Consider the following 57,671-nt stretch of genomic DNA (forward strand, 5'->3'; position numbering starts at 1 on the left):
GCATCGCCGCCTTCAGCAACAGACGCGCTCAAGTCGCCCGTGACGACTGCGGCATCGTCGGTGCCTTCAACGGTCACGGTGATTTGATGTGTGGAGCCATCAGACGCTGTGAGGGTGAAGGTGTCGTTTGCCGACTCGCCGTCTGGCAGGGTTTGCGCGTTTTCGGCGTTAACCGTGTACGTCCACTCGCCGTCAGTGAGTGTAAGGCTACCGTATTCACCTTCAATCGTGGTGTTACTGATGGTTGGGTTTTCACCGTTATCCGCGTCACTGATGCTGATAGAGCCCGACACTGTGGTGCCTTGGTCCGTGGTGTTGCCCGTCGTGTCGCCTGTGACGACAGCGGCATCGTCAGTACCCGTGATGGTAATGACGATGTCTTGGGTGGTGCCATCTGATGCGGTGACCGTGATGGTGTCCGTCGCGGTATCACCGTCAGCCAGCGATTGGATCGACGCGCTGTCAGCGGTGTACGTCCATGCGCCATCGACGAGGGTCAATGACCCGTATTCACCCGCCAAGGTGCCATTTGGAATGGTGGGCGTTTCACCGGTATCAACATCGGTAATAGTGATGGTGCCAGAGGCTGTTTGCGCACCCGTATCTTCAGTGATGCTCGCGGTGCTATCACCGGTGATAACTGCCGCATCATCTGCGCCTGTCACATCCACCGTGATTTGCTGCACCGTGCCATCCGACGCCGTCAGTGTGAAGGTTTCTTGCTCGGTTTGGTCATCGTTTAATGACGCTGCTTTGGCCGGATCGACCGTGTAGGTCCAGTTGCCGTCAGTCAGCGTGAAGGTACCGTAATCACCGTCGATGGAGACATTGTCAAAGCTTGGTGTGTCACCGTCATCCACGTCAGTGATAGAGAGCGTGCCAGAGACACTGGTTTGAGGCGTGTCTGCGCCTAAATCAATGCCACCCGAGGTCACACCCGTGACAACAGAGGCATCATCGCTGCCTGTTACCGTCACTGTAATTTGGTGCTCAGAGCCATCCGATGCAGTGACCGTGATGGTGTCTGTGGCTGAATCACCGTCACCCATAGATTGTGCATTTTCAGGGTTGACCGTGTAGGTCCATTCGCCGTCAGTCAGTGTGAGGCTACCGTATTCACCTTCGACTGTGCCGTTTTCAAGGGTCGGTTGTACTGCCGCATCAGGGTCGCTGATGTTGATTGAGCCGGAGACAGAGGCATCGCCGCCTTCAGCAACAGACGCGCTCAAGTCGCCTGTGACGACAGCTGCATCGTCAGTGCCTTCGACAGTGACCGTGATTTGATGGGTGGATCCATCAGACGCCGTTAAGGTGAAGGTGTCGTTCGCCGACTCGCCGTCTGGCAGGGTTTGTGCACTGTCAGGGTCAACCGTGTAGGTCCATTCGCCGTCAGTCAGTGTGAGGCTACCGTATTCCCCTTCAATCGTGATGTTATCGATGGTTGGGTTTTCACCGTTATCCACATCACTGATGCTGATAGAGCCAGACACTGTGGTGCCTTGGTCAGTGGTGTTGCCAGACGTGTCGCCCGTCACCACAGCAGCATCATCAGTACCAGTGATGGTAATCACGATGTCTTGCGTGGTGCCGTCTGATGCCGTGACTGTGATGGTGTCCGTCGCGGTATCACCGTCAGCCAGCGATTGGATCGACGCGCTGTCAGCGGTATAAGTCCAAGCGCCATCAACCAAGGTCAGTGAACCGTATTCACCCGCCAAGGTGCCATTTGGAATAGTGGGTGTGTCACCGGTGTCCGCATCGGTAATGGTGATGGTGCCTGAGGCAGTTTGTGCGCCGGCATCTTCGGTAATGCTCGCGGTGAAATTACCAGAGACCACTGCCGCATCGTCGGTGCCTGTGACATCCACCGTGATTTGTTGCACCGTGCCATCCGATGCCGTCAGTGTGAACACCTCTTGCTCGGTTTGATTGTCGTTCAGTGCATCGGCTTTGGACGGATCAACCGTGTAGGTCCAGTTACCGTCAGTCAGCGTGAAGGTACCGTAATCGCCGTCGATCGATACATTGTCGAAGCTCGGTGTGTCACCGTCATCCACGTCAGTGATCGAGAGCGTGCCAGAGACACTGGTTTCTGGGGTATCAGCGCCTAAATCAATGCCGCCAGAGGTCACGCCACTCACCACAGCAGCATCATCACTGCCCGTGACCGTGACCGATATTTGGTGCTCAGAGCCGTCAGAGGCCGTCACTGTAATGGTGTCGGTGGCGGAATCCCCGTCACCTAAAGACTGTGCATTGTCTGGGTTGACCGTGTAGGTCCACTCACCGTCCGTCAGTGTCAGGCTACCGTATTCGCCTTCAATCGTGCCGTTTTCAAGGGTCGGTTGTACCGCCGCATCAGGGTCACTGATGTTGATTGAGCCGGAGACAGACGCATCGCCGCCTTCAGCAACAGACGCGCTCAAGTCGCCCGTGACGACTGCGGCATCGTCAGTGCCTTCAACCGTTACTGTGATTTGGTGGGTTGATCCATCAGACGCCGTTAAGGTGAAGGTGTCGTTTGCCGACTCGCCGTCTGGCAGGGTTTGTGCGCTTTCGGCGTTAACCGTGTACGTCCACTCGCCGTCAGTCAGTGTGAGGCTACCGTATTCCCCTTCAATCGTGATGTTATCGATGGTTGGGTTTTCACCGTTATCCACATCACTGATGCTGATAGAGCCCGATACTGTGGTGCCTTGGTCAGTGGTGTTGCCAGACGTGTCGCCCGTCACCACAGCAGCATCGTCAGTACCTGCGATGGTAATCACGATGTCATGCGTGTTTCCTTCGCTGTCAGTCAGAGTGAGGGTGTCTGTGGTGCTTTCTCCTTCAGCTAAGGACTGACCTGCACCAGGATTGAGGGTGTATGTCCATTCACCATCAGTGAGCGTTAAGCTACCGAATTCACCGTCCACCTTGGTGTTTTCAATGGTTGGCGTATCGCCCGTGTCAGGGTCGACAAGTTCAATGGTGCCTGACGCGCTTGGTGCAACGACACCTGAGCCTTCCGTCAAGGTACCCGTGGTTTCACCAGTGAGGACAGCAGCATCATCTGTCCCCGTTACATTGATGACAAGCGTGTGTTCACCGCCTTCAGAATCAGTGATGGTGATCGTGTCAGCAACAGTGACACCGCCGTCGAGAGACTCAGCAAGCTCAGGGTCAAGGGTATATGTCCAATCGCCATCAACCATGTCGAAGGTGCCATATTGGCCGCTTTGTGTGGTATCAGGTAGCGTTGGGTTGTCACTGGTGTCTGGGTCGTCAATAGACAGGCTTCCGCTCGCGACCAGAGACGCATTATCGTCCGTCACGTTGCCAACGAGATCGCCACTTAACTCAGCGGCACTCTCGCTACCCGTGATCGTAACTTCAATGTCGTGAACCGTTCCATCAGATGCGGTAATGCTGATGGTGTCTGTGGCAGTTTCACCTTCATCAAGGTACTGCGCCAACTCAGGGTCTAGCGTGTATGTCCAAGCGCCATCGACCATTTCTAGCGAACCGTATTGGCCGTGGATTGTGCCGTTTGGCAGGGTTGGATTATCGTTCGAATCTGGATCGACGAGGTCAACTGTACCCGTAGCGGTGAGTAGGCCACCTTCAGCGACGGTGCCCGTTGTGCTGCCTTGCAATACAGGCTCTTGATCAGTGCCGGTAATGGTAATGACGATGTCATGGGTTGAACCGTCAGACGCTTCAATCGTGATGGTGTCGGTCGTAATGTCGCCTTCGTTCAGTGACGCAACGCTGTCTGGATTGAGCGTGTAAGTCCACTCGCCATCAACAAGGTCTAGCGAACCAAACGTGCCGTCTACCGTGGCATCTGGCAGGGTAGGGTTATCATCTGAATCAGGGTCGACAATCTCAATCGTGCCGCTGGTCGTCAGATCGCCCCCATCATCTAAATCGCCTGTTGTGTGACCGCGAAGTTCTGGCGCATCGTCCGTGCCTGTGATGGTGATAACAATGCTTTGCGTTGTACCATCGGTTGCTGTCAGCGTAATGGTATCGGTGTCTGTATCGCCCTCAGGAATTTCCGAGGCAGCGTTTTTATAGAGGGTGTACGTCCATGCCCCATCTACCAACTCCAACGCCCCGTATTCGCCTTCGATGCGTGTGTCATCAAAACTTGGTGTGTCGTCACTATCAACGTCTGAAATACTGATTTCGCCGCTGACAGTCAGGGTTTCGCCGGACGTTGTGTCTGTGAGGTCGCCTGTCACTTCCCCACTAACAACGGGGAGATCATCCGTACCAACAATGTTGATAACGATGTCCATCGGCGTGCCGTCAAGTGAATACACCGTGACGGTGTCTGCCAGCGGGTCACCCGCGTCTAAGCCGTTCAGCATGTCGTTGTGAGACGGATCTGTGGTGTATGTCCAGTTACCGGCTTTGTCGATGGTGACTTCACCGTACGTACCTGTGTAGTTGCCCGCGTTGAAGAAGTATTCGCCGTAATCCGCGTCCGATACCGTTGCGCGGCCTGAGGTGGAAAGCTGACCGTCTGTTTCGTTGATGGTAGCAGACTGCTTGCCACCAAACGTAGCAGCATCGTTTGTGCCATCAATGGTGATGGTGATGCTTTGCATGGTGCCATCTTCAGCGCGCACTGTGATGGTGTCGGTAAGGTGATCACCTTCGCTTAGGCGATCAATTGCGCCTTTTTCATCTGTGGTGCTATATGTCCAAGAACCATCTTCGGCAATGGTCAGTTCACCCCAGCGACCTTCAATGGTTTGCGCCGTAAACGCACCATCAGTGCCATCAACATCGGTAGACGTCAATGAACCTGTGGTAGACATGGTGCCATCTGATTCAATGACCGTACCGGTAATGTCACCGGCAATTTCAGCGGGATCGTTAGTGCCGATAATGGTGACAAGCAGTTCTGTTTCGGTTCCGTCCACTGAGCGTACAGTGATCGACTCGACTAAGGTTTCGCCTTCCGCAAGTGCATCAAGCGCAGAGCTTTGGTTTGGATCTGACGTGTATGTCCAGTTACCGGCGCGATCAATGCTGACCGAACCAAAATCACTGAGATAGGTGCCCGCCAACATGAAAGATTCACCGTAATCTGGGTCAACCGTGTTGATTGAGCCGGATACGCTAATTACATCGTTGGTCTCGTAAACATCTCGGGTTGAAATACCGGAGAAAACGGGCGCGTCGTTCACACCTTCAAGGGTGAACACTATCTGTTGCTCTGTGCCGTCTTCTGCACGAACCGTCACGACTTCGGTCAGAGTATCGCCTTCACCTAGGCGTTCAATTGCGCCAGTCGGATCGGTGGAGGTATATGTCCATGCACCTTCAGCATTGATGGTGAATTCGCCGCGTGGTGTGGATACGGTTTCTGCAACGAAGACATTGTCATTGCCGTCGACATCCTGTGAAGAGAGTTCGCCAGACGTTGATAATGTACCGCCGTTATCAACGACGGTTGCGGTGACATCACCATCAATCACGGCATCATCATTTGAGCCATTGATGGTGATAGTAATTTGGGTTTCGGAACCATCAAGAGAGTAAACGGTGATGGTGTCAGTAATATGCTCGCCGTCTGTGAGCGAGTTAATGGTCGACAAGCTACTGTCGTTTGTTGCATAACTCCAGTTACCCGCCGCATCAATCGTGAGTACGCCGTATTGGCCATCAAGATCGCCGGCTTGCATGAAGGATTGACCCGCATCTGCATCTACCACATTAATAGAGCCTGCTGCAGATAATCCGTCTTGACCTTCAGTGATCGTGCCTGTGCTAATGGCTGAGAATACAGCTTCGTCGTTCACCCCTTGGAAGGTGATTTCAATGTGCTGTTCTGTACCGTCTGCGGCGCGTACCGTCACGACTTCTGTGAGGGTATCGCCCTCACCAAGGGATTTGATGACACCTGTTGGGTCGGTAGATTCGTATGTCCAGTTGCCTGCTGCGTCGATGGTGAGTTCACCGCGCAGGGTAGAAACGGTTTCAGCAACAAAGGCGTTGTTTTGTCCGTCTATATCCGAGGAAGAAAGCTGTCCTGTTGCGGTCAAACCACCTTCTGTGCCGACAATGGTACTGGACACTTCACCTGCCACTTCTGCAGGGTCGTTGGTTCCTGTGATATTCATGACGATTTGATGTTCATCGCCGTTGCTGTCGACCAAGGTGATGACGTCAACGGCTTGTTCACCTTCTGCAAGTGGCGCGGCGGCCTCTTTATCGACGGTGTACGTCCAGTTCCCATTCACCAAGACTAGGGTGCCGTAACTCCCCTGAACGGATGTGTTGGCGATGGTGGTGTTATCGTTTGCATCTGGATCGGAGACGCTAATGCTTCCTGTTGCAACTGCATTTCCGTTTGTGTTGTCTTGAACGGCTGAAGTGGTGTCGCCCGAGATTTCAGCAACATCATCAGTGCCTGTTACGTTGATCGTGATCTGATGCTGAGAGCCGTCAGATGCGGTAAGTGTGATGGTATCTGCTCGTTCTTCGCCTTCCCCAAGCGATTGAGTTTTCTCGCGGTCGACCGTGTAGGTCCAATTGCCATCAACAAGCTCAAAGGTGCCGTATTGCCCGTCGATACTGGTGTTGTCGATGGTGGCTGTTTTACCGTTATCAGGATCGGTCACGGTGATCGACCCTGTCGCTGTTGTCGCACCTTCTGTTGAATCTTGAACGCTCGCTGTTGTGTCACCTGTTACCACAGCCGCATCGTCAGTGCCTGTTACTGCGATCTCGATAGTGTGTTGTGAGCCATCAGATGCGGAAAGTGCGATGGTGTCAGTGGCTTCTTCACCCTCTGCGAGAGATTGGGTTTTCTCACGATCAACGGTGTAGGTCCAATTGCCATCCACAAGGTTAAAGGTACCGTATTGTCCTTCGATACTGGTGTTGTCAATCGTGGCTGTTTCGCCGCTGTCGGGATCGGTAACAGTAATAGAGCCTGTCGCTGTTGTCGCACCTTCAGTTGAATCTTGAACGCTCGCTGTTGTGTCACCTGTTACCACAGCCGCATCGTCAGTGCCTGTTACTGCGATCTCGATAGTGTGTTGTGAGCCATCAGATGCGGAAAGTGCGATGGTGTCAGTGGCTTCTTCACCCTCTGCGAGAGATTGGGTTTTCTCACGATCAACGGTGTAGGTCCAATTGCCATCCACAAGGTTAAAGGTACCGTATTGTCCTTCGATACTGGTGTTGTCAATCGTGGCTGTTTCGCCGCTGTCGGGATCGGTAACAGTAATAGAGCCTGTCGCTGTTGCTGCACCGTCGGTAGAATCCTGAACGACTGCGGTTGTGTCACCAGTAACCACTGCTGCATCATCGGTGCCTGTTACCGTAATATCGATGGAATGCTGTGAGCCATCAGATGCCGTTAATATGATGGAATCAACGGCTTCTTCGTCTTCTGCCAACGATTGCGCTTTGTCTGGGTCGAGCACATAGGTCCAATCGCCATCGACGAGCTCAAAGGTGCCGTATTCACCTTCGATTTGCGTGTTTTCTATAGTCGCTGTTTCACCATTGTCAGGATCGGTTACAGTGATAGAACCCGACGCCGACGTGACGGACTCACTATCAGTGATGCTTGCAGTGACATCACCAGACACTTTTGCAGCATCGTCTTTACCAGTAACAGTGATCGTCACTTGATGCGATGAGCCATCAGTCGCGGTGAGGGTGACGACATCGGTCGCTTCTTCGCCTTCGGCAAGCGGCTTCGCTTTATCTGGGTCTAAGGTATACACCCAATTGCCATCGACCAGCACCAAGGTGCCATAAGCACTATCGATAGTGGAGTTAGGAATGGTTGTTTGATTGTTTGAGTCGGGGTCAGAAATGTTAATGGAACCGGACACGGTAATTGGACCATCGCCGTCGTTATCTTCCAGTTGAGCTTGTGTATCGCCAGAAACGGTTGCAGGGCGGTCGATGACAGAATCAGTGTCTGACGTATCGGTCTCTTGATTTGCGAGCAAGGCATAACGGGTATTACTGATGGCATCGATTTGTAAAGGTGATAAACCGGCTTCCGTTAACATGACATTGATAAAGCGTGGTATGCCCGCCTCTTCACTGCTATCAAATTGATGGCTTTCGATAACAACCTGCGCGCCCCAGCTTGAGTCTGAGACCACTTCGCCAGCAGCGGTTTCGGAATCCTCGACTTGCCCCGGATCTTGCCCTTCTTCGATAGCGGCAATGATATCAATGACATCTGAAGGTAAATTTAGGCTTTCAACACCGTCTTCGCCGACCAATAATGCGTCGTCGAGAACATCAATTTGTTCTTGGTCTTCTGTAACAAGCCAAGCATTTTTTCCCTTTGGCACAGAAATTACATCGCCAGTGTTCAGCTGCATGTTTGGTTGAGCAGGGCTTACTTCCCCATTTTTATCAACCACAAACGCCTGACCCACTACCTGGCTAAGCACTAAATTGACGGCCATATCCTTCTCCCGAACGCTTCCGTTTTAATTATGGAATGTGTGTCTCACAATCAACTCGCTGTATAAACTTAGTACACAACAATCGAAGCTGAGAAAACGATCAAGCCATCTCCAAGATAATGATTAATATGTGTTTCATATATGAGACTTGTGGCATTTAATGAGGATGTTTTTAGTTAAATTGCCTAGAAAATAAGATATTAAATGAAAGTAAAGAAGGCATGCTTTTAATATTGCATAGCAAACAGCGCGTATCAGTGAAACTAAGTAATTGATGAACAGTGGGCAAGTGGAATTGGCAGGTAGGCAAAAAAGCCACTAGTTTTATTAGATAAATACATGCATCTAAAGTGCGACAGAGAGAAGGGTATGTGCGCCACAAGTGCGTTAATTACGCGGAATGACTGGAGCTTTTTGTCATTGATTGTCCGTTTTACTTACAGCGTTTCTCTTACTTTGCCTTTGTGGGATGTTAAGCGACTGCTCTTAGCGAACAACATCGAAAGGAATGTCTAATGAAAGGTTTGGTGAAAAATGAGCCCGTCATCGTGCTTGCTGATGAAGATCTTTCTCACATCGATTTCTATCAACAAGTGCTCAGCGAAAATGGCTTTTGGCTCCGTTCTGTTGCCACACCTCAAAAACTTAACACCATTCTCGAACAGCACCCCGTTAATATTCTTGTGTTGAACATGGACTTTCATTTCGCCGATGGAGAGTCGCTGCAACAAGAGATCCGCAAAATCCGCCAAATTCCAACGTGCACAGACACCCGCATTCTTCTCACGACCAACCAATTCTCTGCCGAACAAAAACAACTGGCGTATCGCACAGGTGCCAGTGATTACCTGGTTTACCCCATCGCGCCAGATGAATTGTTTCTGAAAATGGGGATGCATTTAATTGCTGGGGCGCGCAAAGGCATTCCGAGTGCACTGAGCCGCAGTTTTAATGTGTTAGCCGAAACCAATATGTCCTTGTACCCCTTATTGGCGACGGCGGCGAGTTGCGCACAAATGTTGAAGAAAACATCGCTCAGTAACAAACAAGCGGTGTATGTGGATAGCCTACATCGTGCCATGAAGCGTGCCACGGTATTGAGCGACAACCTTCAAGATTTTGAAGAGCTTTCAACCCAGTTTCTGACGTTAGAGAACACGCCTTTTGACCTCGACCAATTGCTTGAAAGCTTACGTGACTATTTACTGGGCGAAGCCGAAAGCCGAGAAGTTGAGTTGTTGTTCAATGTCCCACTTGATGTACCACGCTCCTTGGTCGGTGATCCCGACAGAATGCGTCGTATTCTTCTCAATCTGATTTCTGAAGCAATTTTGATTGGTGAAGGGTGCCCGATTGTGTTGAGCATTAACGCCGACAACCTTTCTGAACATTCAGTGACGTTGCGCGTATCGATTCAAGAGAATATCGCTGAGCACGACGAGCCATCTGATCACCTCGAAGAGCTTGCTGAGCGTACCATGATGGCGATGTCTGAAGTGGATGAATCTATTCACCTACTCATCGCCAGCTACCTGATCGATTCGATGGGTGGATGCGTCTTGATAGACGACGAAGAGAGCACTACGGGGATCCATTTTAGCCTCGATATGCAAGTCTCTTCTGTTGCGTCAGACAAGAGCTTTGCAGTGCCTGTCGATTTGCGAGAACTCCGCATCTTAGTGGTGGATGACAACCCTTCGTCGATTGCTGTGCATTCCGCGATCATTACATCATTGGGATTTGACTGCGAAGCGGTGAGCAGCGTGGATGAAGCCTTTAGCGCGATAGAAGAAGGCCACCTTGATTTAGAAGGCGAACCGTTTGATCTGGTGCTGCTTGATTGGCACATGCCGGGTAAAAAAGGTTACCACTTGCTCGACAAGCTTCAGGCAGACATGCCGAAAGACAAAATTCCCCTGGTGATCGTGATCAGCGCCTTTGACAAAGCACACATTGAAAAAGAAAAAGGCAAAGGGAAAATCAATGGCTACCTGCACAAACCGATTTCCGCCTCTGTCATGTTCGACACCATCATGGATGTCATGGGACAAAACTTACCGAAAACGCATCGCCGCGTGTTAGATGCGCAGAACCGATTATCGGGCGTGTCTGTTAATGGGGCAGGTAGACGCATTTTGGTGGTAGATGACATGCCTATCAATCAACAAATCGCGCAGGAAATCCTGATCAGTAATGACTTCCAAGTCGATATCGCGCAGACAGGCAAAGAAGCGGTAATGAAAGTGTGTCCAGCGCCTGAACTGTATGACGCGATTTTAATGGACTTGGAAATGCCGGAAATGAATGGCTTAGAAGCCACGCGCATTATTCGGGAAACCGCAGACTCAGAACACTTACCGATTCTGGCCGTGACTGCGCATACCATGGAACGTGATCGACAGCGTTGTAGTGATGCAGGTATGAATGACCATGTGGCGAAACCCATTGAAGCAGAATCTTTGCTACAGAAATTGGCTGTTCACCTTGGGCTTGCGGTAACGACCACAGATTTGTTGGTGTCTGAGGCGGAAGACGAGGAAGACGAGTATGACTATGTCGATACCGAAGAAGGCATTAAGCGCGTAATGGGCAACGACACTCTCTACTTCAAATTGCTCAGTGATTTTGTGCATCAGGCACGCGTGCAAGAAAACATGCTGTATCAACACATCGAATCTGGGCAGTTAAAGCAAGCGGCTGAACATGCCCATACCATTGCCGGTAGCGCAGGTAATTTGTCGGTGATTGCGCTCAGAAAATCGGCGAAGCAGTTACAAAATGTCCTTATGGCGTTAGGTGATCATGATGCCGCGTTAAGCCAGTTCAAGCGCGACGTTGATAATGCCATCAAAGAAATCGGCCAGATTTTGCTAAAACGCGGTGGCACAGCCAATGATTCTAAACGCCAAGGCGAGGCGACACAAAACAATACAGGGACGATGGATAACAGCGAAGCGAATGCATTTTTGAACAGGATGATGCATTTCAAAAATCAGGTAATGGCACAAGATTTAATGGCCATCGATACCTATTACCAGTTGTTGGTGGATTACTGCGACGTTGCCCCCAAGCTCAAACCCATCGGTGACAAGCTGATTAACCTGGAATATACCGAAGCCATGGTGGCTTTAAACGCCTATTTGGATGAAGAAATGAACGGAAAACCGCAGGTTGAAATGGTGGGAGGTGCGAATGATAAACGTTAGTCAGGATGCATTTGATAAAGACACCATACTGCTGATCGACCCCTCTCCGAATAGCATTCGCATACTCAATGCCATTTTGGGAGAAGAATACCGCGTCATCTTTTCAACCACGGGCAAAACCGCCAGTGTGTTAGCGAAATCTGAAAAACCCCGCTTGATCCTGATGGACGCGGATCTGCCTGATATTGACGGTTTTGAGCTTTGCCAGAAATTTAAAAATGACATCAGCACACGCGACATCCCTCTCATCTTGATCACTGAACCTCAAGAAGATGAAGGGCGAGAAATGGGCATGAAAATCGGTTGTGCTGATTACATCAGCAAGCCTGTTTCGCCAGCAGAAGTGAAACTGCGTATATATAATCAGCTCCGACTGCGTCGTAATGAAGAGTTAATATTGCAGCGCGCACTTTATGATTCCCTGACAGGGTTGGCAAACCGCAACCTGACACTCGATCGTTTGCGCTATGCCATCACACATGATTTACGCCGAGGGCAACTTACCGGCGTGATGCTCGTCGACATCGATGGTTTCAAGCTGATTAATGACACCTTAAGCCATGATGTGGGTGATCAAGTGTTGGTGGAGCTTTCAAAGCGCATCACCAAGGTTGTGCGAGAAATTGACACCGTGGGGCGAGTGAGCAGCGATGAGTTCCTGATTGTGCTTCCTGGTTTGCACACAACCGAAAATGCCTGCCAAATTGCCAGCAAACTTAGGAAGACCATCAATAAACCCATTTCAATTAACGGTGATGGTGAAGTGCATGTTACCGCCAGTATCGGTATTTCGATTTCGCCGTTGGATTCCGATGATTTTAAACGATTATTTGCCAATGCTGATGTTGCCAAACAGCAAGCTAAAAGTGGTGGAAAAGACTGCTATCGCCTATTCACCTCAGAAATGAATGACAGTGTGCATGAGCGCGTGCGTATGGAATACCACCTTGTGTGGGCGCTATCGAAAAATGAGTTCTCGTTGGTCTATCAACCTTTGATAGATATGCAAACCAACAAAGTGGTGGCGGCGGAAGCCTTACTGCGTTGGAACAATGAAGAGCTAGGCTCTGTGCCGCCCGATAAGTTCATTGCGATCGCAGAGCAATCTAATCTGATTTACGAAATCGGCAATTTTGTACTCAGAACGACCATTAGAGACTTTGCCAGTTTGAAAAACTCATCGGGTGAATTACTGCATTTGGCGGTCAACATTTCACCGCAGCAAATCCGCCAACCCAATTTTATCGCCGACCTTGAAAAGCATTTAGATCACGATGGTTTTGACCCTTGCCGGTTAGAGTTGGAAGTGACAGAGGGCTTGCTGCTGACCAAGCAATGCCAAGTCAAAGAAATGATTTCACAGTTGCACGACATGGGCGTGATGCTGTCGATGGATGACTTTGGAACCGGGTACTCTTCGTTAAGTTATTTGCTGCAATTCCCGTTCGATGCGCTGAAAATCGACCGCTCGTTTGTCGATGGTATTACGGATGTGGAGCTAAATGAAACGCTTGCGACTGCCGTGATTGCAATGGCGAAAGGGCTACGAATTAAAACGGTGGCAGAAGGCGTTGAAACTGCCGAGCAATTTGAAATGCTGAAATCGAAAGGCTGCGATTTGGCGCAGGGCTATTATTTAAGTCGACCACTCCCCCTTGAAGGCTTTAAAGCATTCCTTGAGGAAAACAAAGAAATTGTGGTCCCAGATACCAGTGAAGTCACCAATGGGAAATCTGAGGATTATTCGATGTAGCGACGACGTACCTATACACCCTTTCGCTTGTCTCACTTCCCCAAACAATGAGGCAGTGAGGCTCTCTTCTCTTAATTCGGGTAAGGGTTATCTAGCCAACCAGCAACGGTTTGAACCGGATCACCGCCTTGGGGTGGTGTTAGCCAAATTGCAATTGCATCGGCGGAGATGTCGAGCGAGCTTGGCAGCGTATATTCCCAATGGTTTTTCCCTGCTTTCTTAGCAAAATCCACCACGATGAAGTCATGATCTAGCGTTCTTCCTCGATTTTCGCCACGTTTGACCTCAGTTGTTTGATTCATTGCCACAAGCGCAATGTTTGCGACCAAGGTCTGTGTACCTTCGTAGTCGAGTCGAAGCGTTTTGTCTGCCAGCGTTGCGGTCAATGTTGGTGCTCTTGGGCCATTGGCATAAGGAATGGCCTGTCGAGCGAAAAACCCTCGCCATTCTTGGTCATTAATGAACCATCCGGGAGTGTACACGCCACTGGATTGCCCCTGATTGACCTTGTCTCTTTGACGCTGACTATAAGCGGCATCAGCAAATGTGTCGTCCCAACCAATGTAGTTCCAGTAATCGACATGAAAGGCGAGGGGGATGACTTTGTTCCATAAGTCAGCGCTACGTTCGAGGGCATTGAGGGTAGCTTCTGCAGGAGGGCAACTGCTGCACCCTTCAGAGGTGTAGAGCTCAACAACGGTAGCGGGTGCGTCGGCATTGACCCACGTTTGACCGACACTCGCGAAAGGAATGGCCGCCGCCATTAGCATTAACTTTTTCATTCGTCGTACCTACATCCACATCGTCAATTCTCCGATATACACAAAGACCCGACAGTTGGCCCGGGCATTTCAACGATCGTTTTATTTGGTCAACTTATCAAAGCCATACTCAAATACTACACAGATTTTTCAACCATAAATCGATAACCTAAAAAGCAGCGTGATACAAAAAGGAACGATTCCGTGGTAAAGGATACCGGCACGATTACAAGAGGTTATGTTCCAGGTGTGATAGGGCGAGTGGCAGAGCCTCATGCCTATTTTTATGCTGAGCACTGAGCACTGAGCACTGAGCACTGGGTATTTGGTGTGGTATTTGAAGCAAAGGTGGCGACGGAGATATCGGCGTTTTTTGAATGCTAAGACCCAAATAAAGATCTCACGTTGACGGTCTCTAAGCATGGGCGCGTTGAAGGTTCCGTCACCATTGATCACTCGAATGAGAAAGAGGGTGTGGCTCACCTTCGTTGGTTCATTGTGTCAGATGAAATGAGAGGGAAAACAATGGGGACATTGTGTGACTGAACAAATGTTTGAGTTGTCTCTCTCTCCGATAATAGCGGCGAGTGGTGTTGGCGAACTATCCTAGTTATATCAGCGTACCTAGTTCTGCCAATGCACCTAGCTATACCGATGCATCTAGCTATACCAATGCATCGAGTTCTACCAACGAACCTCGTTATACCAAAAAACTTAGGCGTAACAACGCACTAAGAGTTGATAGTGAATACGTAATGGATTGACCACGATGACGTTGTGGTCACAATACAAACGAATAAATGAGGAAAGGAAGCGACAACATGGCCGAAAAAATCAAAATCGATATTGTCTCTGATGTGGTATGCCCGTGGTGCATTCTTGGGTATCAGCGCCTTCAAGCGGCAATCGATGAACTCGGCATCTCAGATAACATTGAGATTGAGTGGCAGCCATTCCAGTTGAACCCGAATGTACCAAAAGAAGGGGTGAACCTTCATCAGCATTTGATGAAAAAATATGGCATGTTGAAGATGGATAGCGATCGCAACCGTCAACAACTTATTAAGCTTGGTTTGCAATCTGGCTATGCGTTCAATTTCTTTGAAGAAATGAAAACATTGAACACACGGGATGCGCACATCCTTCTTGCGTTTGCGAAGTCGGTAGAAAAGCAAACTGCCCTGAAAACACGCTTATTTGATGCGTATTTTAAAGAGCAGCAGGACATTTCCGACCGCACTGTGCTTTCAGGCTTACTCGTTGAGGTAGGCATTGACGCCGAAAAAGCCATGGCACAACTCGATGACCAAGAGGCACAGCAAGCCTTTGACGCGGAAAATGCGTATTGGAAAGAGCTTGGTGTTTCTTCTGTACCCACTTTTGTTTTCAATCGAGAAAGCGCAGTGTCTGGTGCTCAACCCGTCGAAACGTTAAAGCAAATTTTGCAGGAACTGACGCCGTAGTCATTGCTCCGACAAATTAAAATAAAACGCCGCGAAGCTGGATGGCTATCGCGGCGTTTTTGTGCTCAATGACACTTTACCGTATTCCCTTTCCCGTTTTAAAGCGTCGTATTTTTGTTCGTACATTTTTCATTGGCGTCATATGTTCTGGAACGGCGCGGTAATCCAACATCAATTCGGCGTGGGCATCACGGATCGCTTGTTCTAATGCATCTTTTGATTGGGGAATGGATAACATGCGTTCGCTTCTACGTGATTGGAGAGAAGCAATGAATTACAACATTGAAAGTAAGCTGTTATTCATCGTATTTCAAGACTTTAGCTTGCTGACTTAACGGTGGTCTCTGTTAGTATCAATGTCTTCTAAAAGTGATATGGAAAGGCACAAGCAGATGACAGTGACACACAGATTATTGATTGGTAGTTACACCCAACCGATGGGCGCCATTGATGGTGAGGGTGAAGGTATTCTTGCTGTTGACCTTGATGCCCAAACAGGCGCGTTTTCTGCCCCGAATCTCGTGTCGCGCTGTGAGAACCCCTCCTATGTAACCGTTGCTGGCGAACATGTATTCGCGGTGACTGAATTCGCGCGGCAAGAAGGCGCAAGCATCGGTTTGTTGACACATCGCGATGGCAATATCAATGAAGTGTCATCGGTCGCGATTGAAGGCGATTATCCGTGCCACGTTGCAGTGAATGCAGCACAGAATCTGGTGGTGGCATCAAACTACGGTTCTGGCAGTTTTAGCGTGTATCGCCTTGAACAAGGATCTCTGACGCACTTCGATACTGTGCAGCATAAGGGCGTAGGGGCAAACCGCGATCGACAAGAAGCACCACACGCCCACTTCGCACAGTTTCTGGCAACCTCGAATACCTTAGTTACCGTTGATCTGGGAACCGATCGTGTGAGTTTTTACCCTTTCTCTGATACGCAGCTTGACCGAGATAATGCGCAACATGTGATTTTCCCTCCCGGCAGTGGCCCGCGTCATCTCGTGTTTAACCAGCAAGAATCACTCGCTTACGTGCTGTGTGAATTATCCGAAGAAGTGACCGTGCTGGAGAGAAAAGATGATGGTGTTTGGACGATCGTTCAGGCGTTTTCGCCCTTTGATAAACACAATGAAGGCGGCGCTGCGGCTGCAATTCGTCTTTCTAATGACGAAGAATATTTGTATGTCTCAGGACGTCAGCAAAATGTCATTTGCGTGCTTAAAATAGAAAACAGCAATACGTTAGCCTTACAACAAACAGTAAGCACGAATGGGATTAACCCGAGAGACTTCAACCTTTCTCGTGATGGCGACTGGCTGGTGGTTGCCAACCAAAATACCAGCAACCTCGTGAGTTACCGCGTTGATAAAACAACAGGCTTGCTGTCACCGTCTGGGTATGAATTCGCGACGGGCAATCCGGTATGTATCGCCTTACTCTGCTAGTCAGCAAAGCAAAGTGATACCTAAGCTTGGAATGGAAAACGGCGCTCATCGTGAGCGCCGTTTGGGATTGTTTCATCACGATGTTGTCATTCTAGAGCTGAAAACGATAGCCAAGCTGCAAGCTAAGGTTCTTCTCTGTATAGTCGCCTACAAGATCACTGTCTAACTTACCTTGTGTGTAGCGAAGACCGACAAGGAAGTTCGAGAAGTTTCCATCCACACCCGCTCCCCAACGAACGCCGTCAAGACGCTCACTGGCGGTATCAGAATAGACGCGAAGTGACGAGTACCCGATAAGACCATACGCATCAATCGCATTTTCACCACCAAGCTCAAAACGTTTCCCGATAGGCACGTTGGCGGCAAGAGAGTAATCCTCTTTATCTCCCGAGTATCGCTTTTCAAAGTCGTCGTTGGTGATTTTTGAAAACTCCAACTCGCCCCCGAGCATAAAGCCTCTTTCGAAGATGTTTTTCCCACCCAAATGGATACCGAATTTTCCACCTGCTTCGTCCGCGAACTCATGCGCACCAATGCTGGCAGCGAGATAGATGTCCTGATTTACCGCGTTCGCTGCTGCTGGTGCTGCGGCGAGAGATAGGCAAATCAACCACTGACATTTATTCATTACACATTCCTTTTTATTGTATTTTTTACTAACCCTGATTTGTCGCGCTTTTTTGAGAGTTTGTTTCTGTCTTTAATGAGCAGCCACAGGAACCTAAAAAAGTGCAGGTTTACTGTACATCTGCGGTTAGTGAGAAATGTGTACTGAAAACAATACTTCGGGTGAGGGATATCTATTCATTCAAGATGTTGCGCGCATAGTTGCACTTGGTGGATGTTGATATACGAATCAATGATGAGTCATTGCGTCGTACTAATACGCGATTAAGTCACATTTCACGCGATAACTCGTATTTTTAGGAGAGCGTGCAGCGAAGCTCGACGGTGTTGCCTTCAGGGTCTTTGATGTACAGCGAGTTTCCGTAGCCCTCTGCGCCATACCGTCTTGTAAATGCGGGTGTGTCTATGCCGTGCTGATTGAGGTGTTTAATAATGTCGTCTTCGGATTGAGGCGCTATTTGCAGGCAGAAGTGATCAAGATTATTGTCTGACATCGTCGGTGCTCCTCCACCTACTGCCCCCAATTTACTGCCAACAGTAACAATATCGATCAATGCATTGCCAGCACGCAACTGGGTAAGGCCTGTTTGTTCTGGGGTTTGACGCTCAATCGAGCAACCCAGAATATTCACATAAAATGCGAGCATGTTTTCAAGCTGGGTGGTTCTCAGCACGAGATGATCAATGGCGACGATGTTTATCATTTTGGTGATCTCAAAGGTTGCAAGATGGTGCGATTCGTTGTCTCAATCGACGTTTAAAGCGTGTCTCTTTGACATACCAAACGAGCACACTGTAGGTCATGACGGTGAAAAAGAGTGTGAGTAAGTATAGTGGCAGATCAAGGAAGAAAGTTTGAACGAAGCTTGGCTCTGCGTAATGGAAAAGGCCGATGAATACGCCAATCAGGATAGGGCATGTGATCAGTAAAAAAAGGTGCAGGACGTACACGAACATGCCCTGTTTTCGGTGGTGTTTCCATGTGTGAAATTTGTCTTCGCTACGCATCGCTAAGAATGTCCTTATTCTTTGGCAAAAGAGCAGGGTAATCATGAGGGGGGCGATTTGGCATTAAGAGGAGGAAAATTGCGACCGATTTAGTCTTGAGTAAGTACTAAATTTCTTATTGTTCACCGACACTCTGATGTTGCTCTCGTATCCTGTGAAGCTTGTTTTAAAGACCCTATCCATTGCTGATGCGTGGAGGGTAGCATTAATTCCTTGGTATAGGTCGCATAACCTGAGACAATCCGGCCGATTTCCTTATACCTGAATGGTCTCCTATGAAACTTCTCGTTCGTAACCTTGCTCGCACTACCACTGAACATGAAATTCGTGTTCTGTTTTCTGCTCACGGCTCTGTTGGTCAGTGCTCGCTGGTATTAGACCAAGAAACTGGCCTGTCTAAAGGCTTCGCATTTGTAGAAATGGCAAATGATGATGAAGCGAAAAAAGCGATCTCAAGCTTGAACATGAGCAGTGTGGCGGGCAACGCTATTCGTGTGAAAATCGCGAAAGACTGATTGCTGAACGCAAGACACAAAAAAGCCAGTGCCTGAAAGACTGACTGGCTTTTTGTTTGTGTTCCCAAACTCATCAAACCCCTTTGGCTTGCTTCTCTCGTACTTTTGCCTTGTTCTTTATGCCCGTCTTTTCGCCTGATTTGATCACGAAGTAACTCAGTAAAGCCATCAACGCAGAGAAACCCGCAAATACCCATCCAAAGCTGCCAAACTCCTCGAAAAGATCTGACAAAGACAATCCATGATATTGAAAGGCGGCTAGCGCATAAAAATAACTTGCGCTTGTCCAGATTAAAATCGCGAGCCAGCGTGTTTTTGCAGACATCAAGGTTTCAGTCTTATTACCAAAATAGATACCGGTCAGAATGGCGGGCAGTGCTGTAGAAATAACGCCGGCGCTTGGTACTTCAAACCCGAATGTGTCTTCAATGATGAAAAATATAACGCCTATCAATACGGAGCATAGGCACAAGGCCAGCGAGACTTGCAAGAAGTCTGGTGCTTTTTGGGGCGTGAACTGCTAAGTCGTCAAGCGATTATAAAATCGTGGCGCATCTTGGCGGGGTAGGTGTACAAGGTTGAGATTTGCGGCGATTGCTGCGTTCACAGCAAGTGATGTGGGTGTGCCGAGTGTGATCAACGAACTGACCCCTGCCATCACGGCTTTTTGCACCAATTCAATACTGCAACGGCTCGTAACCAACAAGGTGTGTGTTGGTTGCAACACTCTGTTTCGCATCGCGGCACCCAATGCTTTATCAACGGCGTTGTGTCTGCCGATATCTTCACGACACAATAAAATCTCTCCCTGATGATCAATAAGCATTGCAGCGTGGATCGCTCCGCTTATGTGCCCAAGTGATTGCCATTGACGAAGGGTTTCTCGTAGCGCCAAGATCTTGTCGTCATCGAGCGGTTTTTCGCCGTTCATTGGCGATAAATCAGGGATGGCTTGGCTGAGAGACTCCGCACCACAAATGCCGCACCCGGTTCGTCCTGCTAAGTGTCGTTTTGCTTGCGTTAAACGCGCATTAGCACGATTAGCGAGTTGAACATCAGCAATAATGGCGTCGTTTTCCTGATCGAGGCTGATCTCATGGATCTCGCTGCAATCATTGATGATGCGCTCGGTCAGTGAGAAACCGTAGATGAAGTCGTCAATATCTTGTGGCGTCGTCATCATCACCGCATGGCTGACGCCATTGAAGCTAATTGCCAGCGGCGTTTCGGTCGGTAAAGTGGAAAAGCAGGTCGAAGCGTCTTGGCTGCTGATGTAGTGGTGCAACGAGTGCGGCGCGAGGGCAGTATCACTCTCTAGTTGGGGGATTTCTCTGAACGCTTTTTTCTTCTGCATATCGTGATGTTCTCTTCCTGACGAGCATTTCATACGTTCCCTTTTTCCCATAATAGCGTTTGGCAGAATGCCATGCCTTTTATTGGTACTAAAAAGCGAGCTCACGCAGTGTCGCAATAACGTCAAACTCAGGCGCAAAACCGCACTTTACCCCACAGGTCGCGCATTACCATGTTTGAGATAAAGTCAGCGTTTTTGCGCGTGAGAGCAATGAAATAGCTACACTTTTTTAGGCAACCCGCATGCATCGGGAACGCGTTTGATTCATCAGCGATTCAGGACAATGGAATGACAAATTATTCAGGGTTTGGGTTGTTTAAACATGCGCTCACGTTTCACGAAAACTGGCAGCGCGCATGGCGTAACCCTAAGCCAAAACCGTATTACGACGTGATCATTATTGGTGGCGGCGGACATGGGCTGGCGACGGCGTATTACTTGGCCAAAGAGTGTGGCGTAAAGAACGTCGCCGTGGTTGAAAAAGGGTGGCTCGGCGGTGGGAACACGGCGCGAAACACCACAATTGTGCGTTCCAATTATCTGTGGGATGAAGCTGCACAATTGTACGAACACTCACTCAAACTGTGGGAAGGGCTCTCACAGGAACTCAATTTTAACCTGATGTTTAGCCAACGTGGCGTGCTAAACCTTGGGCACACATTGCAAGACATGCGCGATATTGAGCGCCGCGTCAGTGCCAACCGTTTGAATGGCATTGACAGTGAAGTGCTAGACACCGCGGGCGTTCAAGATTTGGTGCCGCTACTCGATTGTTCTGAGCGTGCGCGTTATCCCGTGATGGGCGCGAGTTGGCAACCCCGTGGGGGGGTTGCCCGCCATGATGCGGTTGCGTGGGGTTTTGCACGCGCGGCTGATCAACTTGGCGTAGACATGCTTCAACAAACGGAAGTCACTGGTCTTCGCATCGAAGGTGGCAAAATTAAAGGCGTTGAAACCCCGAATGGGTTCATTGGCGCGGGTAAGGTGGGTTGTGTTGTTGCGGGTAACTCGGGCGAGTTAGCACGCATGGCAAACATGACGCTACCGATTGAATCTCATCCTCTTCAGGCCATGGTGTCTGAGCCACTTAAACCCTGTATTGATACGGTGATCATGTCGAATCAAGTACACGGGTATATCAGTCAATCTGACAAAGGCGATTTGGTGATCGGCGCGGGTATCGACAGCTATAACGGTTTCGGCCAGCGTGGTTCTTTTCCGATTATCGAACACACGATTTCCGCCATTGTTGAGATGTTCCCCTTCCTCAGTCGCGTGCGCATGAATCGCCATTGGGGCGGCATCGTGGATACCACGCCAGATGCGTGTCCGATCATTAGCAAGACAGATGTGGAAGGTTTGTATTTCAACTGTGGCTGGGGCACGGGTGGCTTTAAAGCGACGCCGGGTTCAGGCCATGTATTTGCCCACACTATTGCGAAAGATAACCCGCACCCATTGGCCGCGCCGTTCAAGCTCAATCGTTTTATCAGCGGCCATTTAATTGATGAACATGGTGCGGCAGGCGTGGCGCACTGATTGGTGCTCACAAGTTTGATCAAACAATACACACCGCGTTGAACACATCAAAGTTGTATAAAACGCGTGTTGATGAAGACGCTTTGTTGAGAAAGGAAAAGACATGCTAAGGATTTATTGCCCTTACTGTGAAGAGCTCAGGGAAGAACCAGAATTTACGTATAGCGGCGAAGCGCACATCATCAGGCCGTTAGATCCTGATGCCCTGTCAGACGACGAATGGGGTCGCTATCTTTTCCACCGCAAGAATATCAAAGGCAGCCACCGTGAAATGTGGCAGCACACAGCGGGCTGTCGAAAGTACTTCAACATGCAGCGCAACACAGTGACGTACGATATCGATGCTGTGTACAAAATTGGTGAAAAACCGCCAAGCGATGACAACGAGACACACACAACGAATGGGGAGGCACGCGTATGAGCCAGAAAAATCGCCTCTCTGACGGCGGACGGATTGATCGCAATACGTCGCTGACGTTTACCTTTAACGGCAAAACCTTTCAAGGTCATCAAGGTGACACCTTGGCCTCTGCGATGTTGGCAAACGGCATCAAAGTAGTGGGGCGTAGCTTTAAATACCATCGACCTCGCGGCATTTTAGGCGCGGGTGCAGAAGAGCCGAATGCGATATTACAGATTGGTTCAACGCCCGACGCGGAATTACCCAACCAACGCGCTACCCAAACTGAGCTTTATGATGGGCTCGATGCGAAGGTAGTGAATGCGTGGCCGAGCTTGGAAAATGATGCGCTGTCGATGCTAGGAAAACTGGGGGGGTCAATGATGCCTGCCGGTTTCTATTATAAAACCTTTATGTACCCCGAATCGCTCTGGCCAACGTACGAAAAGCACATTCGAAATGCGGCAGGTTTAGGTGAAATTCCACGTGGGAATGACCCTGACAAATACGACAAAATGCAGCAACACTGCGAAGTGTTGATCGTCGGTGCGGGTGCCGCAGGCTTAATGGCGGCGCGCAGGCTGGTGGGTCAAGGTTTGCGCGTTATTTTGGTGGATGAGCAGTCGGAAATGGGCGGCAGTCTTTTGCATTGTCGCGAGACTATTGACGGCAAACCTGCCACAGAATGGCTTGATGAAACCCTTGAGATACTCAAGGCTGATCACCATTGCATGCTGTTATCAAGGAGCACGGCGTTTGGTTACTATGACCATAATTTTGTCGGTGTAATCGAGCGGAAAACGGATCACCTTGGCGAGCAACAAGGCGGTATTCGTCAGCGTATTCACCACATTCGTGCAGAGCATGTGTTGTTGGCAACAGGGGCGATTGAACGTCCACTGGTGTTTGGTAACAACGACCTACCGGGCAGCATGCTGACCTCTGCAGTGTCGATTTATTTGCGTCGTTATGGCGTTGCGCCGGGCGATACCTTGCTAGTGATGACCTCGAACGACGAGGGATATAACGCCGCATTGGATTGGCATGAAAGTGGACGCACCGTAGCAGCGATCATAGATACCCGTGCGTATGCCGAAGGCGATCGTATTGCGCAGGCGAAAGCCCTCGGGATCAGAGTGATTTTTGGTCATGGTATCGCGAACCTTCAAGGCAGTTCGGGAATCACCGCGGCGGAAGTGGTGCCTATCGACAAAGAAGGCAAAACCGTCACAGGCGTCATGGAAGTCATTCCTTGCGACACCGTGGCGTCGAGCGGCGGATGGAGCCCTGCGTTGCACCTTAGCTGCCACATTGGCGGCCGCCCTGTCTGGCGTGATGATATTGCGGCGTTTGTGCCATCAGATTACGTCAAAGGAATGGAGTACGCAGGCGCTGTCGACGGTGATGGTACCTTGTCTCATGCCATTTTAAGTGGTGCGGGTGCGGCAATGCGCATTTCAGAAAGTTTGAATGTGCACCTTGAAGATACGTCTCTACCTGTCGTTGAGGACTTTCTTACTGCGCCAGCCATGGCGATGTATTTAGTGCCGCATCGATTGCCGGTGAGCCGAGCGCCTAAGCAGTTTGTTGATTTCCAAAATGATGTCACGGCGGCAGGTATTGAGCTTGCGGTTCGTGAAGGCTATGAATCCATCGAGCACATTAAGCGTTATACCGCGATGGGTTTTGGCACGGATCAAGGTAAGACAGGCAACATCAATGGCATGGCGATTGCCGCAAATGCGATGGGAAAAACCATTGCAGAAACAGGCACGACAATCTTCCGCCCGATGTACACCCCTGTCACGTTTGGCGCGTTAGCAGGGCAAGATGCTGGGCACTTGTTCGATCCATGCCGCTACACGGCGATGCATGCTTGGCACGTAGAGCATGGTGCAAAATTTGAGGATGTTGGCCAATGGAAACGTCCTTGGTATTTCCCGAAAGGGAATGAAACCATGGAGCAGACATTAGCGCGTGAATGCAAAGCGACGCGAGAAGGTGTGGGCATTCTTGATGCATCGACCTTGGGCAAAATTGATATTCAGGGCAAAGATGCGCGTACTTTCCTCAATCGTATTTACACCAATGGCTGGGACAAACTGGCTCCTGGTCGCTGTCGTTATGGCTTTATGTGTCACGAAGACGGCATGGTGTTTGATGATGGGGTAACGTCGTGCATCAGTGATGATCACTTTATCATGACCACCACCTCTGGCGGTGCAGCAGGCGTGTTACGTTGGCTAGAGCTTTGGCATCAAACCGAATGGCCTGAGCTGGACGTGTTCTTCACCAGTGTGACAGATCACTGGGCGACAATGACTATTTCGGGGCCCCACAGCCGCAATGTGCTACAACAACTGGTGGGCGACGAAGACATTTCGGAAGACACCATGCCATTCATGAGTTGGAAAACCATGAAAGTGGCAGGCGTTGATGCCCGCGTATTCCGTATCAGCTTTACGGGTGAGCTTTCATTCGAAATCAATGTGAGTGCGAACCACGGTCTATACGTGTGGGAGCAAGTGATGCGAGCAGGAGACCCCTTTGGCATTACGCCTTATGGCACTGAAACCATGCACATTCTGCGCGCAGAGAAGGGCTTCATCATTGTTGGGCAAGACACGGACGGCTCTGTGACGCCGCAAGATCTCAACATGGGATGGATCACGGGTAAACAGAAAACCTACAGCTTTATTGGTCGTCGCTCTTGGGCGCGTGAAGACACAATCCGTACAGACCGCAAACAGCTGGTGGGCTTGAAGTGCACTGAACCTTACAAGGTGATCCCTGAAGGGGCACAAGCGGTGAATGATCCCGATGAGCCCATTCCAATGACCATGGTAGGCCATGTTAGCTCATCGTATTTCAGTGCAAACTTGGGTTATTCCATTGCCTTTGGGTTGATCAAAGATGGCTTGAATAGAATGGGCGAACACGTTTACTTCCCATTGGCGGATGGAACAGTGCTAAAGGCTGAAATCTGTAGCTCGATTTTCTATGATCCGAAAAATGAAAAGGCAGCAGGCGCAGAACCGGAAACGCCTGCATCGACCTTGATGGTGCCACAAAACAGCGCGCGCTTTGAATCAGCGTTACATCATTTAGGTTCCAACGCGGGCACTCATGCACCAGGTGTTCATTTGCATGAGCGCAAAAACGTTAGCCATGTGATTTTGCGTGGTGAGCCAACGGCTGAATTTGCGTCAGCCGCTGAAGTGGCACTGGGACAAGCACTGCCTATCTCGGCATCAACGTCTTCTGAAACCGATGAACGCCAAGTGTGGTGGCTAGCGCCGGATGAGTGGTTGATCTTAAGTGCATCGCAATCTGCGGCAGAAACAGAAGCGGCGCTGCGCGATAAGCTGCAAGGCCATTACTCGGTCACGGATGTCACTGGTGGGCAAACGCTGGTCACCTTGACGGGCTCTCACGCGAAAGATGTACTGAAGAAATCTGTGCCTTACGATGTGGATGACGGTTACTTCCCCGTGGGGAAATGTGTCGGCACCACGTTTGCCAAAGCGCAGGTGTTTATGAAGCACAACAGTGAAAACAGCTACGACATGATTGTACGCCGGAGTTTCGCTGACTACATCGCGCTTTGGATGCAAGCCTCTGCCGAGGAATATGGCATGAACTGGGACTGCTAAATCTGCCCACATCGCTCACTAAGACCCGCATATTGCGGGTCTTTTTTCGTCATTCTCATCAGCAAGGCGAAGAATAACATCGTGTTGAGCGATGATGACATGCTCATGAACTGCTGTTAAGGATGAATGCTTGGCGATCATTACCGACCCGAATTTCTATTTTCTGTCTGTACCGGCGGTGCTGATTTACGGCATTGGCAAAGGCGGGTTAGGAGGAGCACTTGGGATCATCGCTGTTCCTTTGATGGCGTTTGCAGTGTCGCCTTTGCAGGCCGCAGCGATCTTGTTACCCATTTTGTGTGTGATGGATGTGTTTGCGGTGCGCTATCACTACAAAAATGCGGACTACAAGGTGATAAAGAAGATGTTGCCAGGTGCGCTGCTGGGTGTGGTGATTGCGGGAGTTTACATCAATGTGGTGCCGCAAGCGGGCTTGAAACTGACGATTGGTGTGTTGTCATTGTGGTTTTGTGCCCAATACATTGGGTCAATGTTGACCAATCGTACATCGGTCGCTAAACCCAATAACACTGTCGGCGCGACGATGTGGGGTGCTGTTAGTGGTTTTTCGAGTACCACCATTCATGCGGGTGGGGGGCCTGCCAGTATTTATCTGTTGCCACTAAAACTTGAAAAGGTCACCTTGATAGCCACCATGGCGGTGTTTTTTGCGCTGTTAAACGTTGCCAAACTCGTGCCTTATGCATTAAGCGGTGAGTTTGATTCAACCAATGTACTGACGGCGTTGGTGTTGATGCCTCTCGCCCCCCTTGGTGTGTCAACGGGTGTTTGGCTACTACACCGAGTCAGTCAAACACGCATCTATCAACTCTGCTATTTGTTCTTGTTTCTTTCGGGCGCCAAGCTCTCATACGATGGTTTGTTGGCAATTATTTAGCCAGATTTACTCAAGCGAAATGCCAGCGACACCGCAAGGGTTTGTGCCAAACACATGCTCGCGGCTTGAGAACGAAAAGATTCTACTTCCGCTTCTTTGACCACAAAACACACATCGCTATTGGCCGCGAGCGGGCTGACTTGGCTATCTGTAAATACAATTTGCTTGGCATTTGATGCTGCTGCACGTTCACACAGTAATACCGTTTCTTCCGAATAGGCTGGGAAGCTGGCTGAAACGACCACATCGCGTTCAGACACCAATGCCATTTGCTCATTAGCCATGCCACCAAACCCATCCACCAATACCACTCGACGCTCTAGATGGCGCAAGGCATAGGCGAAATAGGCAGCAATACTAAATGAGCGTCGCATACCCACCACATAGATGGTTTCTGCGTTTTCTAGCAAGGTCACGGCGTTGTTGAGTAGCTCTGAGGAAATTGTTGATGGCATCTCTTGCAAGGCGACCGCGTTGGCTTGGCTGAATTGCATCAGCATATCCGCTGGGGTGTCGAGTGATTGATGCTCTCCCTCGCGATGTTGAAGCAACTTAGCACGTTCAGTGTAGCTGCTGGTTTCTTCAACGAGGTTCTTCCGAAAAAGCTGCTTCATTTCGTTAAAGCCACTGAATTCGAAGGCATTGGCGAAACGAATCAGTGTTGAAGGGGGAACGCTTGCATGTGTGGCGATAACGGCCACGGTATCGAAGGCAATGCTATTGGGGTTGTCCATAACATAATGAGCCACCTGTTGAAGGCGTTTGCTTAAATCATGATAACGATGACGTATTTGTTGTTGCAATTCAGCGAGGTGCGTAGCCGTAGCCATAGAGTATTCCGATTCAAACCATCTCAACTCAGTGTAATGTTTCGAAATGGATTTGAAAATGGAATTTTCATTTCATTTCATTTCATTGCAGAGCAGAGCAGAGCAGAGCAGAGCAGAGCGCGTGCGGATGGCTAAAAGCGTTAAGCTTGGCCGAATGTCATTTGTTGGAAATGGGGATTTTTCACCAGCACGTCTATGGTATGAATCTGCGTGAGAACCACTTCCGAAGTTTGACGATCACGGCGAAGCACCAAGCATTCATCTCTGTCTTCGTTGTGTGTCGTATCTTCTGCTATGCCTTCAACCACATCGCCAGATTTGAGCGTGATCTTAACGGGGTAGTGGAATAAACAAGCGACTTCAATATAGTCGTAGTCACTGCAATTAATCATAGTGTGGCCTCAGTGCGTCGGTAGATTGTATTGAGTAGAACAGTATAAAAGAGATTCTTTTCAATCATTAAAGATAGTCGCGGACGTGAGACAAGGAAAGTAAACGCCTTTGAACGACGATGATGCTTCAACGAGTATCTACTTATTTACGCCAAAAACGAACATGCCGCAGCAGTGCGGCGGCATGTTAAGACGTGGCCATGAAACCTCTACGTTATGGCGTGATGACAAGCGCTTCTGACGACACTGGCTTAACCATAGGCGTGTTGGCCTCAGCACCTTGCGTCGATGCAATACGCACTTCGACACGGCGGTTTTGCGTTTGTCCTGCTTTATCCTTGTTGCTTGCCACCGGCTGTGTTTCACCGCGAGAAGAGGTCGCAATGGTGTCGCCTTTACCTGTGCTAGCAGCAAGATACTGCTTGACCGATTCAGCGCGGTTTAAGCCAAGCTTGAGGTTGTATGCATGGCTGCCGATGCTGTCTGTGTGCCCTTCAATAGAGAGTCCGGTGTTAGAACGCTTAATGTTGTCGATGATACCCGCGAGGATCTTCTTGCCTGTCGATGTCAGTGATGCCTTATCAAAGCCAAAATGCACCATCGCAATCAATTGATTGTGATGTGATTTCACTGTCGGGGTTTCCCGCGTTAAAAACTCCGCACATTTCTTGTCCAACCCCGCGTTAACGAGGGCTTCAATGAAAAGCGGTGTAGTAGGCAAGCCGTCAACTGGCCGTTCTAATTGCAGAAACTGAGCTCGATGGAACAACACTTCGGTGGATTGACCCAATGAAACAGTAAACGCTACTTCCGTGTTTTTGTCGGCGCAAATTTCCTCAAACACAGTGGCAGACAATTCAGCCGCTGCACTTGAAAACGACGACACACTCATCGCTAAAAATAAGGCTGGCAAGGTAAAAGCTGGTTTCATGATGTCTCCCATGTTTATTCGTAGTTTCTGTAATACAAGTGACCAACTTCTTCACTGATCAACTCTAAAATGTTGTCGTAGATTTCTTGGTAGGAATTCGCAGATTGTACGTTTTCAGCGCCCGCACACGTTTGTAAGCCCGGGTTTTCAGCAATGTTGTAGTCAAATCCAATTACCGCAATTTTTGCTTCTACGGAGCGGCCATCAACTTCTAATGCTTCGAGATCTGCGATGATATTACTGCACAAACCGCCATTGTAGAGCTGCAGAGCGGCATAGCCTGGGTATCTGTTATCGTCGGGGTTTCGGCTATTCGTAGAATCTTCACCATCAGACAAAACGATGATGAGCTTACGAACATTTTCCCCCTCTTCCAAAAGCTTTGCGGCTGCAATTATTCCCTCATAAGAGGCGGTACCATGATTCGGGATGAACATATTTATCGTAGAACGGAAACTTGAGAAGTCGTCCGTCAAGTCGACGGTTTCGAAGTAGGAAGAATTGTCACCGTCGACACGACCATTCAGTGATTTTCTCGTTGTAGTTAATGGGTTGGCTATCGTGCTATCGAAAGCAATATTTGGCGTGTTTGTCCACCATTTCTTAGAGAGGGACGCGTTGTTGTAGTTAACGTTACTGAAATAGGAAGAACCGTTGCTGGTATACAGGTTGTAACCGATGAAAGCGGCTTTGTTAAGCAGACGTTTACCATCAAGCTCCTGCTCGGTAGATTCATTAAATGACTCAAGCTTTCTGGTAATATCTTCAATAACGTTGATAACGCCGCGATATTTCGTTTGGCCATTCCATGGGTCTTTCATCGACCCGGAGAAATCAGCGACAAAAGCTACATCTAACGTATAACCTTGGTATTTACGAGCAACAGCATTACCCTTCATCTTAACGATGTCATCATATCCTTGAGCAAATTCGTCTTTCGGGTACCAAGAATCAAAATCTGATTCAAGCGTGACTTTGTATTCAGTAAAGATAAGTCCATCTTCGTCATAAACGCCCGGTTGGCCGCACTCATTGCCATAAATATCATCGCAGCTTTTTCTGATAATACTAATTTTAGATAAATCTATGTCCCCATCGGGAACATAGATGTTCGCAAACCCTTGCGCTAATAACCTATTATCGTTTTCATTCTTTGAAACATTAGCGGCAACGGCCAATGATGCAATCTCAATGGCATCACCCAAGCGAGCATGTGTCTGCAAATAGCGTGATGATTCAATGCCAAGCGCGAATATACCAAAAAGGGCTGGTATCATTGTGACGTAGATAATACCAGCGGCACCTCTTTGATAATATGATGATTTATTTTTCATGAGTAGCCTCTATCGACCAAAAGAGAGAGCAGTGGAACGAACAAATACAAGTTCTCCTCCGAATAGACGACCAAACAAATTCTCCGTTTCATAACAGAGCGTTACCTGGTATAGGGTGAGCTTATTATCAAATTGAGTAACAGGAGAAAGATCTATAAGCTCAGATAATGGTGTTGTGTTACTGCAGGGATAGGATCCCATTGCGAAAATATGTTCGTTGATATTTTGGCTAATTTCGTTTTTATTAGCATCAAAGCGTTGCTGCTCTATGAGTAAACCAAGGCGTGAGTCTTCGTAAGTCGCCAATGTACTACGGAGTGAATTCTGTATTAGTGCGAGTGACTTAGTTGCTTCATCGTATGTCATGGTTTCATCACCATCAAATAGCTGAGAGCGCTCTCTCAATACACTAACAAGAGAATATGATAGGCGGTCTAGTTTTCCTTTTACTGACTGTTTTACGACGATATCTATGGTTAAAAAAATGATTACACTGAGCATTAATAAAACAAAACAAAGTTCAATAAAGAAAACGCCTTTTTGATTGCCAGTCAAGCCTACCGTTGATTTTCTAATTTTCTTTCTCTCTCTACTGAAGTTATTGGCTGAATTTGTCACGCTCATACTCCTGGATAGAAAAAACCTCACGTGACATAGTCACATTTTCTAGGTTGAATGGGCGTGAAAATATTGGGGAATATTCAAAACTCAAGCGATAAAGAGCTATAGGGTTTTCATCTCGATCATCTACACCTGTAATATCTTTATTTGATGCATCATCAAATGATGAAAAATATTTAACGGTAACTGTAAAATCGTCAGGATCAATAAAGTTGGTCCAAATATTGGCTCTGTTTTCTAGTTCAGCACGGAAAATTGACTCATAATCGGCATTTGATGATGTTCTAGCAGTACGAGATGCTTCAGAAATAGAGTAATCTAGTGTTGAAGAAATGAATCCCATAAAGCAAGTTTCAACCCATACAAACATTGCATAAAATAAGAAAACAGAGCCGAGGGCGAACTCAATTGCAACTACGCCAGACTGCATTTTCTTATTAGGATATTGCGACTTTTTTCTTTTCATTATGCACTCCAGCGAATATAAAGCTTATGACCATTCACTTCGATTTTAGGCTCGCCTTTTACTCCGCTTCGCATCGTTAATACTATGCGCACGAAGTCTTTGTGTTCACCCAATTCAACTATCTTTGCCGGGCCTGTTTTATAGAAGCGCTTACGCTTGGTTGTGAAATCTTTGGCGCCTTGAATGTCAAAAACCCATTTCCCCTTTTTTTTCAAGAACAGGGTATGAACTTTGCCAAGATCGAAATCTGATGTGGCAACGTACTCGATGCCTTTATCAGTGGTTCGATAGGTCAATGCGGTCACGTGTCGTTTTGATTGGGCTTTCTTAGTTTCTTTCTCACTCGCTTTTATATTTTTAAGGGCAATTTTCTCTTTGTTGAGCTTGGCTTTTTGCAACTGCGCTCTGATTTTTATCAGTGCGTTTTCGCTCTTCTCTTTAGCGCTACTTCCTGACATAGATGGCGGCACCGGTGAGAAGTTCTCTTGCTTTGACTGCGCAAGTGCCTGTGTTTTCACAACACTATTTGGTGGGGTGTTGCGTGGTGGTGCCTCGTCGGGGGCTGGTGTAGCATACTGTTCGACTGCTTTCGCTGGTAATATATTCGTCTCCGATCCACGAGTGTCCAGTACAGTCGAGTTTAATGGAGAGAGAGGAAGGCTATGCATGCCTACTTTTCTGCGGGTAGACGCATTAAGTTCAACAGAATGTAAGCTTTTGTATTTTTCTGCCAAATTTATGTCGCTTTCACTGCCGACGAGCATTTGACTAAAGGCGCGAGTCTGTCCTGTCTTAGCATAGGCTAACAGCAAGTTTGCTCTGGTTGTGTCGTCCGCTCTGCCACTTTGTATTAATGGCGTGAGTATTTCTATCGCTTCTTTATAGTCACCTTTTAGAATGGCTATCATAGAAAGGTTATTTTTTACTGATGCGTCGTCATAGTGATAGGTTCTTGCCATTTCAAACGCCTGTTTTGCCTCAGAAAGGTCACCTCTGTGGGCAAGTATCAACCCTTTTAAGTTATAAGCTGTGCCATATTCTGGGTTTCTTCGAAGTGCCGTATTGACGTGTTGTTCTGCTTTTTGGTACCTGCCTTGGTCGTACAAGATATTGGCACGTAACAAAGCGAGTTCTGACGTTTTTAGCCCTTTAGGAGATATCTGATATAGCTGAAACATAGCCGCTTCGCCATCGCCAGCTAAATAGTAGGCATTCGCGAGTTTGTACCGCAATTCATCAGAAGCTTCCTTTTGGAGTTCTTTTTTATAACGAGCGATAAGTGATGAGTAGTTGCCTGACGACAGCAGTAGTTTTTCGCCATTATCACGAACATATTCGCTTTTGGACGTGTCGTTTGCACAACCTACAATAAGAAGTGTTGAAATAAGTAAGATAAGGCGGCGTTTCATTATCCCATAATCCTCATAATGCCTGGTGCAGTTATCAAAATCACAATTGGGATCATGATAAAAAGGATGAGCGGCACTGACATTTTTGATGAAAGTTTGCCAGCCTTCTCCTCGAGAGCAAGCAACTGAATTTCGCGAATATCTTTTGCCAACGTAGACAAAACGTCGTAGATGGATGTCCCGTGTTGCATGCTTTGCGTAAGTGTCATCACAAAACTGTGCATCTCAGGGGCAGGAATTCGGGCGTGAAGTTCCTTTAATGCTTTCTCTAGACCAATGGTTTGTGTGCGGTCGCGAAGGCGTTTAAGCATAAACGCAATGTCACGATCAAATGCTGCCATCTCAGTCGTTAAGTAAAAGAGCGTTGACTCAATAGTCATGCCTGTTTGAACGCAAACACCCATCATGTCGAGAAGATAGGGTAATTTTCGCGTGAGTTTTAGTGCCAAGGCGCGTCGTCGCAGCTCCAAATACATGTCGGGCACGATAACGACAAAGAGCATCAAAAAACTGAGTGACAGCATTTTGCTTTGTAGCGAATTCATCCCCAAGGTGTCACCGGTAAAAAATACAATTAAGATGCCTATACCCGCGCTGGTATACTTCAAAATAAAGTAATAAGGCGCTACGCCTGTGTTGTAGAAACCAGCCCCGATGAGTTTTTCTGCAATTTCATGGTTTGTTCCCGCGAAAAAGCTAGATGCAAAGGTGACAAATTGAGAGACTGCGCTGGGCCTCTGCTTGGGTTTTTCTAGCATTCTTGCGAGTGTTCTATGGCGAATGAATATGGAAAAAAGCATTGTTAAAATTACTGCTGTGCCAATAGAGACAAGTACTGCAAAAATCATAAAGTTAGAGCTGTTCATTACTTTACACTCCGCATCAGCAGCATGATTATTGTCATACCAATAGCTTCACTGATGAGTACGTAATACAGTAGTGGACGTCCGTCAGGGTGATTCATAACAAAGTCGTAGTTTTCTGGGCTGATAAACTGCATCACGCCAAACAGAAAAATAAATGGAATAGCACAAACGATATAGGACGACATTCTCGCTTCTGCTGTCATTGATAATTTTTTCTTTTCTATTGAGCGCGCATCGAATAAAACGCGGTTTAACCGAGCGATCACTTCTCGAAGTTGGCCTCCACGGTTGACGTTAACGCGCATAGTGATGACAAAGAATTGAAACATTGGGGTGGGGAATCGTAAGCACGCTTTTCGGAAAACAGCGTCCGTGCTTTCTCCCATATTCAGGCGCTCACCCATACGCTTAAACTCTTTCCCAACAATGTTGTCCAGTGAGTCGCCAACAAACACGATGGCATGGAGTAGGCTCTCACCTGCAGAGACCGAACTCGCGATCATGTTGAGTGCGTCGGGAAAGTTAGTTTCAAATGCTTTCTGTGTACGTATGCGCAAAAAGCGTAAACCGAAAAAAGTGGCAGCAGGAATTGTGATGAGTAGAGATGTTAAAATATTGAAATGAAAGAGTGTTTGTAAGATATAGACGCCGGCAGCAGACGTGACCAAATAAAATACAGTCACTTTTAGTACCGCAAGCGAACCGATATCTTCGAAGGTATTGTCAATGTTTCTTTTGACGCGCTGTAAAAATGTCGTTTCGGTAAGGGCTTCCATATCAACAACTCGGTTTTCCAGAAACTTAGTTTCAGGTAACGCATTGTTATCGCGAAGCATACTTTCACGACGTTTTTTTAAGCGGCTTTGTGTAAAAAATATGTATATGCCGAAAGCAATAAAAATACAGTAGATCGCATTGGCAATCATGATGTCACCTTGTTAAATATACTGTTCAGTTCTCCATCTAGACCAAAGAAGCGGGCTTTTTCATAAAGAATGGAGCGTTGCAACAAACCTGACGTGGTGAAGTCACCTTTTACTTTCCCGCTATCTGATATCCCTTTGTGTTCAAAACGAAATATTTCTTCTATGACGACATTTGAGCCTTCCATGCCAATGACTTCGCTCACACTCATCACCTTTCGGCTTCCATCATGTAAACGGCTGATTTGAATAATAATGTCAATGGCACTGACAATGGTTCGACGAATGGCCTCAAGGGGTAATGAGGCAGTTGCCATCATGACCATGCTTTCAACTCGAGAGATGGCATCGCGTGGTGTGTTGGCGTGAAGCGTGGTCATTGATCCGTCATGCCCTGTATTCATTGCTTGAAGCATTTCAAATGCCTCAGAACCTCGACATTCACCAATAATAATACGGTCTGGACGCATACGAAGTGCATTGATCACTAACTGTCTTTGTCCAATTTCACCAGTACCTTCTATCCCTGCAGGCCTTGTCTCAAGGCGAACAACATGAGGCTGTTGAAGACGTAGCTCCGCTGCATCTTCAATGGTGACGATACGTTCGCCTTCAGAAATGTATTGAGACAAAGCGTTCATCATGGTGGTCTTTCCAGACCCCGTACCACCCGAAATAATGATGTTCACACGACAGCGAGATGCAATAACCATGAGCTTGGCCACTTCTGGTGTCATTGCTCCAAAATCGATGAGATCGCCAAATTTGATACTCTGCTTCTTGAATTTACGAATAGATATTGATGCGCCATCGATAGCGATAGGTGGTAAGACGATATTGACTCGACTTCCGTCCAGCAATCGTGCATCACACATGGGCATAGAATCATCAACTCGTCGTCCAACTTTTGCCGCAATTTTTTTTGCGATATTTTGCAGTTGGTCGCTGTCGATAAAAGTGATAGATGATTTTTCTACTAAACCATTTCGCTCGATGAAAATGGCATCAGGTCCGTTGACCATAATGTCCGAAATTGAGTCGTCTTCGATAAGTGCTTGCAAAGGCCCAAGCCCGCGCAATTCGTCATACATCATTTTGACAAACTCGGCGCGCAAAGACGTTGGTAGTGGCATGCTGTCTTGATCGGCCAGCAAGTTTATTGCCTGTGTTAACTGACGTAGCAATTCGTCTTTGCTAAGCGATGAAATTGCCTCCGCATCAATAGCATCAAAAATACGTTCTCGTAGTGATCGATAAAGGTCTTTAGACGCTGACATTGCCAATTATTTTCTCCCCAGCATTGAGAACGAAAACAATCTTTTTGACGTTTGTGACAGATCTTCTCCAATCATCAGCGCGCAAAGTCTGCGCACTTGATCGCCAAATTTGCTCTTACCGGTGCTTAAATGAACACCGTTAAGCAAATTTTCTTCAATTGATATCTCATAAGGAAATTCAATATCTATTTTGTGGTCTAAATATTTTTCTATTTCGCTGACGTTGACGCTGCTAAAGCGAGATGCGCGGTGTTGATTTAACACCAATAAGATACGAAGAGATTTGGTTTTATCCGGTTCTTCCATCAACTTTTTGAGTTTACCTAACATTGCTGACGTTTCTCGCAAACAAGAAATCGTCGGTTCCATCATGATTACGGCGATATCAAGAGAGGCGTTAATGACGTGTGGGCTTACATCGAAACCAACAGATGCTGAGTAGTCATCAATGACAAAATTGGTTTCATTTGATAGGTGAGAAATAACCAAGTCGTTAATATCGTGAAGATCAATAGAGCGTTCTTCTTGAAGTCCTAGCGCAAGATAATCTAGACGATTGCTTACCTTGGTGACGAGTGTTTTTGCAGAAGTGGCATCAATATCTCCTGTCACTTCCGAATCATTGATGGTTCTTTTATCTCGGTTTTTGAGCCCAAGCAATATATCTAAGCTACTAGACATATAGTTATGATCTACAACTAAACACGACGTTTGTTTTTCATGTGAAAGAAACCAAGCCAGCTCCGATGTAAGCAGTGAACAACCGATTCCACCACGTATTCCAACTATGCCAACACGTTTGGCGCGACGGCGATTTTTAAAGTTGGAGGCCGCGATATGTCGAGAAACGACAGATTGTACAAACTCGGCCAGTTCTATTTTTTCTACGGGCCACAAGAGGTAATAGAACCCAAGCGCTTTAAGTTCTCGTACGACAGATATCGAATCGACATCGCCTAATACAACGACGGAAACGGAGGTGGGTAGGCGAGACGAGAGCTGCTTAGATTCTTTTATCGTGTCAGGACAGCCACACAAATCGATAACGACAAGTTGTGCATGATGCTCTTCAATTTGGTTTGCAACGTCCTTGAATTTGTATGGCAGTGCGATAGGAGGTGGATGTCCGTCAAAGCGAAATGTTTCCTCTACCAAATTTTTAACGTCGTTGCTGCGAAAGCATTGGATTGAGGAAATACCATCACTGACTGTGGACTGGACGTGTTGTGAATCTTTTCTGAGTAGTTCACCGAAATCTAACATTCTCACTCCTCAACTTATTGAGCGCTGAGCGCCGAGAATGACAGGCGCTGCGTGCCTGATAATTTTCTTTCGGGATACACCATTGATTGCCAACGCAATGCATCTTGGCTACAACCATCTTTTTCGTGATGATATTGGCCGATGATGGTATATCCACAATCAGGGGTTTGAACTTGATGTACAGTGGTCGATATCTTTACAGAGGATCCCTTACCATCAGCTTCGAGTAAAACACGTGCCTTTGGTGACGGCGTGCCTTGTTTCAGTAGCCAGTTTCGGGCCAACACTGCGAGTGATTTACCTTCTTTTCCCTGCCAATAAATGGTGGCCCCATGCACTTGTAATGCGTATTTGTTGCTCTCTAAGTACGCGTAAAGTTCATGTTTCGCGGGCGTCAGTTTGTTGTTCTTGATGTCTACTTTGTAAACGTAATTTACCGGTGTAACCAATACGTTCGAGCCTTTTACTGCCGGACCTGACATGCAACCAGTAAGTGCCAACGAAACGATGAGTAAAAAGCGACTTCTTAATGTGAGAATGCTCATTTCTTGAAGCCTCCTGTCGACAAAATTTGTTGCTGCCATTCAGAAACTTCAGGTGTAACGCTTTTCTTTATACCAAAAAAACGAGAGAGGGCTGAGGTTCTTTGAATGCTAGGGATTTTGATATTTGATGAAGCAATAGGCTCGACGAGAGAAACAGTCGCAACGATAACTAACTCTGTTTTTCTTCGCGTTGTGGATGTCTTTCTAAAAAGCGCTCCTAGAATGGGTACATCACCGATGAAAGGGATTTTGGAAAGTGCTTCTTCATCTTCAGTACTGAGCAAACCGCCTAGTATGAAGCTCTGCCCATCACCCAGCTCTAACGTTGTTCTTGCCCTACGAACTTTAAACGAAGGGATATCAAGTAAAGTATTACCAAATTGAGAATCTACTGAGCTTACTTGGGGTTGTATAGCTAGTTTAATTTTGTCATCCCTCAAGACTTCGGCAGCTAAATCAAGGCCAATACCAAATTCTTTATACTGAATGCGATAACCGTCATCTACTCGATAACTTATTGGGATCTCTCCGCCCACTAAAAAGCTTGCTGTTTCGCCTGATATTACTGAGACGTTTGGCTCAGAGAGAATTTGTCCGACACTGTCGTCATTGATGGCGGAAATAAATGTTGCAACATTTGTAGCCCCGCCGGAGAATCCAGAAATCCCTCTGAAAAACTGACCATTCCCACCGAACCCATCTGATAAAATGGTTCCCCATTCGATGCCTAACTCATTGATAAGAGAACTATTTACCTCGGCAATTGTAAGCTTAACGTTTACTTGTTTAGTAACAGATACCTCAAGGTTGTTCACTAAGCCTTTGTAGGTTTTTCTCGCCATAAAGTTGATATCGATACTTTCATCATCACTCGTTTTCCATTCCACGCGTGTCTCAGTAAAATCTTTGTTGAGCAGTTCCCCTACCATCGAGTAAATATCATTTTTCTCTTTTTGTGTTGGTACAAAACCGGACAAAACGACTTGTTCACCCAAGTTTAATACTGAGATGTCTATATTCGGATAACGTATGGATAGTACTTGCTCGATATTTGTTAGGGCATGATTAACAACAATTTTTTTCCTAGTTAACTCCTGACTATCTTCACTAAATACAATTAAGGTAGTCGTACCTATTTCTCGCCCAAATACAACCAAGCGGTTATTGTCAATAACTTGGTAGTCAGCAATATCCGGGTTGGAAATGAACACAGTACCAACAACAGATTTAAAGCTTAGAGAGCGAGCATCTCCTGTGCCTAAGTTAATAATACCAGCAGCACTTGCTGGTAGAGATAAACCAAAAATTGAGGCAAAAATGAAAAACTTAAAATGACGTAGCATTCTCTTTCTCTTTAATTTAGGGCTCTTGTTTGCCCACGTATCTCTACAACCGACTTGAAGTTTGGTAATACATCATGTGTATTGGCATTTATATCCATATTGTGAGACTGGACTTTGAACGATGATTTTATAACTTCGATAATCCCAATTCGTCGAGCAATCACCATCTTTGCAATCTGTTGACGACTTAATTCAATTGTTAGAGGGAGAAAATCGTCATCGTTTTCGTCAATAGCGAGTACTTTTACATTTTTAATGAGTGGTGATACTGCTAAAGATCGAAAAGAACTAATATATTTGGAGTTTGACGTTTCCCCAATATTTTGTTCATCAGATGTTAAAATAATAATATCTACAAAGTCTCCTACCGAGATACCTAACCCAATGTAGTCTGAACGAAGAATATTGAGAGGGTAAGGCGTCATACCTTCCCTAGTGACAGCATCAAGATACCCAGGGTCTCCAGGCATTAAAAAATCATTGGATCTTATGAACTCTGATGCATTTATGTTTCTTTTAGCGACCATTCCTGAGATGTGATTAATTTGAATGTTATTAGATATTCCATTTTTTAGAGCATCCTCTTCCGTTAGTTTTATATATCTAATATCAGGTCTTTCCAGAATTTCGCCCTTACGAATGTCTGAATTTAACTGTGCGACCTTGTAGATAACATTCGGAGCAATGACTGCACTTGGAGTTTTACTTTTAAAAAAACCACTTAGCCCCAAGACTCCGATGAATACTAATAAAATGGAGATAAGGAAAAAAACGCGCTGACTCATTGTTTAGCTCAACTTGCTAAGATAAATACCCATCAAACCTGATATTACAATTGGTATCCCATAAGGCACACCATCGTCAGGTTTGTTGTAAGAAATTTTCTTTCTAATAAGAATGACTGTTGCTAAAACTCCTCCAATAATCCCAGTTAAAATTAATGATAACTGAAAGTAAGATGGATCAATAACAATCGAGTAGACAGCCAGTAATTTTGAGTCACCTGCAGCTAGAATCCCGAACCTGAACAAAATCAGCCCAAAAAGCAATACTGAGATAGATTGATAGAAGTGAAGTGATAATAGATGGTTTTTCACACTCATCAGCATGCATGTAACACCTATTACTAGAATGATCACATTACTTATCCTTCTATGCCTTACATCACTCAAAATTACTGCTATTGAGCTGGATATCAAGACAATGTCAAGAAACATTAATCTTTCAAATTATCTTATTAGTGAGGATTAAGTTGTAGCTGCGGTTAGGTTAGCTGTGATTTTGTCGATAGCAGCTTTCAGTGCTGCAGAAAATGTACCTGTATCATCAAATACCAACAACATGATAGATGAAATGGCCACACCGATAACAGCATATTCTATGGCTGTAACGCCACGCTCATCTTTGAGGTATGCTTTTAAATGTTGCTCATAGAAAAAGCTCTTGGCTTTATAAAAAATTGACATGGTTAGACTCCATTCACTTTTTGGTCATTTAATGGTTGTTAATGTAAGGTGACTTTTATCTATCCGTACTTACAATAGGGTGTTAGTGACAAACAGATGATTTCAAAGTCAGCAATTAAGATATATCTCATGTGTAAAATAATCTATATGTTGGCCTCGTCTCACTTGATTCACATGAAGATCTAGTGTCTCAATATTGAGTTGGTGTGAGGGCTAAGAATAAAAAAAATCATATGCTACAGTGTGATTATAATCTTGGCTTAGTGTGTGTTATGTCACGAATATTAATGTGAAACTAATTTGTTTGTCTAATTTCTGGTTCGCTTAAATTAGTATTTGCTAAGTTATTTTTTTTGAAGGTCTTCACAATATTTTTTAGTGAAAAGTGGCGTTTAAATTTAATTCTTAAGTGTCTAATTTCATTGCTCTTATATTTTACTGGATCCGTTGATCATATGTCTGTACAGGGTGACATGAAAAATAGTCATAATTCCCATGTCAAAATTTTAGATGGTGGGAAAAATAAGGGATTATTAAGTTGAAGATGATTAATGTTGTCATATTAATTGGGCATTTTTCTTATTAGATTAGGGCCTTTTTACTTAATTATTTCGCATTAATATTTGAAATCTAGGTAAGAGTCACCTTTCAAGTAAGGTTATTCATCTTCAATTTTAAATGGAATGTAGGGCGATTCTGTTTGTACTAACAGTGACTGATAGGTGGTTAAAGAGTATGTATGAGTGGTATGTAAATAGCGTTTGGCGCTCTTATTCTATAGCGTTTCCGCCAAACTCAGTATTGAGATGAGGCGGATTAACGAAGTGTCTAAGTATGGCGTATGTTTGTTGATAAAGGTTTAAGCAACGCACGTTTTTTCTCAATTCAATAACACGATTTATGTCCCATGAATAGTAAGGTGCCCCAGCAAAAGCTAACCATCTTCTAACACAAGGCTTCTGATTTGAGGCTATTGTTAGTGGGTAAGTTGTGAAACATTATTGTGTGGCATACCATTGTCCTTTGACTAATGCTGTTTTGTTGTTTGGCGAGACGTCTTCACGAAGGCGCGGTGATGAGATTGTTTGTGAAAGCGTTGGCGCGGTCAGTGACCGAGTTTTTAAAATCGATGGGTTCCACACTGTCTAAATGGTCAAAAGACCTCGACGCCTATGATAAGCAGGCTAAGCAGATGCGCCGTGAAGATAGATTGGGTGAAGTTGATTACTCTGCTCAAGAAGACCTTACGAGCAAAACGTCGAAACAAAACGAGGACGAGCTGCGCGAACAGTAATGTGTCGCATAGATTATTTGGGCGTCACCAACGTAAACCGCAACACAAACGTCATTCCCCCTTTTTGATTGATATTGGCTTGAATATCCCCTCCAATGTCTCGCATGTTATTTGCAACAATCGATAGTCCCAACCCTAGTCCTTTCCCTATTTTCTTGTTGGTTGTAAAAGGTTCAAAGATCGTTGAAAGCGCTTCGCCATCAATGCCACACCCGTTATCTGATATTTTTACTTCTAGTGATGTTTCAGTCGGTACCACTGAGATGGTGATTCTTGGCTGCGGGGTGTGCTCTAAGGCATCAATGGCATTGGAAACAAGGTTGCCTAGAACTTGTCGTAGCCGTTGTTCTTCAGCCTGTATCTTTGGTAAGCCTGAGGGAATACGCACTCTCACGTCTATCTCTAACAACTGCTGCTGATAAATTCGCAATACCTCCTGTAATCCCTCAGTAAAAGACACGGCATGTAAACGTTCAGGCTTGTTATAGGCGAAGGTTTTGAGTTGTGTTGCCATGTCGACCATTCTATCTATCAAGGTTTCGATGAGATCATTGTTGGCCGCTACCATTGCCATTTCTCCACGTTCTGAAAGCAGGGCATTGGACGTGGTGAGCGTTCTTAGACCAGTCAGTGGTTGATTCAGTTCATGAACGATCGCGCTGGACATTCTGCCGAGTGCCGCCATTTTACTTGATGCAATCAGGCTAGCTTGTGCCTCGCGCAGCTCTGATGTTCTCTCTTCAACACGCTGAGCGAGTTGCATGTTGGCTTGATTGAGTGCGTGTTCGGCTTTTTTTCGTTTACTGATGTCTAACACGGTAGCGAGATAATACTGGGTGCCGTGAAAGGGAAATGACGTCAGTGAAAATAAAACGGGAAACGTCGACTGATCTTGACGAACGGCTACTTTTTCAACCGCGCTCATTTCTTCTATGCGGTTGTCGATGCTGTTAGGCGATTCGGGGAATTGTGTTGATTCAGGAAAGAGAGGCGATTGCGTGTCGTCATGTTTCTTGAAGAGTTGGCGCAAATTAATCTCAGCGAAGGAAGCATCTTCAATCGCAAATTGTTGAATGGCCATGGCATTAATATCGACGATATTTCCTTGTTCATTGAGCAGTAGCAAACCCACTTGCGTCTTATTGATCATTTGGTTGAGCTTCTGTTCTGACTCTTTAATTAATGCCTGAATACGTTGTTGTGAAAGTTGCTTTTGATGCCGTTGATACCCAATAACGCCGATCAGGAACAACAGCAAAAAGAACATTGAAGCGCTTAACCCAATTGTTGTAGACGTTCTATCAACTGGCGTCGTGGGAGAAAGGTAAGTGAGTAACCATTTAACATCATCCAGTCGGATCGTTTGAGAAAAATAGCGTTGATTGTCCATATCCCAAAGGGTGAGCGATTCTCCCTGTAAGAGTGTTTTTTCGGTGATGTTAATGCGGCTTTCAGCGTCATTTAGCCAATCCGCGCTGTAGGTATCGCTGCTCGAAAGGAAGAACTTCCCATTGGGGTCACGCAATAGGATGACATCCGAACTGGTTAACCATTGATCGGTTAAAAGGCGAAGATCCAGTTGAACCACCACAATGCCGACGATCGCTAAATGTTCAAATATTGGCGCGGAGAGATAGTAAAAAGGGCGCTCCCCTTTGGTTTTTAGGACGAGGGATGTGCCTTCCCCAAGTCGATGAATATCCGCCACAATGGTTTGTAAATCGGCGTTACTGATGTGGTCGCCCGCGATGCTAGAGGCGACCAATTGCCCTTTATCCGACAAGAGATACCAACCCTCGGTATTGGCGGCTTTATCGAGTTGGCTGAGGGCTTGATCAATGTCGTCTGATTGGTCTAAACGACCAACCACTAAGGACACAGCGTCAGGATTGTTGTTGATGAGATACGGCAAATGATAGAAACGTCGCAGTGCGTGACGCATTTCGCCAATCGCGTTGAGTAAGCTTTGTTGTGCGTTGTTCTGCGCTTGTTGGGTAAGCCATTGGTGGGCCATTTCTTTGCTCCCCCAATAAAACGTAAAGACGAGCAATGTGGCTACAGAAACCAAAATCCATTTACGATCCATGTGCCGTTTCCTGCTTCTCATCTTCTGATTACTTAAGCGTTCTCTGAATGCCTCAGGTTCCGCTGACTTATCCCTTTGCGAGCATTACAGTATATATTTAAGCCATCTTAAGACAGCATTGCTTGCCAAAAGATACTGAAAGCGTGATGGTTGCGTATCGATAGACATCGACTTCCTCCCATGTTTAACGTGAGGTTTGATGGGGCGAGACAAAGACATTTGCAGTAGTGGTTAATACATGGAAAACACACAAGACGCACGGATAGCGCTGATCGAAGATGATGAAATTGTGCGACAAGCCACCACGCAGTGGCTCCAGTTGGCTGGGTTTCTGGTGGAAGAATTTGCCACGGGATACGCGGCACTCGCCAAAATACGCGCGGGTGAATTTGACGCGATCATTAGCGATGTGAGATTACCCGACATTGATGGAATTTCGTTGCTAGAGCAATTCAAGTCGAACCAAATTGATGCGCCAGTGCTTATTATTACCGGTCATGGCGATGTCGATATGGCGGTTAAAGCGTTGCAGTTGGGCGCGTTTGATTTTATCGAGAAACCCTTCAAGCCCGATCGATTATCCAAGCGCGTGACGCAGGCTGTTGAGCATTTTAGGGCACAAGCATCGACGCACCTCAGAGGCGAATATCTTGCACGCGTTTCAGGGTTAGAGAAAGTTCTGATTGGACAAAGCGATGCCATGTGCCACTTGCGGGAGCAAATTGCGCACGTGGCGAAGATTGATACCAATGTCATTATTTATGGCGAAACAGGGTGCGGGAAAGAGCTGGTTGCCAACAGCCTGCACAATGAAAGCGAGCGTCGATCACGAACTTTTGTTCCTATTAACTGCGGCGCCGTGCCAGAAAATCTTTTTGAAAGTGAGCTGTTTGGTCATGAAGTGGGGGCGTTTACAGGCGCGTCAAAACGTCGCATCGGTAAGCTTGAATATGCCGACAAAGGCACGCTCTTTCTTGATGAAATTGAAAGTATGCCTGCGGCGATGCAAGTGAAGGTGCTGCGAAGCTTGCAGGAAAACACGGTGGAGCGCGTGGGTGGAAATCAATCTATACATATCGATCTGCGTGTTATCGCCGCTGCAAAGGAAGATCTTTTGGCGCACCCGTCGTTTCGGCAAGATCTCTTCTATCGGTTAAATGTGGCGCAAATCTCCATTCCTCCACTTCGCGATCGAAGTGAAGACATCTTGATGTTATTTGAGCATTTCTCCCAGCAAGCGAATGCCAATACGCGCGTGCTTAGCGAGGCTGATCGCAAAGGCATGTTGTCCTATTCATGGCCGGGGAATGTCAGGGAGCTGCGTAACATTGCGGTGCGTTACGCCCTCGATAACTCTGTTTCTGCCATTGAGGTGTTATCAATGCGGCCAACATCGACGGTAGAGCTGAGTACGAAAGGGGTACCTCTTGCTGTGCAGCTGGATAACTTTGAGCGAAAAGTGTTGAGTGAAGCCTTGAAACGACACCAAGGCCGAATCCTTGAGGTGATGGAAGAGCTCGATCTTCCACGTCGAACATTGAACCAAAAAATGCAGAAATTTGGCTTGAACAGGGCAGATTTCAAAGATTGAGTCATCGGCAGATTCTTGCTCATTCCGCAATGCGCTGATGTTATGCACTTCTGTTCCCCCCTTGTGCCATCAGGCTCTTTCTCCAAAACAATGAGCAATATCTTGCCGACAGCAATTCGTGTGAATCAGCATGTTTTTGCTCATTGCTTGGGTGTATAAAGTTTTTTTCTTTGTAAAACAAGAGATTGAATCTTGGCACTGTGCTTGCCTATAGCCCTGCTGGTTAACATTTCGTTAACGGAATAAAAGCAGTAGGAGTACAGGGATGACAATCAAGAAGTTAGCAACCGCGTTGACGCTGGTAATGGCAACACTAGGCACCGTGTCCGTCGCATCCGCCGCGGAAGATCGCAGCTACATTCTCGCCACGGCGTCTACGGGGGGAACGTATTACCCTGTTGGCGTCGCGTTAGCCACGCTGAGCAAAGTGAAGTTGGGTCCGAAATATCACTTTTCTTTATCAGCAATTAGCTCTGCAGGTTCGGGCGAGAACGTAAAACTCTTGAATGAGAACGAAGCGCAGTTTGCGATCTTGCAAGGTCTATATGGCGCGTGGGCTTGGGGTGGTGGTGGCCCTTATAAGGGCGTTAAACAACAAGATTTACGTGCTGTATCGATGCTTTGGCAAAACGTGGAGCACTTTATCGTTCGCTCGGATTTGGCAGAAACGGGCACAGTGTCAGATCTTGCAAACCTCGCCGACAAGAAGTTTTCGATCGGCAAAAAGAATTCTGGCACAGAAAACTCAGGCCGCCAAATCATGAAAGGCGTATCGGTTGACCCGAATGATTTTAACCTGGCTTACATGGGGTATGGTGCCAGTGCGAACGCCCTCCAAAACGGCACCATCGATGGCATGAACACACCGGCAGGCGTGCCTGTTGGCGCAGTCACGCAAGCCTTTGCAGCGATGGGGGATGAGATCAAAATCCTGTCGTTTACCGATGAGCAAATCAAACAAGCGAACGGCGAATACAACCTTTGGACAAGCTACGAAATCCCCGCGAACACGTATCCTGGACTTGATAAGCCTGTAACGACGATTGCTCAGCCTAACTTCCTCGCTGCACGCAGTGATATACCCGAAGAGGATGTTTATCAGCTCACCAAAGCCATCTATGAAAACCTCCCTTTTCTTCAAGGCATTCACAAAGCCACGAAAGCCATGGCAATAGAAAAAGCGATTGCTGGGTTACCTGTGCCTCTGCACCCTGGCGCGGCGCGCTTTTACACAGAAGTGGGCGTGACTATTCCAGCATCACTGCTCGTTAATTAATGCATCCTGCCCCTGAAAAGGGGCATTTTCCTCGCGATAAAACGCATTGTTATACGCTTGTTTCGCCGCCTCTTTGAGATTGCGGTCAGCGGGCGATCATCAAAAATATCTCTCTAGATGTGGGATAGGAGCGACTCATGAGCGATTCAGTAAAAAAGGACTTGGAAAAGTTCGAATTACCGACGCGCACCGATTTCCCTTGGGTGAACACACTTATCACCGTGTTAGCGGTGTTAATGTCAACGGTACACATTTGGTTTAATACATTATCTACCTGGTCAGAACTTTGGGTCTCCGCCACCCATTTCGCGGGTTTCGCTGTGATCTGTTTTCTTTGGTATCCCGCACATGCGTCAATGAAGCGAAACAAAATGGCACTGGTGGTGGATATTTGGCTCGCTTTAGCAGCGGTTGCCTGTCTTATCTACATTCCGTTCGCCGAAGATGCACTCTATGAGCGCGGCGTGAAATTCATCGCCAGTGATTGGTTTTTCGCGATTGTCGCCATCGTCATTGCGATGGAATTGGTTCGACGCACCATGGGTTGGTTTATCCCTGTGTTGATTGTTATCTGCCTGAGTTATGTGGTTTTTTGGGGCAAGTGGATGACGGGGATTTTTCATTTTCCGGGCTTGAGCATGGAAACGCTGCTTTACCGCAGTTTTTATTCATCAGAAGGCATGTTTGGCCCTATCTCTCGAATCAGCTGGAGCTATGTGTTCATGTTTATCCTGTTCGGGGCGTTCCTAGTGCGTTCGGGCGTAGGTGATTTCATTGTAAACATTGCACGTGCAGCGGCAGGGAAGGTGATTGGCGGACCAGGCTTCATCGCCGTATTGGGTTCAGGGCTAATGGGGTCTGTATCCGGTTCAAGCGTGGCAAATACCGTTTCAACGGGGGTCATTACGATCCCCTTGATGCAAAAAGCAGGCTTTCCTTCGCGCTTTGCAGCGGGCGTAGAAGCAGCGGCATCCACCGGTGGGCAATTGATGCCTCCAGTGATGGGCGCAGGTGCGTTTATCATGGCGTCTTACACCCAGATTCCTTACGTCGATATTATTGCCGTCTCTTTTGTTCCCGCGCTGATCTACTTTCTCTCGGTCGGCTTTTTTGTGCGGATTGAAGCGAAGCGCAGCAAAGTACAAAAAGTGGAGTCGGGTGAAGAATCCATCATGAAAGTACTCATCTCAGGTTGGCATAACCTGATCCCGATTGCGGTGCTGGTGACCTTGCTGATTGAAGGCTTCACACCCACCTACGCCGCGGGCATTTCGATACTGTCGGTGATTGCAGCCAGTTGGTTGTCGAAAGATCACAAAATGGGGCCCAAAGCCGTATTGGAAGCGCTGGCGTTGGGCGCAAGAAACATGGCTCCAACGGCAGTGTTGTTGGTAGGCATTGGGTTGGTGGTGAACGTGATCAGTACGACAGGCATCGGCAATACGTTCTCCCTCATGATTGATGGTTGGGCAAACGGCGATCTGTTGATCATGCTCGTTCTCATTGCATTGGCGTCATTAATTTTGGGAATGGGTTTGCCAGTCACGGCGGCTTACATCGTGTTGGGTACACTGTCAGCGCCAGCGTTATTTACCCTGTTGGCGGAAAATCAGTTGCTTGATTTGATGATCGCAGGTCAGTTACCTGAGCAAGCGAAAGCGATTTTTATGCTCGCCGCACCGGAGAAACTGTCGTTACTCAATGCGCCAATGACGTTGGAAGTGGCGAAAGAGATGTTGTTGCTCGTCCCCGCTGATTTTAAAGAAACCTTACTTGAGCAGAGTTTGGGTGTGGAAACCGTGGGCCTCGCACTGCTGTCTGCCCACTTGATCATATTTTGGTTATCGCAAGACAGTAATGTTACCCCGCCTGTTTGTTTAACGGCCTTTGCAGCAGCGACGATTGCACGTACACCCCCCATGTTGACAGGCATGACGGCGTGGAAAATTGCGAAAGGGTTGTATCTGGTGCCGATACTCATTGCGTACACTCAATTGATCAGTTGGAACATCAGCGATGTGTTGTTGGTGGGGGTGTTCGCCATCGTTGGCACCTATGCGATGATCGGGGCAATGGAAGGCTACCTTGAAGGGCCGCTCAATATCGCCTTACGGTTGGTTCTCCTTGGCACCTGTGTGCTTTTATTGTGGCCGAGTTTACCCATCGGACTTCGGTTGTTAGCGTGTGGAATATTCGCCGCGATTTTTATCTATAGCCGTTCGGTGGATAAAGCAGACAGTCAAGGCGCGGGATCAACAGACGTTGTTCACGACGAAAAATAGCATCCAGCACGTTGTCGTGTTTTGGGGGGATTTGTCTTCATTGGCGCTGCTTCACTCAGCGCCAATGTGAAAATCTCCGTTTGTCCCATTTCCTGACGCTTTGGATGGCGAACTCTCAACCACGCTATAAAGATATGCGATCACGAAAGGGTGGGTGGATGAATGCAGTCTTTGCGGTTCCATCACGGTTATTGGTTTATCTCGTTATCTTTTCGGCGCTACCATTTTCTGAATGTCTAGCAGCCTCTGCGCCTGAGAATGCCAACGTATATTTCATTGCGCCGACAGATGGGGATATTGTTTCGCGCCAGTTTGACGTGAAAGTTGGCGTTAAGCAGGGGAGTATTACGCCCGTGGGTGAGGCAGGGCCGAATTTGGGGCATTGTCATGTGCTTATCAATCTTGATGATTTGGTCGACTTATCAATGCCGTTGCCAGTGAACGCCAATATTGTGCATCTTGATGGCGGCGAGTCGGATGTCTCGCTTACGTTGCCTAGAGGGAAACATACACTTCAACTTCTATTGGGGGATGATAAGCATGTACCGCATTCCCCGCCTATATTCTCTCAACCTATTACGATCACTGTAAGGTGAACATGGTGCTGAAAGTGAAAGTGAAAGTGAAAGTTAAAGTGCCACACTCTGTGTAATCGTTAAATTGGAGCGAGCGCCGAATAAAAAAAGCCGCTCAAGTGCGGCTTTAGGAAGTGCGAGTATTGAGGTTGACGACTACTAGCTATAAGGGTGAATAATCCGAGCCACCAATGAACCTGCAGCACGCATTGATTCGACATTGTGGCTTAACAAAATGCCCGATTCTGGTGCACGGTATTGGTGAATTTCCTCACCAAAACTGTCGTATTGGATGGCGAGTAATTGGCCTTCTTCGACGAATTGCATCAGCTCGGCTTGTGGCAAAATAAAGCCACCTTGTTCCGCTCGGATGCTCGTCACCTTCTCACCTTCAACGGCCGGGACGAATGTCATTGTTTCGCCCTCAATAATGCCGTGGTACTTGAAAATGTTCATCACGCCACGCGTGGTGCGTTGTACCAATTCGATGTCTGTGTAACGCCCCATGCCAACTTCAACGGTAATGCTCGGAATACCGTTTTCATTCCACACGGTTTCCAAAATGCCCGGGTCGCCTGGGTCATTCAAGATGGCATCTGGGTTCATCAAACGTGCCATTTGCACGGCATCATCAATGCGAAAATCTGCAAAGGTATAAAGCGGATAAACCGTGCCTGATGTTTGAGTATGCAGGTCAATTGCCAACTCGGCATTCGGTTGAAGCAGGTGATGCCAAAGCGGGTAGATGTATCGTTGTACATCATTGCCCGTCGCGTCGCCTGGGAAAAAACGGTTTAGGTTACCGTTTGAGACATCAGGATCTGATGACACGAAATCACGGGTATGGTGTTTCATGCCCGTCAGGTTGACCGTCGGTACAATGGTCACGCAACCTGCGATGTCTTTACCTTTCAGTTCGCGCGCTATCTGTTGTGCGGTGAGAACACCATTGTATTCATCACCGTGAACACCCGCTGTAACCACGATGTTCTTACCCAATTTGCTGCCTTTGAATACCCAAACTGGCAGATGCTGATGCTGTGATAACGCATCGGTAGCAATGCGGAACCAAAACTTGTGCAGCCCTGCTTCAAGTGTGGTGACGTCAAGCGCGCTGATGACGTCTAGGCCATCAATTTTGTTGTTTTCAATGTATGTCGTCATTGCATTTTCTTGCTGTGAAAAAGGCGAGATGGTGATCTCGCCTTTGTAAATGTATGCGGTATAACGCGGAAGGCTTTTGCGGTTATGCAAAGCCCATCATGTATCCACCCACAACGGTGATACTTGCCATGATGAACAACAACAGCATAAAGCGCCACACGAACTTCACCCAATTACCCCAATCAATTCGACACACACCCAATGTGGCCATCAAAGATGCAGAGGTAGGAACGATGATGTTAGTAAAGCCGTCGCCCAGTTGGAAGGCCAAAACTGAAACTTGGCGTGTCACTCCTGCGATATCTGACAAAGGTGCCAACAATGGCATGGTCAATGCAGCTTGACCTGAGCCGGATGTCACGAAGAAGTTGAAAACGGACTGGAACACATACATCAACCACGCAGCCATCGCAGAAGGCAACTCGCTGATTGCGCTGCCTGCATTGTGCAAGATGGTATTCAAGACGCTCGGGTCTTCGGAACCACCACCCAATAGCAGCAACACACCTTTGGCAAAACCAACCAACAATGCGGGTGCTAGCATGATGCCAGCGCCTTCTTTGAAGGCATCTGCCACGTCATTGAATGTCATGTTGTTCAGGTTGAATGCGATTGCAATGATGGCAACCACAAAGCCCATGGTGAAAAACTGAGAGGCGATTTCTGGAATGTACCAGTCGTGCATGACCACACCCCAAACCACCCAAATGGTGGTTGCAACAACCGTCAGGATCACCAAGGTGTCGCCGAAACCCCAACGAGATACTTGAACATCGACGTCTTTGTTTTTCAGGTAGGCGTCGGACTCAAAACTATAAGACGCCGAAGGGTTTGCTTTGATGCGCGATGCGTACATCATGGTGAAGCCGATACCCACAAGGGTAAACACAGCCCACATGACCATGCGCATCGTCATACCTGACAACACGGGAACGCCCGCAATGCCTTGTGCGATGGCAACAGAGAAAGGGTTCATCCAAGAGGTCGCAAAGCCAACCTGCGTCGCAACATAGGTCACCATCACTGTGGTGATACCGTCATAGCCCAGTCGAACCATTAATGGCGCGATAATAATCGCAAATGCAACGGCTTCTTCGCCCATGCCGAACACTGCACCGCCCAAAGAGAACAGCAAAAACAAAGCGGGAATGAAGAGTGCTTCGCTGCCTTTGGTCTTGTCGATCAGTTTCAAGATGCCGTTATCAATGGTGCCCGTGCGCATCACGATGCCGAATGCACCGCCGATGATAAGCATGAACATGATAACGCCAATCGCGCTGCCCCATTTTGAACCGGATACTAAGCCTTCAAAGGGGAAGTTCATTAAGCCAATACCGCCACCAGAGGCGAAGAATTGGACTTTGTTGTAAACCATTTCGCCGCTTTCGTCGGTTACGTAGCGGAAAGATTCTGGGTTAATGACAGTTCGAGATTTTTCTACGCCGTCTGCCATGAAAGAGACTTGCTGGCTATCGAATTGACCCACAGGGATCAAATAGGTCATCGCTGCCGCTAATAACCCAACAATAAAAATCAGGATCAAGGTGTCTGGCATTTGCCACTTTTTTACACCTGATGATGAATCCTGAGTGGAAACATGAGGTTGAGACATTCCATCACTTCTCAATATCTATAAGGGGCATAAAATGTCGTTAAAAGCGAATAAGAAGTCAATTGATTTGGGTGGGCGGGTATAAATAATCGATGACTACTTGTTTTTGCTCAAATACCAGACGAAATAACTGACTATAAATTGAACGCTTGATCGTGTGTAAGAGAAGTACAAGTAAGGGAGCAACGCTGAAAAAAGTGAAGAAAAATTGAATTCAGAAAGAAGGTGGCCGGTCGGTGTAACCAAAAGCTGCGATTGAATAGATACGCAGCCTTTTCCCAACCAGCCGTGATTAAGACAGTGACAATTTCGGTGCTTTCATCACCAAATACACCGCCAATGCGCAACATGCGAAGCCAATCAATGTGGCGCCAGAGAAGGTTTCGTCGAAAAACAGCCAACCTTGGATCGCGGCCAATGGCGGAACCAGGTAAATGTAGGAAGTGACTTTTGACGCCGCGCCTTGACCGACCATGTAGAGGTATAGGAGAACCGCGATCACTGACAACACAAGTACCGACCACAACATAGTGAGGCTAAAGGTGATTGTCCATGTCACTTGGAAGCCTTGAATGAACCAAACAATCGGTAAAAAAACGGCAGTCGCTGCGACATATTGCCACATGGCGGAGGCGACCAAATTCATCTCCTGACAAAAGCGTTTTTGATAGAGAGTACCGAACGTAATGCCAAGCAGGGCGGAACCGACAAACATATAGGCATAAAGTGGTTGTGCATCAAGCCCCCAGCTCATCTTGCCTTGCACCACGAAGGCAATACCGATAATCCCAGCCGCTAGCCCAAGCCATTGCGCGAGATTGAGCTTCTCTGATGAAGTATTCACGACGATCACTGCGGTGAGAATAGGTTGAAGCCCGACTAACAAAGAAGAAAGGCCAGCGGGCATGCCGAGCCCAATCGATGCAAACACACCCCCAAGATAAAATCCGTGGATGAGTAATCCAGATACGAGCGCGTGGATAATTTGCATGCCTTTCGGCATGACCGGTTTCATGACCAACAAAATCGCGACAAATACCAATACGTTTAGCGTCATGCGGATAAGCAGAAACGTCGCGGCATTCGAATCAATAAGCCCGAATTTCGCCCCAACAAACCCTGTGCTCCAGAGCAAAACAAAAACAAAGGGAATAGCGGCGTTAAGCATGAGCGGGCGATCCTTGCATGTGGACAATCTAAGACGTGAAGATTGATTAAAACCTAAGCAACGCAGGTGCACAAGGTTGAAACGCAAGGAAGATGTGCTTCTCGTGTTATCTCACGCCAATGTATTACGACAAGGATTCGTGTTTGCAGACACTAGGAGTGAAATTCGTTTCCACAGTGGGTGCATTGGCGGTGTGCTTGCCCTGAAATCATGGAGCCAGAGAGGCCATTGAAGAGTGATTTGATAAAACTTGTGCCGACGGAGTCTGACGCTTTGTAATTTTCGACATTGGGAAAGTCATGAGGGGTAACAGATTTACAATCGGTGCAATAGAGACGGTAATTATAGGTTTCCATGAGAATGCCTTTTCAGTGACTGCTAAAAGCTAGCTCTATGGTTTTAAAATAAAAAAGAGGTTTGTGGAAACGATAAAAAATCACACCGTGAGCAAAATCTCACTCCCCAAATAGTCGCGAGAGAAAGTGTGCTTTATGCGTCGTTTTGCGTATTTTCTGGCAGGGTAAAAAACAAGCGAAGCGCGAAGCGTCAAGATAAAAAAGAGATGGAAAACGCCCTTACAGCAGGGCGCTTGCAACAACAGTTTGGCTATCAAGCGTCTTCTTTAGCCGCTTGTTTTTGTTCAATTCAATTCTGTATGCCATGAGAAGGGCCGAAAGGTCGCCCACTTTTACCGTGCACTCGCCATCATGGGAGAGCGAGTCAACCGCATCCTGATTGATGCGATTGAGGGTATTTCGCATTGCCGCCGTATCGGTAATAACCGTCATGCTTCGTCTACTAAAATGAAAAACCGCCGACATTTAACCAAAACGAAGGAGAAATGTTTAGCGGTTTCCAGAGGCTATCAGCGAGCTTGTTGATAGTTTAATCAATCAGCGTCGAATGTGACTAATTTTGCACCGACAAGATCACCTCTTCAGTATCAAATCCTTTTTCTTCAGCCTGTCTTAAAAAGCGCGCGAGCAACGCATCTGATACAGTTGGTGTGCGCGACAGTAACCACAAATAGTTCGTGTTGTAGCCCGATACAAAGGCATATTCGTAGTCTTTACCGAGGTCAAAAACCACATAAGAGGAGAAAAACGGACCAAAGAATGACACTTCTAGATGACCGACAGAGTCGTTATCGACGAAATACGCTCGACCGACGGCTTCAGACCACGCCTGCTCGTCTGCTTTAAATCCGCGGTTGACCACCTTGATGCCCCCGTCTTCTTGCAGGCTGTATTCTGCTGTCACTTTGCTCATGCCGCGTTCGAAAGAATGGTCGAGGCGAGCGATTTCATACCACTTACCGAGATAGCGATCTTTATCAAACCCAGCGACAGGGGTAACGCCCTCGGGCACAGAGTGGCACCCAGAAATAACCAAAAGCGCAACTACAATGGCGAATTTTTTAATCATATCGATTCTTCTTATTGTGTGTATTTTCAGATCAATACGCGGATAAAATCCTTTGCGATCAATTAACTGAATACATCTTGTTTAGATGGCTTGTTAAACAAGCGTGCAAGGCCTTCAGCCAATGCCTCATGGCCCTGAGCATCCAAGTGTAGTCCATCAATGGGGGATGCTTCGCAAACCTCGGCGGCGTCATAAAATGCACAGCCTTCTTCTTTTGCCACTGCGCGATAAAATTCAGCGAGCTGAAGGGATTTTTGACGCCCATGATGAAAACCGGTCGCCCAATTGTTTTTGTCATGCATTGGAGGAGGAGACACAACCAGAATGTTTGGTGAAGTCTGGCCTGCATTGTCAGTATCACGAACTTGGCCTACCAACTTTCTGATGCCTTCAGCTATCCACGCCGGCTCTGATGGGAATTGCGATTTCAAATCGTTCGTACCGAGCATGATCACTATCCAATCAAGGGGACGGTGACTCAGTAACAACATGGGAAGCGCCGAGCTGCCATCTCGATGTGGTTTCATCGGGTCGTTCCAGACTGACGTGCGGCCGTTCAAGCCTTCTTCTATCAAATACCAACGTACATCGGAGGGGGCCGATTTATTGAGTGAATCTGCCAAGCGAGATGTCCAACGAACACCTTCTGGCCAGCGGTGGCCGTTTGAAGGGTTATATCCCCAAGTGTTTGAATCACCGAAACACAGAATCCTTGGCATGGTTTTCTTTCTCCTCAATCCATTGAGGTAAGAGTGTAACCTTAAGAAAGACGGAGGTGGTATTCGAACATCCATTATCTGGAATGCTTTTCTTTGAGTTTTTGACGCGTTTACTCTCTGCCATGTCGCGGTTGGAATACTGCAAAATCAGAATTACACCCATCTTAGAAGCAGGCAAATGAAAGTGTAAACTGACAGGAATGCTGTTGATAATACGTACAAAATAGCGCATATACCGTAAGTTGAAGACAAATCGGTGGTGAAAAAAACGTGCGTTAATATCGAGAATTGACCAACATCAACCTATTGTGTTCACCGTTCTTGTCTACTTACGCTGCGATGCTTTATACCCAAGCAACTTTAAGATTCAGGTTATTTGGGTATATGTCATCGAGCTCAGTGGCTATCTGCCCTGTTAGATGCCAAAAAAGCGCTTTCTAATGAGCTTGGTGAGATGCTGTCACTCGCGCGCCACTATCCCAGCATAAGCGGCAGGCATGGTGAACAATAAACATAATGCAGTACTGGTAGAAACCACTATGACAACGTTACCTCCTCCCGGCTCGCCGGATATTGATATTGCACGTGCAGTAAAACCATGGCCTATCTTCGAAGTGGCGCAGCGTAAACTCGGCATCGCGCATCACGCGCTGATCCCTTATGGACACTATAAAGCTAAGCTCGATTTGGCACAGATTGAAACCAAGACCAAACTGGGTAAATTGGTGTTGGTCACCGCCATTACACCGACACCAGCGGGTGAAGGAAAAACCACCACAAGCATTGGACTGACTGACGCGCTAAATGCCATCGGCATTAACGCCAGTGTCTGTTTACGTGAACCATCGCTTGGCCCTTGTTTCGGCGTGAAAGGCGGTGCCGCAGGCGGCGGTCGTGCTCAAGCCATCCCAATGGAAGATCTGAATCTGCATTTCAATGGCGATTTTCATGCCATTACCTCTGCGCACAATTTGCTTGCAGCATTGATAGACAACCATATTCATTGGGGTAACGAGTTAAACCTAGACCCTCGTCGTATTACGTGGCGACGTGTGATGGACATGAATGATCGTGCCCTTCGCAACACGCTGGTGGGGCTTGGTGGACCTGCGCATGGTCAACCGAGAGAATCGGGCTTCGACATTACTGTGGCGTCAGAAATCATGGCGATCTTGTGTTTAGCCGAAGACAGAAAAGATCTTCAAAAACGTCTCGGCAATATCATCATCGGTCGTAACCGCGACAATCAACCTGTGACTGCACGAGAGCTAGGCGCTGAAGGCGCGATGACCGTGCTGCTTAAAGAAGCGATTCAACCCAATTTGATTCAAACCTTAGAGCACAATCCTGCGCTTATTCACGGTGGCCCTTTCGCCAATATTGCGCACGGTTGTAACTCTGTGATGGCAACCCGCACCGCGATGGCACTCAGTGATGTTGTGGTGACCGAAGCAGGCTTCGGTGCCGATCTCGGAGCGGAAAAGTTTATCGATATCAAATGCCGTATGTCGGGCCTAATGCCTGATGCCGTCGTGCTGGTGTGTACAGTGCGGGCATTGAAAATGCAGGGTGGTGTGCCAAAAGCCGACTTGGATGCGATTAACGTTGAGGCCGTCATTGAGGGTTCTTCTAACCTCTCCCGCCACATCAAAAATTTGCAGCAATTTGGCTTAACCCCGTTGGTGGCTATCAACCGATTCCCAACCGATGATGATAAGGAATTGGCCGCGATAAAAGAGGTTTGTTTGTCGTTAGG

At 47.3% G+C, this 57,671-nt stretch carries 46 protein-coding genes (1 of these 46 running past the window's edge); 15 read left to right on the forward strand and 31 right to left on the reverse strand.

Annotation, left to right across the window (positions count from 1 at the left end):
* The coding region (locus tag BM082_RS24725; RefSeq protein WP_074925285.1) for a VCBS domain-containing protein at positions 1-8,435 on the reverse strand (8,435 nt) is incomplete at its 3' end.
* 515 nt (positions 8,436-8,950) lie between these two features.
* Here BM082_RS24725 and BM082_RS03315 point away from each other — a divergent pair.
* Both BM082_RS03315 and BM082_RS03320 read left to right on the forward strand, forming a co-directional pair.
* On the forward strand, positions 8,951-11,641 hold the full coding sequence (locus BM082_RS03315) for a response regulator (protein ID WP_074925287.1): 2,691 nt from the start codon (positions 8,951-8,953) through the stop codon (positions 11,639-11,641).
* Positions 11,628-13,394, forward strand: a complete 1,767-nt coding sequence (locus BM082_RS03320; protein WP_017011036.1) for a two-component system response regulator — start codon at positions 11,628-11,630, stop codon at positions 13,392-13,394. Before BM082_RS03315 ends, BM082_RS03320 begins: the two co-directional genes overlap by 14 nt.
* A 71-nt stretch (positions 13,395-13,465) precedes the next feature.
* On the opposite strand, the gene BM082_RS03325 is transcribed toward BM082_RS03320, so the two are convergent.
* A complete protein-coding gene (locus tag BM082_RS03325) occupies positions 13,466-14,164 on the reverse strand; it encodes a DUF1223 domain-containing protein (protein WP_017011035.1) in 699 nt (232 codons plus the stop codon).
* 812 nt (positions 14,165-14,976) lie between these two features.
* On the opposite strand from BM082_RS03325, the gene BM082_RS03330 reads away from it, so the two are divergent.
* A complete protein-coding gene (locus tag BM082_RS03330) occupies positions 14,977-15,618 on the forward strand; it encodes a DsbA family oxidoreductase (RefSeq protein ID WP_017015206.1) in 642 nt (213 codons plus the stop codon).
* Between the two features lie 76 nt (positions 15,619-15,694).
* Here BM082_RS03330 and BM082_RS24730 read toward each other — a convergent pair whose 3' ends face one another.
* A complete protein-coding gene (locus BM082_RS24730; RefSeq protein WP_137071592.1) occupies positions 15,695-15,856 on the reverse strand; it encodes a ClbS/DfsB family four-helix bundle protein in 162 nt (53 codons plus the stop codon).
* 154 nt (positions 15,857-16,010) lie between these two features.
* Here BM082_RS24730 and BM082_RS03335 point away from each other — a divergent pair, with 154 nt between their 5' ends.
* Positions 16,011-17,063 carry a lactonase family protein gene (locus BM082_RS03335; protein WP_017015208.1) on the forward strand — a complete coding sequence of 351 codons (1,053 nt, stop codon included), beginning with the start codon at positions 16,011-16,013 and terminating at the stop codon, positions 17,061-17,063.
* 91 nt (positions 17,064-17,154) lie between these two features.
* Here the strand turns inward: BM082_RS03335 and BM082_RS03340 are convergent, their stop codons facing one another.
* Together BM082_RS03340 and BM082_RS03345 are read right to left on the reverse strand one after the other, a co-directional pair.
* Positions 17,155-17,691 (reverse strand): outer membrane beta-barrel protein, encoded by a 537-nt coding sequence (locus BM082_RS03340; RefSeq protein ID WP_017015209.1) that lies wholly within the window; start codon positions 17,689-17,691, stop codon positions 17,155-17,157.
* Between the two features lie 295 nt (positions 17,692-17,986).
* Positions 17,987-18,394, reverse strand: a complete 408-nt coding sequence (locus BM082_RS03345) for a VOC family protein (RefSeq protein WP_017015210.1) — start codon at positions 18,392-18,394, stop codon at positions 17,987-17,989.
* A 579-nt stretch (positions 18,395-18,973) separates the two neighbouring features.
* Here BM082_RS03345 and BM082_RS03355 point away from each other — a divergent pair.
* Positions 18,974-19,213, forward strand: a complete 240-nt coding sequence (locus BM082_RS03355) for an RNA recognition motif domain-containing protein (protein ID WP_017011029.1) — start codon at positions 18,974-18,976, stop codon at positions 19,211-19,213.
* Positions 19,214-19,286: 73 nt separating this feature from the next.
* On the opposite strand, the gene BM082_RS03360 is transcribed toward BM082_RS03355, so the two are convergent.
* Positions 19,287-19,703: an ABZJ_00895 family protein gene (locus BM082_RS03360; protein ID WP_074925291.1), complete on the reverse strand. Its 417-nt coding sequence runs from the start codon at positions 19,701-19,703 to the stop codon at positions 19,287-19,289.
* Between the two features lie 30 nt (positions 19,704-19,733).
* Positions 19,734-20,567, reverse strand: a complete 834-nt coding sequence (gene fdhD / locus BM082_RS03365; RefSeq protein WP_017011027.1) for a formate dehydrogenase accessory sulfurtransferase FdhD — start codon at positions 20,565-20,567, stop codon at positions 19,734-19,736.
* A 288-nt stretch (positions 20,568-20,855) separates the two neighbouring features.
* Between fdhD and BM082_RS03370 the strand changes: the two genes are divergently transcribed.
* From BM082_RS03370 to BM082_RS03385, 4 genes are all read left to right on the forward strand, one after another.
* A complete protein-coding gene (locus BM082_RS03370; RefSeq protein WP_017011026.1) occupies positions 20,856-22,106 on the forward strand; it encodes a sarcosine oxidase subunit beta family protein in 1,251 nt (416 codons plus the stop codon).
* A gap of 103 nt (positions 22,107-22,209) precedes the next feature.
* A complete protein-coding gene (locus tag BM082_RS03375; RefSeq protein ID WP_017011025.1) occupies positions 22,210-22,527 on the forward strand; it encodes a sarcosine oxidase subunit delta in 318 nt (105 codons plus the stop codon).
* The gene (locus BM082_RS03380; protein WP_074925293.1) at positions 22,524-26,159 is read left to right on the forward strand and encodes a sarcosine oxidase subunit alpha family protein; all 3,636 of its coding nucleotides are present in this window, start codon (positions 22,524-22,526) and stop codon (positions 26,157-26,159) included. The genes BM082_RS03375 and BM082_RS03380 overlap by 4 nt, the downstream gene beginning before the upstream one ends.
* Positions 26,160-26,289: 130 nt before the next feature.
* A complete protein-coding gene (locus BM082_RS03385; RefSeq protein ID WP_074925295.1) occupies positions 26,290-27,057 on the forward strand; it encodes a sulfite exporter TauE/SafE family protein in 768 nt (255 codons plus the stop codon).
* Here BM082_RS03385 and BM082_RS03390 read toward each other — a convergent pair.
* The 16 genes from BM082_RS03390 to BM082_RS03465 form a co-directional block, all read right to left on the reverse strand.
* The gene (locus tag BM082_RS03390) at positions 27,054-27,887 is read right to left on the reverse strand and encodes a MurR/RpiR family transcriptional regulator (RefSeq protein WP_017011022.1); all 834 of its coding nucleotides are present in this window, start codon (positions 27,885-27,887) and stop codon (positions 27,054-27,056) included. The two genes, BM082_RS03385 and BM082_RS03390, sit on opposite strands and share 4 nt — an antisense overlap.
* Before the next feature lie 140 nt (positions 27,888-28,027).
* Positions 28,028-28,279: a Rho-binding antiterminator gene (locus BM082_RS03395; RefSeq protein ID WP_017011021.1), complete on the reverse strand. Its 252-nt coding sequence runs from the start codon at positions 28,277-28,279 to the stop codon at positions 28,028-28,030.
* A 214-nt stretch (positions 28,280-28,493) separates the two neighbouring features.
* A complete protein-coding gene (locus BM082_RS03400) occupies positions 28,494-29,210 on the reverse strand; it encodes an OmpA family protein (protein WP_017011020.1) in 717 nt (238 codons plus the stop codon).
* Between the two features lie 14 nt (positions 29,211-29,224).
* Positions 29,225-30,544 (reverse strand): TadE/TadG family type IV pilus assembly protein, encoded by a 1,320-nt coding sequence (locus BM082_RS03405; protein WP_017011019.1) that lies wholly within the window; start codon positions 30,542-30,544, stop codon positions 29,225-29,227.
* Between the two features lie 9 nt (positions 30,545-30,553).
* Complete coding sequence (gene tadF, locus BM082_RS03410) at positions 30,554-31,162, reverse strand: tight adherence pilus pseudopilin TadF (protein WP_074925298.1); 609 nt, start codon at positions 31,160-31,162, stop codon at positions 30,554-30,556.
* Entirely contained in the window at positions 31,143-31,631 is a 489-nt protein-coding gene (locus tag BM082_RS03415) for a TadE/TadG family type IV pilus assembly protein (protein ID WP_074925300.1), read from the reverse strand. Before BM082_RS03415 ends, tadF begins: the two co-directional genes overlap by 20 nt.
* Positions 31,631-33,040 (reverse strand): tetratricopeptide repeat protein, encoded by a 1,410-nt coding sequence (locus BM082_RS03420; RefSeq protein WP_074925302.1) that lies wholly within the window; start codon positions 33,038-33,040, stop codon positions 31,631-31,633. The genes BM082_RS03415 and BM082_RS03420 overlap by 1 nt, the downstream gene beginning before the upstream one ends.
* Positions 33,040-33,906, reverse strand: coding sequence for a type II secretion system F family protein (locus BM082_RS03425; protein ID WP_017011015.1), 867 nt, complete (start codon positions 33,904-33,906; stop codon positions 33,040-33,042). The genes BM082_RS03420 and BM082_RS03425 overlap by 1 nt, the downstream gene beginning before the upstream one ends.
* Positions 33,906-34,832 carry a type II secretion system F family protein gene (locus BM082_RS03430; RefSeq protein ID WP_017011014.1) on the reverse strand — a complete coding sequence of 309 codons (927 nt, stop codon included), beginning with the start codon at positions 34,830-34,832 and terminating at the stop codon, positions 33,906-33,908. The genes BM082_RS03425 and BM082_RS03430 overlap by 1 nt, the downstream gene beginning before the upstream one ends.
* On the reverse strand, positions 34,829-36,106 hold the full coding sequence (locus BM082_RS03435; protein WP_026024662.1) for a TadA family conjugal transfer-associated ATPase: 1,278 nt from the start codon (positions 36,104-36,106) through the stop codon (positions 34,829-34,831). Before BM082_RS03435 ends, BM082_RS03430 begins: the two co-directional genes overlap by 4 nt.
* A 6-nt stretch (positions 36,107-36,112) precedes the next feature.
* The gene (locus tag BM082_RS03440; protein ID WP_074925304.1) at positions 36,113-37,369 is read right to left on the reverse strand and encodes a CpaE/TadZ family protein; all 1,257 of its coding nucleotides are present in this window, start codon (positions 37,367-37,369) and stop codon (positions 36,113-36,115) included.
* Positions 37,370-37,383: 14 nt separating this feature from the next.
* On the reverse strand, positions 37,384-37,914 hold the full coding sequence (locus BM082_RS03445) for a hypothetical protein (protein WP_074925306.1): 531 nt from the start codon (positions 37,912-37,914) through the stop codon (positions 37,384-37,386).
* Entirely contained in the window at positions 37,911-39,257 is a 1,347-nt protein-coding gene (locus BM082_RS03450) for a type II and III secretion system protein family protein (RefSeq protein ID WP_017011010.1), read from the reverse strand. The genes BM082_RS03445 and BM082_RS03450 overlap by 4 nt, the downstream gene beginning before the upstream one ends.
* Positions 39,258-39,268: 11 nt before the next feature.
* Entirely contained in the window at positions 39,269-40,042 is a 774-nt protein-coding gene (locus tag BM082_RS03455; protein WP_074925308.1) for an RcpC/CpaB family pilus assembly protein, read from the reverse strand.
* Positions 40,043-40,045: 3 nt separating this feature from the next.
* On the reverse strand, positions 40,046-40,474 hold the full coding sequence (locus tag BM082_RS03460; RefSeq protein WP_074925311.1) for an A24 family peptidase: 429 nt from the start codon (positions 40,472-40,474) through the stop codon (positions 40,046-40,048).
* 30 nt (positions 40,475-40,504) lie between these two features.
* Entirely contained in the window at positions 40,505-40,723 is a 219-nt protein-coding gene (locus BM082_RS03465) for a Flp family type IVb pilin (RefSeq protein WP_017011007.1), read from the reverse strand.
* Positions 40,724-41,798: 1,075 nt separating this feature from the next.
* Between BM082_RS03465 and BM082_RS03470 the strand changes: the two genes are divergently transcribed.
* A complete protein-coding gene (locus tag BM082_RS03470) occupies positions 41,799-42,017 on the forward strand; it encodes a hypothetical protein (protein WP_017015218.1) in 219 nt (72 codons plus the stop codon).
* Between the two features lie 13 nt (positions 42,018-42,030).
* Here BM082_RS03470 and BM082_RS03475 read toward each other — a convergent pair whose 3' ends face one another.
* Positions 42,031-44,103, reverse strand: a complete 2,073-nt coding sequence (locus tag BM082_RS03475; protein ID WP_074925313.1) for a PAS domain-containing sensor histidine kinase — start codon at positions 44,101-44,103, stop codon at positions 42,031-42,033.
* Positions 44,104-44,341: 238 nt separating this feature from the next.
* On the opposite strand from BM082_RS03475, the gene BM082_RS03480 reads away from it, so the two are divergent.
* The 4 genes from BM082_RS03480 to BM082_RS03495 all read left to right on the forward strand — a co-directional run bounded on the left by BM082_RS03480 (position 44,342) and on the right by BM082_RS03495 (position 49,848).
* Positions 44,342-45,694: a sigma-54-dependent transcriptional regulator gene (locus BM082_RS03480; protein ID WP_074925315.1), complete on the forward strand. Its 1,353-nt coding sequence runs from the start codon at positions 44,342-44,344 to the stop codon at positions 45,692-45,694.
* A gap of 265 nt (positions 45,695-45,959) precedes the next feature.
* Entirely contained in the window at positions 45,960-46,970 is a 1,011-nt protein-coding gene (locus tag BM082_RS03485) for a TAXI family TRAP transporter solute-binding subunit (protein WP_074925317.1), read from the forward strand.
* A gap of 137 nt (positions 46,971-47,107) precedes the next feature.
* Positions 47,108-49,252, forward strand: coding sequence for a TRAP transporter permease (locus BM082_RS03490; RefSeq protein WP_074925321.1), 2,145 nt, complete (start codon positions 47,108-47,110; stop codon positions 49,250-49,252).
* Between the two features lie 158 nt (positions 49,253-49,410).
* Positions 49,411-49,848: a DUF4399 domain-containing protein gene (locus tag BM082_RS03495; protein ID WP_074925324.1), complete on the forward strand. Its 438-nt coding sequence runs from the start codon at positions 49,411-49,413 to the stop codon at positions 49,846-49,848.
* A 138-nt stretch (positions 49,849-49,986) separates the two neighbouring features.
* On the opposite strand, the gene BM082_RS03500 is transcribed toward BM082_RS03495, so the two are convergent.
* The 7 genes from BM082_RS03500 to BM082_RS03525 form a co-directional block, all read right to left on the reverse strand.
* Complete coding sequence (locus tag BM082_RS03500; protein WP_074925398.1) at positions 49,987-50,991, reverse strand: succinylglutamate desuccinylase/aspartoacylase family protein; 1,005 nt, start codon at positions 50,989-50,991, stop codon at positions 49,987-49,989.
* An 82-nt stretch (positions 50,992-51,073) separates the two neighbouring features.
* Positions 51,074-52,546 (reverse strand): putative basic amino acid antiporter YfcC, encoded by a 1,473-nt coding sequence (yfcC, locus tag BM082_RS03505; protein ID WP_208862513.1) that lies wholly within the window; start codon positions 52,544-52,546, stop codon positions 51,074-51,076.
* A gap of 349 nt (positions 52,547-52,895) precedes the next feature.
* Positions 52,896-53,771: a DMT family transporter gene (locus tag BM082_RS03510; protein WP_017015222.1), complete on the reverse strand. Its 876-nt coding sequence runs from the start codon at positions 53,769-53,771 to the stop codon at positions 52,896-52,898.
* A 152-nt stretch (positions 53,772-53,923) separates the two neighbouring features.
* Positions 53,924-54,127, reverse strand: coding sequence for a hypothetical protein (locus BM082_RS24735; RefSeq protein WP_026024660.1), 204 nt, complete (start codon positions 54,125-54,127; stop codon positions 53,924-53,926).
* A gap of 219 nt (positions 54,128-54,346) precedes the next feature.
* Positions 54,347-54,559 (reverse strand): hypothetical protein, encoded by a 213-nt coding sequence (locus tag BM082_RS03515; protein ID WP_026024659.1) that lies wholly within the window; start codon positions 54,557-54,559, stop codon positions 54,347-54,349.
* Positions 54,560-54,680: 121 nt separating this feature from the next.
* The gene (locus BM082_RS03520; RefSeq protein ID WP_017010996.1) at positions 54,681-55,196 is read right to left on the reverse strand and encodes a lipocalin family protein; all 516 of its coding nucleotides are present in this window, start codon (positions 55,194-55,196) and stop codon (positions 54,681-54,683) included.
* Between the two features lie 62 nt (positions 55,197-55,258).
* Complete coding sequence (locus BM082_RS03525; RefSeq protein WP_017010995.1) at positions 55,259-55,915, reverse strand: SGNH/GDSL hydrolase family protein; 657 nt, start codon at positions 55,913-55,915, stop codon at positions 55,259-55,261.
* A 497-nt stretch (positions 55,916-56,412) separates the two neighbouring features.
* Between BM082_RS03525 and BM082_RS03530 the strand changes: the two genes are divergently transcribed.
* On the forward strand, positions 56,413-57,671 hold the 5' portion of the coding sequence (locus BM082_RS03530) for a formate--tetrahydrofolate ligase (RefSeq protein ID WP_074925328.1). Its footprint extends 472 nt past the window's final position; the window shows 1,259 of its 1,731 coding nt (coding positions 1-1,259); the start codon lies at positions 56,413-56,415; the stop codon falls past the right edge of the window.

Origin of the sequence: Enterovibrio norvegicus DSM 15893 (assembly GCF_900115495.1) — a bacterium.
GTDB classification, from domain to species: Bacteria; Pseudomonadota; Gammaproteobacteria; order Enterobacterales; family Vibrionaceae; genus Enterovibrio; species Enterovibrio norvegicus.

Bases quoted from the DNA above. Each gene is read 5' to 3' on its own strand.
- yfcC (WP_208862513.1), bottom strand. From the start codon at position 52,546: ATGCCAGACACCTTGATCCTGATTTTTATTGTTGGGTTATTAGCGGCA.
- BM082_RS03500 (WP_074925398.1), bottom strand. From the start codon at position 50,991: ATGACGACATACATTGAAAACAACAAAATTGATGGCCTAGACGTCATC.
- BM082_RS03375 (WP_017011025.1), top strand. From the start codon at position 22,210: ATGCTAAGGATTTATTGCCCTTACTGTGAAGAGCTCAGGGAAGAACCA.
- BM082_RS03355 (WP_017011029.1), top strand. From the start codon at position 18,974: ATGAAACTTCTCGTTCGTAACCTTGCTCGCACTACCACTGAACATGAA.
- BM082_RS03345 (WP_017015210.1), bottom strand. From the start codon at position 18,394: ATGATAAACATCGTCGCCATTGATCATCTCGTGCTGAGAACCACCCAG.
- BM082_RS03335 (WP_017015208.1), top strand. From the start codon at position 16,011: ATGACAGTGACACACAGATTATTGATTGGTAGTTACACCCAACCGATG.
- BM082_RS03515 (WP_026024659.1), bottom strand. From the start codon at position 54,559: ATGACGGTTATTACCGATACGGCGGCAATGCGAAATACCCTCAATCGC.
- BM082_RS03320 (WP_017011036.1), top strand. From the start codon at position 11,628: ATGATAAACGTTAGTCAGGATGCATTTGATAAAGACACCATACTGCTG.
- BM082_RS03435 (WP_026024662.1), bottom strand. From the start codon at position 36,106: ATGTCAGCGTCTAAAGACCTTTATCGATCACTACGAGAACGTATTTTT.
- BM082_RS03445 (WP_074925306.1), bottom strand. From the start codon at position 37,914: ATGAGCATTCTCACATTAAGAAGTCGCTTTTTACTCATCGTTTCGTTG.
- BM082_RS03470 (WP_017015218.1), top strand. From the start codon at position 41,799: ATGAGATTGTTTGTGAAAGCGTTGGCGCGGTCAGTGACCGAGTTTTTA.
- BM082_RS24730 (WP_137071592.1), bottom strand. From the start codon at position 15,856: ATGTTATCCATTCCCCAATCAAAAGATGCATTAGAACAAGCGATCCGT.
- BM082_RS03425 (WP_017011015.1), bottom strand. From the start codon at position 33,906: ATGAACAGCTCTAACTTTATGATTTTTGCAGTACTTGTCTCTATTGGC.
- BM082_RS03415 (WP_074925300.1), bottom strand. From the start codon at position 31,631: ATGAAAAGAAAAAAGTCGCAATATCCTAATAAGAAAATGCAGTCTGGC.
- BM082_RS03330 (WP_017015206.1), top strand. From the start codon at position 14,977: ATGGCCGAAAAAATCAAAATCGATATTGTCTCTGATGTGGTATGCCCG.
- fdhD (WP_017011027.1), bottom strand. From the start codon at position 20,567: ATGCAGAAGAAAAAAGCGTTCAGAGAAATCCCCCAACTAGAGAGTGAT.
- BM082_RS03315 (WP_074925287.1), top strand. From the start codon at position 8,951: ATGAAAGGTTTGGTGAAAAATGAGCCCGTCATCGTGCTTGCTGATGAA.
- BM082_RS03430 (WP_017011014.1), bottom strand. From the start codon at position 34,832: ATGATTGCCAATGCGATCTACTGTATTTTTATTGCTTTCGGCATATAC.
- BM082_RS03460 (WP_074925311.1), bottom strand. From the start codon at position 40,474: ATGTTTCTTGACATTGTCTTGATATCCAGCTCAATAGCAGTAATTTTG.
- BM082_RS03465 (WP_017011007.1), bottom strand. From the start codon at position 40,723: ATGTCAATTTTTTATAAAGCCAAGAGCTTTTTCTATGAGCAACATTTA.
- BM082_RS03390 (WP_017011022.1), bottom strand. From the start codon at position 27,887: ATGGCTACGGCTACGCACCTCGCTGAATTGCAACAACAAATACGTCAT.
- BM082_RS03325 (WP_017011035.1), bottom strand. From the start codon at position 14,164: ATGCTAATGGCGGCGGCCATTCCTTTCGCGAGTGTCGGTCAAACGTGG.
- BM082_RS03520 (WP_017010996.1), bottom strand. From the start codon at position 55,196: ATGATTAAAAAATTCGCCATTGTAGTTGCGCTTTTGGTTATTTCTGGG.
- BM082_RS03455 (WP_074925308.1), bottom strand. From the start codon at position 40,042: ATGAGTCAGCGCGTTTTTTTCCTTATCTCCATTTTATTAGTATTCATC.
- BM082_RS03370 (WP_017011026.1), top strand. From the start codon at position 20,856: ATGACAAATTATTCAGGGTTTGGGTTGTTTAAACATGCGCTCACGTTT.
- BM082_RS03480 (WP_074925315.1), top strand. From the start codon at position 44,342: ATGGAAAACACACAAGACGCACGGATAGCGCTGATCGAAGATGATGAA.
- BM082_RS03400 (WP_017011020.1), bottom strand. From the start codon at position 29,210: ATGAAACCAGCTTTTACCTTGCCAGCCTTATTTTTAGCGATGAGTGTG.
- BM082_RS03485 (WP_074925317.1), top strand. From the start codon at position 45,960: ATGACAATCAAGAAGTTAGCAACCGCGTTGACGCTGGTAATGGCAACA.
- BM082_RS24735 (WP_026024660.1), bottom strand. From the start codon at position 54,127: ATGGAAACCTATAATTACCGTCTCTATTGCACCGATTGTAAATCTGTT.
- BM082_RS03440 (WP_074925304.1), bottom strand. From the start codon at position 37,369: ATGTTAGATTTCGGTGAACTACTCAGAAAAGATTCACAACACGTCCAG.
- BM082_RS03475 (WP_074925313.1), bottom strand. From the start codon at position 44,103: ATGGATCGTAAATGGATTTTGGTTTCTGTAGCCACATTGCTCGTCTTT.
- BM082_RS03395 (WP_017011021.1), bottom strand. From the start codon at position 28,279: ATGATTAATTGCAGTGACTACGACTATATTGAAGTCGCTTGTTTATTC.
- BM082_RS03510 (WP_017015222.1), bottom strand. From the start codon at position 53,771: ATGCTTAACGCCGCTATTCCCTTTGTTTTTGTTTTGCTCTGGAGCACA.
- BM082_RS03450 (WP_017011010.1), bottom strand. From the start codon at position 39,257: ATGCTACGTCATTTTAAGTTTTTCATTTTTGCCTCAATTTTTGGTTTA.
- BM082_RS03495 (WP_074925324.1), top strand. From the start codon at position 49,411: ATGAATGCAGTCTTTGCGGTTCCATCACGGTTATTGGTTTATCTCGTT.
- BM082_RS03420 (WP_074925302.1), bottom strand. From the start codon at position 33,040: ATGAAACGCCGCCTTATCTTACTTATTTCAACACTTCTTATTGTAGGT.
- BM082_RS03490 (WP_074925321.1), top strand. From the start codon at position 47,108: ATGAGCGATTCAGTAAAAAAGGACTTGGAAAAGTTCGAATTACCGACG.
- BM082_RS03380 (WP_074925293.1), top strand. From the start codon at position 22,524: ATGAGCCAGAAAAATCGCCTCTCTGACGGCGGACGGATTGATCGCAAT.
- BM082_RS03340 (WP_017015209.1), bottom strand. From the start codon at position 17,691: ATGAATAAATGTCAGTGGTTGATTTGCCTATCTCTCGCCGCAGCACCA.
- BM082_RS03525 (WP_017010995.1), bottom strand. From the start codon at position 55,915: ATGCCAAGGATTCTGTGTTTCGGTGATTCAAACACTTGGGGATATAAC.
- BM082_RS03405 (WP_017011019.1), bottom strand. From the start codon at position 30,544: ATGAAAAATAAATCATCATATTATCAAAGAGGTGCCGCTGGTATTATC.